The 56,119-nt window shown below is 58.5% G+C and carries 56 protein-coding genes (1 of these 56 cut by a window edge); 16 read left to right on the top strand and 40 right to left on the bottom strand.

Features of this window, described 5'->3' with window-relative positions:
• The 29 genes from ABIT76_00495 to ABIT76_00355 all read right to left on the bottom strand — a co-directional run.
• Position 1, bottom strand: a 1-nt sliver of a protein-coding gene (locus ABIT76_00495; protein ID MEO7931613.1) for a LysM peptidoglycan-binding domain-containing protein. The gene continues 668 nt to the left of window position 1, outside the view; a 1-nt sliver of its 669-nt coding sequence is all that appears in the window; only part of the start codon is in view: it crosses the left edge, with 1 base visible at position 1; the stop codon falls past the left edge of the window.
• 38 nt (positions 2-39) lie between these two features.
• On the bottom strand, positions 40-1,380 hold the full coding sequence (gene murD / locus ABIT76_00490; protein MEO7931612.1) for a UDP-N-acetylmuramoyl-L-alanine--D-glutamate ligase: 1,341 nt from the start codon (positions 1,378-1,380) through the stop codon (positions 40-42).
• A gap of 2 nt (positions 1,381-1,382) precedes the next feature.
• Positions 1,383-2,492 (bottom strand): phospho-N-acetylmuramoyl-pentapeptide-transferase, encoded by a 1,110-nt coding sequence (mraY, locus tag ABIT76_00485; protein MEO7931611.1) that lies wholly within the window; start codon positions 2,490-2,492, stop codon positions 1,383-1,385.
• Positions 2,492-3,871: a UDP-N-acetylmuramoyl-tripeptide--D-alanyl-D-alanine ligase gene (gene murF, locus ABIT76_00480; GenBank protein MEO7931610.1), complete on the bottom strand. Its 1,380-nt coding sequence runs from the start codon at positions 3,869-3,871 to the stop codon at positions 2,492-2,494. Before murF ends, mraY begins: the two co-directional genes overlap by 1 nt.
• Complete coding sequence (locus tag ABIT76_00475; protein MEO7931609.1) at positions 3,868-5,352, bottom strand: UDP-N-acetylmuramoyl-L-alanyl-D-glutamate--2,6-diaminopimelate ligase; 1,485 nt, start codon at positions 5,350-5,352, stop codon at positions 3,868-3,870. Before ABIT76_00475 ends, murF begins: the two co-directional genes overlap by 4 nt.
• Before the next feature lies 1 nt (position 5,353).
• Complete coding sequence (locus ABIT76_00470) at positions 5,354-7,159, bottom strand: penicillin-binding protein 2 (protein ID MEO7931608.1); 1,806 nt, start codon at positions 7,157-7,159, stop codon at positions 5,354-5,356.
• The gene (locus ABIT76_00465; protein ID MEO7931607.1) at positions 7,156-7,527 is read right to left on the bottom strand and encodes a hypothetical protein; all 372 of its coding nucleotides are present in this window, start codon (positions 7,525-7,527) and stop codon (positions 7,156-7,158) included. The genes ABIT76_00470 and ABIT76_00465 overlap by 4 nt, the downstream gene beginning before the upstream one ends.
• A gap of 14 nt (positions 7,528-7,541) precedes the next feature.
• Complete coding sequence (rsmH, locus tag ABIT76_00460) at positions 7,542-8,483, bottom strand: 16S rRNA (cytosine(1402)-N(4))-methyltransferase RsmH (GenBank protein ID MEO7931606.1); 942 nt, start codon at positions 8,481-8,483, stop codon at positions 7,542-7,544.
• A gap of 79 nt (positions 8,484-8,562) precedes the next feature.
• Positions 8,563-9,015, bottom strand: coding sequence for a hypothetical protein (locus ABIT76_00455; GenBank protein MEO7931605.1), 453 nt, complete (start codon positions 9,013-9,015; stop codon positions 8,563-8,565).
• 129 nt (positions 9,016-9,144) lie between these two features.
• Entirely contained in the window at positions 9,145-9,504 is a 360-nt protein-coding gene (locus tag ABIT76_00450) for an acyl-CoA thioesterase (GenBank protein MEO7931604.1), read from the bottom strand.
• A 16-nt stretch (positions 9,505-9,520) separates the two neighbouring features.
• Complete coding sequence (locus ABIT76_00445) at positions 9,521-11,938, bottom strand: DEAD/DEAH box helicase (protein MEO7931603.1); 2,418 nt, start codon at positions 11,936-11,938, stop codon at positions 9,521-9,523.
• 37 nt (positions 11,939-11,975) lie between these two features.
• On the bottom strand, positions 11,976-13,118 hold the full coding sequence (locus ABIT76_00440) for an aminotransferase class V-fold PLP-dependent enzyme (protein MEO7931602.1): 1,143 nt from the start codon (positions 13,116-13,118) through the stop codon (positions 11,976-11,978).
• Complete coding sequence (locus ABIT76_00435) at positions 13,115-13,342, bottom strand: hypothetical protein (GenBank protein MEO7931601.1); 228 nt, start codon at positions 13,340-13,342, stop codon at positions 13,115-13,117. Before ABIT76_00435 ends, ABIT76_00440 begins: the two co-directional genes overlap by 4 nt.
• Before the next feature lie 8 nt (positions 13,343-13,350).
• Positions 13,351-13,713 carry a hypothetical protein gene (locus tag ABIT76_00430; protein MEO7931600.1) on the bottom strand — a complete coding sequence of 121 codons (363 nt, stop codon included), beginning with the start codon at positions 13,711-13,713 and terminating at the stop codon, positions 13,351-13,353.
• A 12-nt stretch (positions 13,714-13,725) separates the two neighbouring features.
• Positions 13,726-14,820 (bottom strand): alanine racemase, encoded by a 1,095-nt coding sequence (gene alr, locus ABIT76_00425; protein MEO7931599.1) that lies wholly within the window; start codon positions 14,818-14,820, stop codon positions 13,726-13,728.
• A gap of 8 nt (positions 14,821-14,828) precedes the next feature.
• Positions 14,829-15,302 (bottom strand): MauE/DoxX family redox-associated membrane protein, encoded by a 474-nt coding sequence (locus ABIT76_00420; protein ID MEO7931598.1) that lies wholly within the window; start codon positions 15,300-15,302, stop codon positions 14,829-14,831.
• Positions 15,284-15,700: a rhodanese-like domain-containing protein gene (locus ABIT76_00415; protein MEO7931597.1), complete on the bottom strand. Its 417-nt coding sequence runs from the start codon at positions 15,698-15,700 to the stop codon at positions 15,284-15,286. The genes ABIT76_00420 and ABIT76_00415 overlap by 19 nt, the downstream gene beginning before the upstream one ends.
• Positions 15,697-16,350 carry a DUF1573 domain-containing protein gene (locus ABIT76_00410; GenBank protein ID MEO7931596.1) on the bottom strand — a complete coding sequence of 218 codons (654 nt, stop codon included), beginning with the start codon at positions 16,348-16,350 and terminating at the stop codon, positions 15,697-15,699. The genes ABIT76_00415 and ABIT76_00410 overlap by 4 nt, the downstream gene beginning before the upstream one ends.
• 52 nt (positions 16,351-16,402) lie before the next feature.
• Positions 16,403-17,182, bottom strand: coding sequence for a sugar phosphate isomerase/epimerase family protein (locus tag ABIT76_00405; protein ID MEO7931595.1), 780 nt, complete (start codon positions 17,180-17,182; stop codon positions 16,403-16,405).
• Between the two features lie 7 nt (positions 17,183-17,189).
• A complete protein-coding gene (locus tag ABIT76_00400) occupies positions 17,190-18,170 on the bottom strand; it encodes a hypothetical protein (GenBank protein ID MEO7931594.1) in 981 nt (326 codons plus the stop codon).
• Between the two features lie 35 nt (positions 18,171-18,205).
• The gene (locus ABIT76_00395) at positions 18,206-18,631 is read right to left on the bottom strand and encodes a hypothetical protein (protein MEO7931593.1); all 426 of its coding nucleotides are present in this window, start codon (positions 18,629-18,631) and stop codon (positions 18,206-18,208) included.
• 95 nt (positions 18,632-18,726) lie between these two features.
• A complete protein-coding gene (locus ABIT76_00390) occupies positions 18,727-19,452 on the bottom strand; it encodes a polysaccharide deacetylase family protein (GenBank protein MEO7931592.1) in 726 nt (241 codons plus the stop codon).
• Entirely contained in the window at positions 19,449-19,964 is a 516-nt protein-coding gene (locus ABIT76_00385) for a Crp/Fnr family transcriptional regulator (protein ID MEO7931591.1), read from the bottom strand. The genes ABIT76_00390 and ABIT76_00385 overlap by 4 nt, the downstream gene beginning before the upstream one ends.
• A 123-nt stretch (positions 19,965-20,087) precedes the next feature.
• Complete coding sequence (locus tag ABIT76_00380; GenBank protein MEO7931590.1) at positions 20,088-21,314, bottom strand: competence/damage-inducible protein A; 1,227 nt, start codon at positions 21,312-21,314, stop codon at positions 20,088-20,090.
• Positions 21,311-22,162: a transglutaminase-like domain-containing protein gene (locus ABIT76_00375; GenBank protein MEO7931589.1), complete on the bottom strand. Its 852-nt coding sequence runs from the start codon at positions 22,160-22,162 to the stop codon at positions 21,311-21,313. Before ABIT76_00375 ends, ABIT76_00380 begins: the two co-directional genes overlap by 4 nt.
• Before the next feature lie 14 nt (positions 22,163-22,176).
• On the bottom strand, positions 22,177-22,362 hold the full coding sequence (locus tag ABIT76_00370; protein ID MEO7931588.1) for a CPXCG motif-containing cysteine-rich protein: 186 nt from the start codon (positions 22,360-22,362) through the stop codon (positions 22,177-22,179).
• Complete coding sequence (gene rsfS / locus ABIT76_00365; GenBank protein ID MEO7931587.1) at positions 22,359-22,700, bottom strand: ribosome silencing factor; 342 nt, start codon at positions 22,698-22,700, stop codon at positions 22,359-22,361. The genes ABIT76_00370 and rsfS overlap by 4 nt, the downstream gene beginning before the upstream one ends.
• A gap of 25 nt (positions 22,701-22,725) precedes the next feature.
• On the bottom strand, positions 22,726-23,292 hold the full coding sequence (gene nadD / locus ABIT76_00360; GenBank protein ID MEO7931586.1) for a nicotinate (nicotinamide) nucleotide adenylyltransferase: 567 nt from the start codon (positions 23,290-23,292) through the stop codon (positions 22,726-22,728).
• Between the two features lie 4 nt (positions 23,293-23,296).
• A complete protein-coding gene (locus ABIT76_00355; protein MEO7931585.1) occupies positions 23,297-24,502 on the bottom strand; it encodes a DUF1343 domain-containing protein in 1,206 nt (401 codons plus the stop codon).
• Between the two features lie 178 nt (positions 24,503-24,680).
• On the opposite strand from ABIT76_00355, the gene ABIT76_00350 reads away from it, so the two are divergent.
• From ABIT76_00350 to ABIT76_00340, 3 genes are read left to right on the top strand one after another with little or no spacing between them, the layout of a single operon-like run.
• Positions 24,681-25,478, top strand: a complete 798-nt coding sequence (locus ABIT76_00350) for a polyphosphate polymerase domain-containing protein (GenBank protein MEO7931584.1) — start codon at positions 24,681-24,683, stop codon at positions 25,476-25,478.
• Positions 25,475-26,188, top strand: coding sequence for a DUF4956 domain-containing protein (locus ABIT76_00345; protein ID MEO7931583.1), 714 nt, complete (start codon positions 25,475-25,477; stop codon positions 26,186-26,188). Before ABIT76_00350 ends, ABIT76_00345 begins: the two co-directional genes overlap by 4 nt.
• Before the next feature lie 35 nt (positions 26,189-26,223).
• Positions 26,224-27,000, top strand: a complete 777-nt coding sequence (locus tag ABIT76_00340) for a prepilin-type N-terminal cleavage/methylation domain-containing protein (protein ID MEO7931582.1) — start codon at positions 26,224-26,226, stop codon at positions 26,998-27,000.
• A 70-nt stretch (positions 27,001-27,070) separates the two neighbouring features.
• On the opposite strand, the gene ABIT76_00335 is transcribed toward ABIT76_00340, so the two are convergent.
• Both ABIT76_00335 and ABIT76_00330 read right to left on the bottom strand, forming a co-directional pair.
• Entirely contained in the window at positions 27,071-27,298 is a 228-nt protein-coding gene (locus ABIT76_00335; protein ID MEO7931581.1) for a hypothetical protein, read from the bottom strand.
• A 16-nt stretch (positions 27,299-27,314) separates the two neighbouring features.
• Complete coding sequence (locus ABIT76_00330; GenBank protein MEO7931580.1) at positions 27,315-29,126, bottom strand: SLC13 family permease; 1,812 nt, start codon at positions 29,124-29,126, stop codon at positions 27,315-27,317.
• A 647-nt stretch (positions 29,127-29,773) separates the two neighbouring features.
• On the opposite strand from ABIT76_00330, the gene ABIT76_00325 reads away from it, so the two are divergent.
• From ABIT76_00325 to ABIT76_00315, 3 genes are read left to right on the top strand one after another with little or no spacing between them, the layout of a single operon-like run.
• The gene (locus ABIT76_00325) at positions 29,774-30,514 is read left to right on the top strand and encodes a hypothetical protein (GenBank protein MEO7931579.1); all 741 of its coding nucleotides are present in this window, start codon (positions 29,774-29,776) and stop codon (positions 30,512-30,514) included.
• Positions 30,515-30,530: 16 nt separating this feature from the next.
• On the top strand, positions 30,531-31,376 hold the full coding sequence (locus tag ABIT76_00320; protein ID MEO7931578.1) for a hypothetical protein: 846 nt from the start codon (positions 30,531-30,533) through the stop codon (positions 31,374-31,376).
• Complete coding sequence (locus ABIT76_00315) at positions 31,354-32,163, top strand: FRG domain-containing protein (GenBank protein MEO7931577.1); 810 nt, start codon at positions 31,354-31,356, stop codon at positions 32,161-32,163. The genes ABIT76_00320 and ABIT76_00315 overlap by 23 nt, the downstream gene beginning before the upstream one ends.
• A gap of 7 nt (positions 32,164-32,170) precedes the next feature.
• Here ABIT76_00315 and ABIT76_00310 read toward each other — a convergent pair whose 3' ends face one another.
• Both ABIT76_00310 and ABIT76_00305 read right to left on the bottom strand, forming a co-directional pair.
• Positions 32,171-32,662, bottom strand: coding sequence for an LURP-one-related family protein (locus ABIT76_00310; GenBank protein MEO7931576.1), 492 nt, complete (start codon positions 32,660-32,662; stop codon positions 32,171-32,173).
• Between the two features lie 38 nt (positions 32,663-32,700).
• Positions 32,701-33,078 (bottom strand): VOC family protein, encoded by a 378-nt coding sequence (locus ABIT76_00305; protein ID MEO7931575.1) that lies wholly within the window; start codon positions 33,076-33,078, stop codon positions 32,701-32,703.
• 197 nt (positions 33,079-33,275) lie between these two features.
• On the opposite strand from ABIT76_00305, the gene ABIT76_00300 reads away from it, so the two are divergent.
• From ABIT76_00300 to proS, 7 genes are all read left to right on the top strand, one after another.
• Positions 33,276-33,758 carry a Panacea domain-containing protein gene (locus ABIT76_00300; protein ID MEO7931574.1) on the top strand — a complete coding sequence of 161 codons (483 nt, stop codon included), beginning with the start codon at positions 33,276-33,278 and terminating at the stop codon, positions 33,756-33,758.
• Position 33,759: 1 nt separating this feature from the next.
• Complete coding sequence (locus ABIT76_00295; protein ID MEO7931573.1) at positions 33,760-34,125, top strand: hypothetical protein; 366 nt, start codon at positions 33,760-33,762, stop codon at positions 34,123-34,125.
• Positions 34,126-34,194: 69 nt separating this feature from the next.
• Positions 34,195-35,316 carry a glycoside hydrolase family 3 N-terminal domain-containing protein gene (locus tag ABIT76_00290; GenBank protein MEO7931572.1) on the top strand — a complete coding sequence of 374 codons (1,122 nt, stop codon included), beginning with the start codon at positions 34,195-34,197 and terminating at the stop codon, positions 35,314-35,316.
• Positions 35,317-35,362: 46 nt separating this feature from the next.
• Positions 35,363-36,070, top strand: a complete 708-nt coding sequence (locus ABIT76_00285; protein ID MEO7931571.1) for a C4-type zinc ribbon domain-containing protein — start codon at positions 35,363-35,365, stop codon at positions 36,068-36,070.
• 65 nt (positions 36,071-36,135) lie between these two features.
• On the top strand, positions 36,136-36,870 hold the full coding sequence (locus ABIT76_00280; protein ID MEO7931570.1) for a sigma-70 family RNA polymerase sigma factor: 735 nt from the start codon (positions 36,136-36,138) through the stop codon (positions 36,868-36,870).
• A gap of 47 nt (positions 36,871-36,917) precedes the next feature.
• Positions 36,918-39,791 (top strand): bifunctional serine/threonine protein kinase/MFS transporter, encoded by a 2,874-nt coding sequence (locus tag ABIT76_00275; protein ID MEO7931569.1) that lies wholly within the window; start codon positions 36,918-36,920, stop codon positions 39,789-39,791.
• A 134-nt stretch (positions 39,792-39,925) separates the two neighbouring features.
• Positions 39,926-41,431 carry a proline--tRNA ligase gene (gene proS, locus ABIT76_00270; protein ID MEO7931568.1) on the top strand — a complete coding sequence of 502 codons (1,506 nt, stop codon included), beginning with the start codon at positions 39,926-39,928 and terminating at the stop codon, positions 41,429-41,431.
• Positions 41,432-41,439: 8 nt separating this feature from the next.
• On the opposite strand, the gene ABIT76_00265 is transcribed toward proS, so the two are convergent.
• The 3 genes from ABIT76_00265 to ABIT76_00255 are packed head-to-tail and all read right to left on the bottom strand — an operon-like array spanning position 41,440 to position 46,813.
• Positions 41,440-43,932 carry an AMP-binding protein gene (locus ABIT76_00265; protein MEO7931567.1) on the bottom strand — a complete coding sequence of 831 codons (2,493 nt, stop codon included), beginning with the start codon at positions 43,930-43,932 and terminating at the stop codon, positions 41,440-41,442.
• Positions 43,929-45,761, bottom strand: a complete 1,833-nt coding sequence (locus ABIT76_00260) for an aldehyde dehydrogenase family protein (protein ID MEO7931566.1) — start codon at positions 45,759-45,761, stop codon at positions 43,929-43,931. Before ABIT76_00260 ends, ABIT76_00265 begins: the two co-directional genes overlap by 4 nt.
• The gene (locus ABIT76_00255; GenBank protein MEO7931565.1) at positions 45,758-46,813 is read right to left on the bottom strand and encodes an isocitrate/isopropylmalate family dehydrogenase; all 1,056 of its coding nucleotides are present in this window, start codon (positions 46,811-46,813) and stop codon (positions 45,758-45,760) included. Before ABIT76_00255 ends, ABIT76_00260 begins: the two co-directional genes overlap by 4 nt.
• A gap of 137 nt (positions 46,814-46,950) precedes the next feature.
• Between ABIT76_00255 and ABIT76_00250 the strand changes: the two genes are divergently transcribed.
• Entirely contained in the window at positions 46,951-47,757 is an 807-nt protein-coding gene (locus ABIT76_00250; protein MEO7931564.1) for a glycoside hydrolase family 27 protein, read from the top strand.
• 146 nt (positions 47,758-47,903) lie between these two features.
• Entirely contained in the window at positions 47,904-49,181 is a 1,278-nt protein-coding gene (locus ABIT76_00245) for a putative DNA modification/repair radical SAM protein (GenBank protein MEO7931563.1), read from the top strand.
• A gap of 30 nt (positions 49,182-49,211) precedes the next feature.
• On the opposite strand, the gene ABIT76_00240 is transcribed toward ABIT76_00245, so the two are convergent.
• The 4 genes from ABIT76_00240 to ABIT76_00225 all read right to left on the bottom strand — a co-directional run bounded on the left by ABIT76_00240 (position 49,212) and on the right by ABIT76_00225 (position 54,350).
• Positions 49,212-49,880: a rhomboid family intramembrane serine protease gene (locus tag ABIT76_00240; GenBank protein MEO7931562.1), complete on the bottom strand. Its 669-nt coding sequence runs from the start codon at positions 49,878-49,880 to the stop codon at positions 49,212-49,214.
• A gap of 140 nt (positions 49,881-50,020) precedes the next feature.
• On the bottom strand, positions 50,021-50,782 hold the full coding sequence (locus tag ABIT76_00235) for a LamG-like jellyroll fold domain-containing protein (protein MEO7931561.1): 762 nt from the start codon (positions 50,780-50,782) through the stop codon (positions 50,021-50,023).
• Between the two features lie 27 nt (positions 50,783-50,809).
• The gene (locus ABIT76_00230) at positions 50,810-53,146 is read right to left on the bottom strand and encodes a hypothetical protein (GenBank protein ID MEO7931560.1); all 2,337 of its coding nucleotides are present in this window, start codon (positions 53,144-53,146) and stop codon (positions 50,810-50,812) included.
• Between the two features lie 163 nt (positions 53,147-53,309).
• Positions 53,310-54,350 carry a LacI family DNA-binding transcriptional regulator gene (locus tag ABIT76_00225; GenBank protein ID MEO7931559.1) on the bottom strand — a complete coding sequence of 347 codons (1,041 nt, stop codon included), beginning with the start codon at positions 54,348-54,350 and terminating at the stop codon, positions 53,310-53,312.
• A gap of 311 nt (positions 54,351-54,661) precedes the next feature.
• Between ABIT76_00225 and ABIT76_00220 the strand changes: the two genes are divergently transcribed.
• On the top strand, positions 54,662-56,119 hold a 1,458-nt coding region (locus ABIT76_00220; protein MEO7931558.1), incomplete at its 3' end, for an autotransporter-associated beta strand repeat-containing protein.

The following is a 56,119-nucleotide window of genomic DNA, read 5'->3' as shown; positions in this document are numbered from 1 at the left end:
TTTTCTTGGGCGGGTTTTTTTGGAACAAGTTCTTGATGTTCATAATGGGATGGATGTGAGGTTAGAAAGAGTTGTGGCTGCCTGACGAAATTGCTCGCCGCGATCGGCGTAGTCGCGAAACATGTCGAACGAGGAAGTGCCCGGCGAGAAAAGCACCGTGTCGCCTGCCCGCGCGAGACTATGCGCCTGCTGGACAGCGTCCTGCAAGCTGGATGTTAGCAGGCAGGGAACGGAGCCGCTCCAGTCACTGGAAATGCGCTCCGCCATTTCGCCGATGAGGATGGCGGTGGAAACTTTTTCGCCTACTAGCTGTCGAATCGAACCAAACTCAAATCCCTTATCCTTGCCGCCGGCGATGAGAATCACTTTTTTCTCATCCAGTGTTAGCGCCTTCGCCAGCGAATTGACGTTGGTGGATTTTGAGTCGTTGATATAGCGCACGCCATCAATGGTGGCGACCAGCTCGCAGCGATGCGGCGAGGGGCGGTAGTTTTGCAACGCGGGCAGTAAGTCGGCGAAGGTTATTCCGAGAACGTGTCCCGTGGCGAGGGCGGCCATCAGGTTTTCGATGTTGTGAAGGCCGATGAGTTGAAAGGAATCGAGCCGCGCAATCGCCTCGCCGCGATAGGCGATGGAGTGATTGACCAAAGTGAAATCCGCCGCGTGTCCATAGGCGCTGAAGGTGATTTTCTTCGCGGCGAGGTTAGGCAAATCGTCGGCCGCGTTGCACACGGCGAAGTCTTCATTTGTCTGATACTCAAACACGCGGAGCTTGGCCTCACGATATTCCTGCATCGACGGATAGCGATCCAAGTGGTCGGGAGTTAGATTCAGCCAGAGCGCGATCTGCGGGCGGAAACTGGAAATAGTCTCCAGTTGGAACGAGCTGACTTCCACTGTAATCACGTCGAGATTCTCCTGTGAATGCGCCACGACTTCTGAAAAGGGCAATCCGATATTTCCACAGGCGACCGTGCGTTTTCCGGCGCTGTTAAGCATCGCGCTGATCAACTCGGTGGTGGTGGTTTTTCCATTGGTGCCGGTGATGGCGATGACGGGCTTTGTGCAAAACTGCCAGGCGACTTCCAGTTCACCGGTCACGGGAATTCCGCGATCTGAATACTGCCGGACAAATGGGCTGGCCAAGTCGATGCCCGGACTAACTACCACCAGCGAAAATGCCTCATCGGAGACTGCGTCAGGGCCTGTTAACACTGTCATTCCTGCGGAACGCAGCTTCTCCGCTCGTGCCAACAACGGCTCGGAATTTCCCGAATCGAGCACGGTGATTTTCGCTCCTTTGGAAAGCAACAGTCGCGCGACGGATTCGCCGCTGCGGGCGAGTCCTAACACGGCAATATGTTTTCCAGCGACTTCCATGGTTATCTCAGTTTTAGCGTGGCGAGTCCTAACAATGCGAAAATGAGCGACATGATCCAAAAGCGGACGATGACGGTGTTTTCCTTCCAGCCCATCAACTCGAAATGATGGTGAATGGGCGACATTTTGAAGACGCGTTTGCCGGTCGTTTTGAAGCTGATGACTTGGATGATGACGGAGAGCGCCTCGATGACGAAGATGCCGCCGACGACCATGAGAAGGAGTTCCTGTTTGCAGCAAATGGCGACGACCGCGAGCATTCCGCCGATAGAAAGCGAACCCGTGTCGCCCATGAAAACGCGGGCCGGATGCGCGTTGAACCAGAGGAAGCCGAGTCCCGCGCCGGCCAGGGCCATGCAGGCGACGGTGAGCTCGGATGCGAAGACGTTGTGCGGAATCTGGAGATAGCGCGCCACGACGAAATTGCCTGTGGCCCACGAGAAAAGCGCGTAGGCGACGGAGGTCGTGATCGTGCAACCGGTGGCCAGGCCATCGAGGCCGTCGGTTAGGTTCACCGCATTGGAAGTGCCGACGATCATCGCAGCGTAGAAGAGAAATGCGCTGACGATTCCGAAGGAGAAGATCGGCTCTTTGTAGAATGGAATGTAGAGTTCGCGCGTCTGCGAGGCGGACGCCGGATCTCGCAGGAGAAACGTCGTGATACCGGCTGCGAGTACGAATTGCGCGACTAACTTCAAGCGTCCGGGAAGTCCGTCGGATTTCTTCTTTTTAACCTTCAGGTAGTCGTCGATGAAACCGATGGTCGCGAGATAGATAATGCTTACCACCACCAGCCAGACGAAATGATTGTCCGGCCTGGCCCAAAGCAATGTGGAGACCACGACCGAACCCATGAGCAGCACTCCGCCCATCGTGGGCGTGCCTTTTTTCGCTCCGTGGAGTTCGTAAAGTTTATGCACTTCTTCCTTCGTGCGAATCGGCTGGCCGACTTTGAGTGAAATCAGTTTTCGGATGACGACATTTCCAAAAATCAAGCAGAGCAAAAAGGAGGTGAGCGCCGCCGATGCCGCGCGAAAACTAATATACTGAAACACATTTAGCGCCGTGTGCAGCGGTGAGCCTTCGCCAAATTGAGAGAGGTAGTAGAGCATTAGCGTTTGGCTGAGGGAATGGGTTGCAAGCTGATGGTTAGTTCCTGAATGACCTGCTCCATGCGGGCGGAGCGGCTGCCTTTGACCAGCACGCAATCGCCGGGTTGCAGAAGACTGATTAAGGCCGCCGCAGCCTGCCGCGTGTCCGCGGTGCGAATGACGTGGGTCGCAGCAGATTTTTCGGCCTCATCGGCAATCCAATCGGCCGTGTCGCCGACGGTGACCATGATATCGACATCCTGGCTCGCGGCCCCGACTTTGCGATGGCCTTCCTCGGCATAACTCCCCAACTCGCCCATGGCTCCTAACACCGCGATACGTTTTCCGCTGCCCGGGATGGATTCCAAAGTCGCCAGCGCCGCGAGCATGGAATCGGGGTTGGCATTGTAAGTGTCGTCGAGAAAATGAATGCCCGCGATCTCCTTGATTTCGAGCCGCCCGCTGGTGAGTTGAATTTTTCCCAATGCATCCACGCAGCGTTGCAGCGGAATGCCATGGGCCAGTCCGGCGGCGACAGCTAACATCGCATTGCCGACCATGTGATTCCCCGGGATGGGTAGAAATGCGGGGAGCTTTTCCGAGCCATGCGTGACGGTGAAAGTGGTGCCGCCGTGGTCGGCGCTGAGTTCGCTGGCAGAAACGTCGCCCGCCTTGATGCCAGCGGTAACCACGCTTGCTTTGGTTAGCTTGGCAATCATCGGCGTGAAGGCGTCGTTGGCGTTCAGGACAACCACGCCTGTCTTGGAAACCGCCTTGGCGAGCTCGGCTTTTTCCAGAGCGATGGCTTCCTGGGTTTTCATGAACTCGATGTGCGCAGTGCCGATGTTAGTAATGATCGCGACATCCGGCGCGGCGATGGCGGCGAGGGGCGCGATCTCGCCGCCATGGTTCATGCCCATCTCGAGAATGGCGACTTCGTGCGCGGCATCAATGGCTAGAACCGACATGGGGAGTCCGATATGATTGTTCAGATTCCCCTGGGTTTTGCTGACGGAGAACTGACTGGAAAAAACGGCGGCTGCCAGATCTTTCGTGCTGGTTTTTCCATTGCTGCCGGTGATGCCGACGACATGGCACTGGAGCGTGGCGCGGTAGTTTTTCGCCAACGACTGGAGACCGATGAGTGTGTCCTTCACCCGAATCACCGTGGCCGTACTAGCAACGCTCTGATCGACCATAACAGCCGACGCTCCACGGGTGGTGACGTCTGCGATGAAAGCGTGCGCGTCGAAGTGCGGACCTTTCAATGCAACGAACAAATCGCCCGGTTGCACGAGGCGGCTGTCGGTGACGACCCGCTGGATGATGACCGCGTCGTCGCCGGAAACGATTTTTCCACCAGCCAGAGCGGCAATGTTAGAAGCAGTGAGCGGGTTCATGACTCAGACATTTTCACGGGCTGCGCTCCCACGGCATTTTGGACGACTTCCACGTCGTTGAAAGGGATGATGTAGTCGGCCAATTCCTGGTTGGTCTCGTGGCCTTTGCCGGCAATGAGAATGATGTCGCGGGGCTGTGCCAGGGCGATGGCGCGGAAGATGGCTTCCTGCCGATCGAGCACGACTTCGTATTTTCCAAGCCGCATTGGCTTGATGATTTCTGCTACTATGGCTTCGGGCGATTCCTTCCGTGGATTGTCGGAAGTGACAATGGAATAATCGGCATTCTCACTGGCAGCCGCTCCCATTTTGGGACGCTTGGCGCGGTCGCGATCACCGCCACAACCGAAGACCACGATGAGTCTGTTAGGAGACAATTCGCGCAGCGTGCGCAGGACATTTATCAAGGCATCGTCGGTGTGCGCATAATCGACATAAACCTGAAACTGCCGTTTCACCGGCACCGCTTCGAGACGCCCGGGGACTTGCGGCGCATGAGCGAGAGCCTTCACGCAATCGCGGATGGAAAGACCGATCACGCGTGCGGCAGCGAGTGCAGCCAGCGAATTGTAAACATTGAAACGTCCGATCAACGGCAGGCGCACGAGGTAGCTTTTGCCCTCCGCATCGAGCTGGTAGGTGGTGACGCTGCCGTCGGTTCTGATGTTAGTCGCCCGGAAATTGGCCGCCACGCCAAGTCCGAAAGTAATCAGGCGCAGCTCTTTTTCAAATCGCGTGACGAGTTGTTCACCCTGCGACTGGTCGATATTAACAATGCCGGTGCTCTTCTTCCGTTTCTGCTCGGCAGCCTGCACAAAAAGAAGCGACTTCGTCTCAAAGTAAGACTGCATCGTCTTGTGATAGTCGAGGTGGTCTTGTGTGAGATTGGTAAAAACGACAGCGTCAAACTCCAGCCCGCGCACGCGATCCTGCGACAGCGCGTGAGAGGAAACTTCCATGACTGCCGCTTTGTCGCCAGCGTTGAGAGTCTGGTAAAGCAGATCGTTGATTTCCAGCGATTCAGGAGTTGTGCGCGATGCTGGAAGAATGCGATTGCCGATCTCGTAGCGCACCGTGCCGATCAATCCAGAACGGAGTCCGGACGATTGCAGGAGATGTTTTAATAGATAGGAAGTCGTCGTTTTTCCATTAGTGCCGGTGATGCCAACAAGCTTCAACTTCGATGCTGGGTGGCGGTAGAATGCACAGGAAAAATCCGCCAGCGCCTTACGGCTGTCGGGCACTCGTATGGTGGTGACCTTTGACTGAATGTTAGCTGACTCTGTGACCACGGCCTCTGCGCCGCGCTCGATGGCCTGACGAATGAAGTCGGCGCCGTCCTGCTTCTGCCCTTTTAATGCGATAAAAAGGGAGCCGGGCACGACACGGCGCGAGTCGTAGGCGATGTTAGTAATTTCACGCTCCGCCGAGCCGATGACTTCCTCGACTGGCGTTTTCGTGAGCAGGGTTTTCAGCAGCATATTATTGATCGCGAAAATCTGCCGTGTAGGACGTCTTTTTCAGATCCTGCTTTTGAGCGGCAAGTAGGGCAGGGTCAGGTTGCAAATCGAGCAGGCGGGCGACTTTTTTCGCCATGCTGGAAAAGATTGGAGCGGCCACGAGTCCGCCGTAATTCCCATTGGGAACAGTCACGGCATCATCTAACAATACGTAGGCGACAAACGCCGGATCATCTGCTGGCATGAAGCCGCAAAAGCTAACCACATATTTTCCGGAAAGGTAGCCGCCACCAGTTGGATTCACTTTTTGCGCGGTGCCGGTTTTTCCTGCGACGCGAAAACCTTCAACAGCGGCGAGTTCGGCGGTGCCTTTTTTGCTAACCACATCCTTCAACGCATCGACGATACGTTTGGAAGTCGCCTGTGAAATGACGCGCCGCACGGGAACTGGGTCGAACTTGGAAACAACGTGTCCATCTTTAGCGGTAATCTTACTAACCACCTGCGGCATCATCAACGTGCCGCCATTGGCAATCGTAGACATCGCCGAGCATAGTTGAATCGGAGTTACGCAGACGGCTTGTCCCATCGGCACACGGGTGATGGCCACCTTGTCGCCGTTGAAGGGAGGATTGACTTTGCCGCTGATTTCACCGGGAAGATCAATGCCGGTGCGATCGCCAAAACCGAAGCGTCTAACATAGTCGTAGAAACGTTGCTCGCCTAGTTGCAAAGCTAGTTTAGCCACGCCGACATTGCTGGATTTCATGAGGATTTCATGAACAGTCATGTCACCATACGGATGGTGGTCGCGAAGGACGCGTCCGGCGTAATTGAAGTGACCAGCCTCGCAATAGATTCTCGTGTCGTCGTTGACAATGCCTTCCTCGAAAGCAGCGGAAGTCGCCACGATCTTGAAAGTCGAACCTGGCTCAACCATGTCCAACACGGCGTGATTTTTCGTCACCTCGGGCGGCGCATTGTTAGCATCGTTGTTGTCGAACATCGGCCACGAGGCCATGGCTAGGACCGCGCCGGTTTGCGGCTTCATGATGATGATTGTCGCACCCTTTGGCTTGTATTTTGCACAAGCGGCTTTGAGCTCCGATTCAGCGATGGCTTGCAAGCCGAGATTGATCGTTGTCTGGACGGTATAACCATCCTGCGCGGGACGTTCCTGGCCGCGATAAAGAAGGATTTCCTTGCCAGTCCGATCGCGCTCGGTGAAGCGGTAGCCATCGTGCTGCTGGAGATAGGTGTCCATGCTTTTTTCTATGCCTGAAATTCCATTGTGATCGTGGTCGAGATAGCCCAAAACGTGACAGAGCATGTCGCCGTTGGGATAGACGCGCTTGAAATCCTCGATGAAATAAATGCCGCGCAGATTCTTCCTGGCCAGCTCAGTTTGGAGATTCGAGGCGGTGATTTGATCGACTTCTTTTTTGAGGATGATGAAGCGCCGGTCTGTTAGGAGTTTGGCATATACCTCCTCCTCGGAAAGGCCCAGGGTTTGGGCGACAATTTGGGCGGTTTCCGCAGCTTGCGCGAGAGCCTTTGGAGTCTTGACCGACTCGGGATTGAGGATGTGCGAGGCGTCGGCATAAACGGTCTGGACGGAGACATTTTCCGCGAGCGTTTCGTAGTTCGCGTCCACGATCTGTCCGCGTTGGGCATAGACAGGTTTTTTGATAATGTGCTTCGCGTCCGCCAGCGCGGCATACTCATCGTGCTGGTTGACTTGGAGGTGAATCAGACGGGCGGAAAAGCCGCTGAATAACACGACCAAGCCGATGCAAACGATGATTGCTCGCGAGCGGCAACTCTTCATTTTTGGGCCAGCGTTTTACTGGAGGTTAGTGCGTCGGCGATCGTGGCGGGCTGCGCTCCCGAGGCGTTCAGACGCACGATTTGCATCGGATCGATTTCGACGAGTTTGATGAAGCCGCTGTTCAACTGCTTTTGCAGAGCAGAGCGCGATGTAAGTGCGGTCACTTGCGAACTGAAGGCGCGGTTTTGCTCGGTGAGGTCGCGAAGCTGGCGCTCCAGGAGGCGGCGTTGCTCACCAAACGCGATGGTCTGGTTTTTGATGGAAACGTAACTCAGACCTAACACACTCAGGCCGATGAAAACCATCAGCCACCAGAAGAAGGTGGCGATGCGAACGGTGTTAACATTTTTCCGACGATTGCGAGACATGGGATTGTGGCTTTCTAAATTTTTTGCACGGCCCGCAGTCTGGCACTGCGCGCGCGCGGGTTGCTGGAGAGTTCGCTAGTACTAGCGGTGATGCTTTTGCGGTTGATAGGCTGATAAACGTGGGCGGGATTGGGACGCGGTGCCGCCCATTCGGGCCGATCCAGCGTGGCTTGGCTGCGGGCACGGAAATCTTGTTTCACCAGCCGGTCCTCCAGAGAATGGAAGGTGATGACGGCAAACCGCGCGCCTTTATTCAGCGGCGCAGGAGCGTTGTTGAGGATGGCTTCCAAGGCACCGAGTTCGTCGTTCACCGCAATGCGCAGCGCCTGGAAAATCTGCGTCGCAGGATGCCGTTTTCCCCGACGCGGGAGAATGGATTCCACGGCTGCGGCAAGTTGCGCTGTGGTGGAAAATGGCTGCGTCTGGCGAATCTCGACGAGGTGTTTCGCGATACGAACCGAACTTGGCTCCTCGCCGTATTTTCGGAAAATCCGGATGAGTTCCTCCACATCGGCGGTGTTCACTAAATCGGCGGCCGTCATTGGAGCCGATTGGTCCATGCGCATGTCGAGAGGCCCGTCGGATTGGAAGCTGAAGCCGCGGCTGGCGGTGTCGAGTTGATGCGATGAAACTCCGATGTCGAGGAGGAGTCCGTCGATTTTTCCGATGCCCAAGTCGTTCAGCACCGTCCGCAGATCGCGGAAATTCGCCCGCACCGGATGGAATGCCTCACCGAAATTTCGCAGCCGCTCGCTCGCGTGCGCCAATGCAGTTGCATCCTGATCGAGGCCGATCACATGCGCCCCCGCGCGCAGGAGAGACTCAGAATGTCCGCCGCCGCCCAAGGTCCCATCGACGAATAATTCACCCGGCTGCGGCGCAAGCGCGGTCAGCACTTCCTCCGCGAGAACGGGGACGTGATGAAATCCTGCGGCGTCTTGGGGTGAGGAATCCACGGTTTTTTCGGATTGAAAGCTGGTAGCCAGAACGTCAGGGGTGGAAAACAAGTCCTCCGAGGCACCCAAACGCACCGGGTCACAGCCCAATGCTATCGGCCACTTCGCAGTAAACATTTTGTTTCTCCTCGATTGTCTTTTGCCAACGCTCTGGATTCCAAATTTCAAAACGCACAAGCCCGCCCGCCAGCACCACGTCCTGAAGGAGACCCACGCGCGCGCAATAGTCCTCGGGCAGCAGCATTCTTCCCTGGCGGTCAACCGTGGTCGGCTGGGCTTGCGAGTAAAAATTCCGCAAAAAGATCCGCTTCCGGCCCTCCTCCATGTCCGCCTTTTCGATCTTCTGGCCAATCGCCTTAAACTCCTCCGGCGGCATGATGATGAGATACTGATTTTGCTGATCTGGGATCACATAGAGATCCTCCGACTCCGCCCGACGCCACTTCGAGGGAACCGTCACCCGACCCTTTGGGTCGATCGCGTGACGAAACTCGCCAGCGTAAACAGGTGTGGGTGTGAAGGTGGTTTCCATGGAAGTGCTGGAGGAATCGAGCTTTTTTGCCCCATTTCGCTCCACATCGCCCCCTTTTTTGCCACCAAAGGGCTATTCGGGTCAAACAAAATCGCTGTTCCGAGAAAACATTCTGAGAATTTTGGCCGTTCAGACCGGATCGAGCGGTACTTTCTGGTTGTTCCGGACGTTCACCATCACGGCGAATGTGCTGAAAACATCGGCTCCAGTGGTGGCGTTTTCCGCCCAGACGAGCACTTTGCAGGAAGTCGTCGCCCTCGATTCGACTTGGCTATAAATCTTGATGATGTGCCCCTGCGAAACGGGCGTGGTGAAATCAAACTGCCCAAAAAGCTTCGTCACAAAGGTCGCGTTTGGGAAAAGCAAAGCAGCGGCGTTGTAAGCCATGTCGTCGGCCCATTTCATCATATTTCCGCCGAAAACCGTGCCGGAATGATTCAAATATTCAGGCCGGATCAGGAGAGTTTTTTCGTGGCGAATGCCCAGCATAAGAATGTAAGTCGGATCACCGCAGGTAGCGCAAAAGGTGTTCGCCCAGCAGCGGCGGGAAGTCGAGACGTTTCTTGCGGGTGTGAGTTTCCAAAAAATGAGCCGCCGCCGACTGCAACTCCGTCCAGCGGCTCCAAGGCAAAGTCGGCGCGGCCACGATCTGTCGGAGCAGGCTGTGCCATTCGAGTTGCGCCCGCTCGATGTCGCCGGGCCGCAGGGCCAGCGTGAGGAGTTTGCTGCGATTGGTGCCCGGCGTGGACAGTTCGCGCATCACGTCGCCTGCGCCGTCGCCAAAGCCGACGGGCACACCAAACTCCAGATAACCCGGGAACTCCATTCGGTCGTAAGTCTGCGAGGAAACAAAACCGAGACGTCCACCATAAGGCGAATCGTCGCCCGCGAAACGATGTCCGGCGCGAATGTTCGCCACATCGAAAATGAGATCCTCGATGGCGTAATCTGGTTTCTCCAGCGCCGCCGCAATTGTCAGTCCTTCGCCATGGGAAAAATAACTGAAAATCTGTCCGCGTTGAGTCGGAGTGCCATCGGGCGCGATCAAGCTGAGCTTGCGCCAGGCCATGGCGGGGGAATTTGTCGGATCAATCGACTCGCAGTCGGATTTATGCGGACAAGTCTGGCAAATCGCTGGCCATTCGCGCCGCGTCGGCGGGTCGATGAGAACTTTGCCGTGACTGTCGAGAAATCCAGTGACAGGCGAATGGGCGAAGGAAAATTGGGCGACGACGAGGTTGCCACGGAGCACAGGCGGCTGCGGCTGGCCAGTGGACAACTTGGAGACGAATGGCCAGACCGTTTCGTGAAACGCCCGCTCATCGAAGCGCCGCGTCTCGCGCAAGCCGCTCTCCCGCAGGAGCTTGCGCACCGGCTGCGTCGGCTGGTAAACGTCGTCAACCACAGTGGCAACAGTGATCTCGCGTCCATAGGTTTTCACGGGACCGGCAGTGAGTTTGCAAAGATTGCCAGTGCCGAGTTGGGCAAAAATCTCCGGCTGCGACAGCGCGGGAAACCAGCGTTCGCCCCGCCGCACCAGCGCCCGGTCGAGTGTGAATCCACTGGAACTCGGCTGGATTTCCCATTCGCCCTGGCTGTTCAACATTTCCACGTCGAAACGCCGGACGAGCCGCGCCCTCTCGGCGTCGGTTCGCAGGCCACAGGGGATCGTTTTCCAGTCGAGTCCGATCTCGAAGCCGGTGCGGACTTCGTTCGTGCTGAAGAGTTTTTTCGTGAGCTCAATCGCGGCGCGACATGGATCGTCGCCGTGCTCCACCGCCGCCTCCATCACGCTGATAAATGACGGCCAATCGATGCTGTTGGGTCGGCGCACGCGTTGCGGACGCGCGTCGAACAGCCGCGGCAAATCGGGCGTGGCGAGGACGTAACCTTTTTCATCAAGTCCACGGCGACCGGCGCGTCCGAACATTTGCAAAAGCTCATCGGACCGCAACTCCATCGTGTGGTGGCCCGACTGGTAACTCGTGCCTGTAACCATGACGCTGCGTACGGAAAAATTGATGCCCGCCGCGAGTCCGGTCGTGGAAACGATCACCCGCAGATGACCGCGTTTTGCGAGCGGTTCGATCAAACCCGCGCGCACCGCGTAGGAAAGTCCGCTGTGATGCCAGGCGACGCGATTGGTCAGGAGTTTGGTGAGTTGCTCGCCGGCGAGTTGCATTTGTTCGTGGGAAAGGGGCAGCGGATCGGGTGCCGGAAGCGCATTGGCAATGGCAATGGCGAGTTCCTCTGCGGTCTTGCGACGCGGCGCGAAAATGAGCAGCGGCGAAAGCTGGTTGCCAATCGCGCGCGCCACCAGCTTTGGCCAGTAGCCGCTGATGTTCGCTGAAATTGGCGAGCGCAGATCGTGCGCCATGATTTCCTCCAGCGGCACGGGGCGTTCGTCGGTGCGAACGAGAGCCGCCTTCCGGTCCAGACGCTCCAGCCAGGCGACGACGCTCTGGGGGTTTTCGACGCTGCCGCTGAGCATGAGCAACTGCGTTTCCGGCGGGGCGAGCGCGATGCAAAGCTCGTAATTCACCCCGCGCTGCGAGTCGCTCAGGAGCTGATATTCGTCGATCACGAGCAGCCGCGGACCGCGTCGCTGGAGAAATGCCGCCTTCTGCGTTTCCAAGGTCGCGACGATCACTTTGGCCTGCAAATTTTCCGAAATATCGCCCGTCGCGATGCCGACATCCCAGCCACGGGCGCGCCATTCGGCCAGCTTGTCATTGGCCAGTGCGCGGGTCGGAACGGTGAAAATGGCCTGTCCGCGCAACGTCGGATAGAGCATTTCGAAGACGAACGTCTTCCCCGCGCCCGTCGGTGCATGGACCACCACATCGCTGCCATCGCGCAACAACCGCACCGCCTCCTGCTGCCAGAGATCGGGCAGCGCCAGACCGATCTCCAATCCATGCATTCCGCAATGAACGGAGTTATGTCACCAATGCAAGCTGCTACGAGAGGAGTTCCAGCGCCCTGTCGATTTCGGCGTCCGTGTTGTAGAAGTGAGGGCTGACACGCAGGTAGTCCCGTCCGTTGCGATCAAAGCGATGGGACGCGATGACGTTGTTTTCCGTCAGCTTGTCGAAGAACGGCTTCGTCGCCTTCTCCGAGTGGCGGAAGGTCACAATCCCACTCCGCTCCGGGCCGCTCATCGGGCTCAGAACTTCAAAACCCAGCTCCGTCACCCCGTCGGCGATCCGCTGGCGCAGATGGAGAATGCGTTCGCTGATCGTCGAAATTTCACAGTCGAGTAGCATTTCAATCGCCGCCAGCATTCCGTAGATGCCGGGCGTATTTAGCACGCCGGGCTCGTAGCGTTGGGCTGAATCGACGAACCGAATTTCCGCCTGCGTGATGAATTGCGGAGACTGGATATTCCACGCTCCGAGTAGGGTCGGGCGCAGCTTCTCGAAGTGCTCGCGCTTCACATAAACGATGCCCGCCGCCATCGGGCCGAGCAGCCATTTGTGGGCGTCGGCGCTCAGAAAATCCACATGCTCCACCGTCGTCGGAAACGCCCCGAGCGTCTGGATGGCATCCAGGGAAAAAAGCATGCCGCGCTCGTGCAGCATTTTTCCAATCGAGTTGTGGTCGATTCGGTAGCCGGTGAGGAAATTGCACGAGGCCAGCGCCACCAGTTTCGTGCGCGGCGTGAGCGCGGCAGAGACGAGTTCCATCGTAATCTCGCCCATTTTTTCCGGCTTCAGATAAACCAATTTCACCCCGAGTCGCTCCAGCGCCAGCCACGGGTAAACATTCGCCGGATAATCGTCCTGATAACACACCACCTCGTCGCCCGGCGCCCAGTCGAGTCCGTTGGCAAAAAGACTCAGCCCCAGCGACGTCGGACCGAGGAGCGCGATCTCATCCGGCTGCGCGCCGATCAGCGTGGCGCAGGCTTTTCGCGTCTGCGCAATCACCCGCAGCACCGACTCAAACTCCTGCTGGTGCGTAGTGCTTTGCCGCGTGTAATCGATCATCGCATCGGCCACGCATTGCGGCAGCGCCGTCACCGCCGCGTGAGCGAGAAAAATGTGTTCGCGGGCAATCGGAAACTGCGCCAGCCGTGTTGGTTCATCCGTCCAGAGATTCATGGTTTTGCGTCGTGTGGAGCTTGAATGGTGAATTCCTTCACCACCATTTTTTCCTTCGTCACCGGGTCCACATAGGTGGCCTGGTCGAATTTGAAAGTCGGTTCCGGCGGCGTGGGCACAATCCATTGCGGCGGAATCACCGGCCCGTCCTTGATTAGCCAAAAGATGCCCGCGTGCACCGCGATCACGCCGAGAAACAGCAAAAACCAGCCCTTGCGAGTCACGGCTCCAGCTACGATTTCCGGGCGCGCTGACCTTCCTTGATCAACTCCCATGGCACGGTCGTTTCGATCCCACTTTCGTCCTCATTCATCGGCAGCTTGGAGCGAAATAGGAAGTCGCGGATGGTGTTTTTGTGCAGCACGCGATGGATCACGATTCCCTCGGGACACTTGCTGAAATAGAGGCGGTAATCGGTCGCGCGATAGCGATAATACGTCTTCCCATCGCGTTTCACCGTGGTGAACCGGGCCTTGTCCAGTTTGTCCAGATCGGCTGGCAGCAGTTGAAATTCCGCGAGCAGATCGAGCTGCGTGAGCTTGGGGATTTCCGCCATCTCTGCGGCGCTGATTTCATTGAAAATAATCTGGAACATCGGGTGAAAAAGCTACGGATTCAGGAAGAGGCGCGGGACGCGTTTGCTAATGCTGGTGAGGATTTCCCACGGGATAGTGTCGGCGAGTTGGGCGATCTCGCCAGCCAAAATATGCGTGCCGAATAGCTCCACCTCGTCGCCGAGTGCGGCGGTCGAATCCGTCACATCCACCATGATTTGATCCATCGTCACACGACCCAAAACCGGGCAACGCTGGCCGCGAATCCAGACGCTTGCGCCCCGATTCGAGAGCCGTCGTTGGTAGCCGTCGGCGTAGCCCGCCGATAAGGTTGCAACTCGCGTCGGGCGGCTGGTCAGAAAGCTGCGGCCATAGCTAATGCCGTGTCCGGCGGGCAGCGTGCGGATGAGCGTGATGCGGCTTTTCAGAGTCATCACAGGCTGGAGTTTGAGCTGAAACTCCGGCATGGGCGACACGCCATAAAGCATGAGCCCGGCGCGCACGAATTGCCCAGCGTGCGTGGGGAAATTGATGATCCCGGCGCTGTTCAGCACATGGGAGTTAGGTTCGTTTCTCACCAGCGCCTCGTAGTCGCCGAGCTGGGAAAGGGTGAAGCCTTCATCCTCGTCCGCCGACGGCAAATGCGTCGCCACGGCCTCGATTTTCAACTGCGGCAGCGTGCGGATTTTCTCCAGCGCGGACGGCCATTCGTCTGGCAAGAACCCGAGCCGTCCCATGCCCGTGTCGAGCGCGAGATGAACGCGCGTCGGGCCGACTGTGGACAATTTAGCAAACGATTCCGCCTCCTCCACGCTGGAAATCGCTGGCATAAAACCGTGGCGCACCACCAGTTCGCGCTCCTCGGGCAGCGTCGCGCCGAGCAGCAAAATCTCCGCGTCCGACAGCACCGCGCGCACATCCAGCGCCTCGGTCACATTCGCCACGCCGAAATGCTCCACCGATTGCCCGAGTGTGGATAAAATGCCGCCCAACCCGTGGCCGTAAGCGTCGGCCTTCACGATCGCCATGATGTTCGCGCCCGGTCCGATCTGAGCGCGGATCGCGGCCAGATTATGTCGCAGCGCCGCCAGATCGATTTCCGCCCAGCAACGATGTGGGACCGGGGTGGTGATGGAAAAATCGGGCATCCGCTGAATTATATCTGACTCGGCTCGTTTTCGGCAATCGCTTCCTCGGCGATCCGGCGTTTCCATTCGGCCCAGAGCAGCCAGAGCAGGCCGGCGAGAATGGCGGCATCGCGGAGAAACAGCAGCGCGTAATTCGAGGTCGCCAGCGCCTGGCCGAAGCAGCCGCAATGGATATTCAACCCGCGCAGCCATGCCGCAAAGAGCGCCTGCAAAAACGCCAGCATCAGCAAAAGTAGGATGCGAATCGCGCCCGACTTCCACACGCCGCTGACCAGCGCGACGCCGGAAAAAATCTCCAGCCACGGCAGATAAAACGCCCCGGCGACCGCACCCGTCCAGGGCAGAAGCTGGTAATTTGCGATGTCGTCGGCGAACGTCGCTGGGTCGAGCGCCTTCAGCACGCCCGCGAAAACGAAGAGCCCGCCAAGCAGCCAGCGCAGTCCGATTTCGATGGAACTCGTCCCTACTTTTTCGTCTTCCATGATTGCCAGCCTCCTTTCAAAACGAACACTTTCTCCGCGCCGAGTTCCTTCCGCAATCTCGCCGCCACTTGGTGACTCGCATTGCACTCGAGCGAATCGCAATACACCACGATCGTCTGCTCCGGCTGAAACTGGACCGCCAGCGGCAGCAGATTCCAGCGTTCCTCGTTCAGCGAAATCGCCCCCGGAATGTGCTCCCGCGCATAGGCCGCGTCCGACCGCGCATCGACCCAGATCACATTGGAAGTCGCCTGTGCCGACGCTAGCGTGACTTCATCTTTCGCCAGCGTTTCCCGCGACCAGGCGGGGCGTTTCGGATGAAAAACCGCCGCCGTCAACGCGGGCAAAGCCGCCAGCAACACGATGGCCAGCGCCTGCAGCCAGGGGGAATTTTTCACTGCACCTGGAGCTGCGAATAGACCACGCGCGGATTGTCCGCCGGGCTGTCGGTCGTCACGATGAGCAGGCCAAACGCCTTCGCGTCCGTCTTCACCGGAGTCACCGCGATATTGTAGGCCGCGCCCTCTTTCGCCGAGTCGAGCTTGGCTGTGAAAAACGCATTCGAGCAACGCACATCCGTCACTTTGATCTTGTAGCCGGGCTTCGCTTTCACACTAAAAATCTGCGCTTCGGGAGTCGCGCCCACCTTCCAAATGAGCAGCGCCGCCGACGTTTCCACCGGATCGGGAATCTCCACATTGAGCTCCAATTCGACTGGCTTTTCCTTGGGGTCGTCGGTCGTCACCGTGATCGTTTTCTGCTGCGCGCCGACCCGGCTACCGATGTCGAAATGGGCCGTGATCTGCCCCGATTCACCGGGCGCATAAGTCTTTTTGTCGAGCTTCGCCGTGGTGCAGCCGCAGGAGGTTTTCGTCTCGGTGATGGCTACGCTTTTCTTCGAGTCGTTCTTAAATGGAAAAACGCCGGTCGCCGTTTTGTCGCCGACCTGCGCGTCGATCTTCACGCTCGTCGTGGTCCAGGTGAGCCCGGCGAACGCCGAAAACGCGGGCAAAAGGAGGAGTGAAAGGAAAATGAGGAGACGTTTCACGCAGGACAATTAGCGCAGGGTGAAAGGCAAGTCCATCGTCGCGCTGTGTTGATCAGGGGCGGGCCAGGACGTGACGACGCGCGATGCGGCGCAGAAAAGTGCGTCCCCTCCTGGCACTCGCGAGCGTGGCTGCCACATCCGCACCAGAGGCGAGTTCCAAGATGATGCCGCCCCGGAAGTTTCCAGTATCCAGTGAGTGCAGAATCATTTCCCAATCCAAGCGGCCATCTCCGGGCGGTAAATGATCGTCGCAATGGCCATGGTTGTCATGGGCGTGAACCATTTTCAGATGCCCCGCCAGCTTGTGCAGAACGGACTGCAAGTCGCCTGAAAGTGCGGCGTGTCCCGTGTCGAGGCAGGCTCCGATGTTAATACCTTCCAGCGCATCGAGAATCCAAAGGACGTCGCTGGTGTTTCCAAAAAGAAGATGCGGCAATTTGTTTTCCAGCAAACAGCCGATTCCCACCGAACGGCACCGCTCGGCGACTTGGTTCAGGGCCTCTACGGTGTGCATCATGCGGTCATAGCGCTCCTGATTATCCGGGATGCCGGCGGACTCGGGTCCGGGGTGAATGACGAAATAGTGAACCTGGAGAATGGCCGCGGCTTCGATGGCGCAAAAGATCTCATCGAGCGCGCGCTGGCGGTCGCCTTTGTCGAAGGTGGAGAGATCGATGTGGTTCGCGAAAGGAGCGTGAAACGAGTAGGCCTCCATGCCTAGCTCGTCGATCCGGGCGGCGGCGCGATGGACGAGTTCGTGATTGTGATAATCCAGATGCTCGGGTGAAAAGCAGACTTCGATCATGCTGAAACCGCTTTCGCGGATTGGCACGAGGCAATCAAAGATGCTGATGTGATGAAATGAGCCTGTTGAAAGGCCGATGGGCCATGTAGCCATAGTTCCTCCTGGTTAGTGCGGATTGTCGAAAGTGCGCGAGATTTGCCGGACAGTCAGTCACGGGGCAGCCCTTTTCCTCCTTGGTCGACTGGCAATTGAAATCGACCATATCATCATGCCGCACCATGAAAAGACCCGCAAAAAGCCGCGTGTAAAAATCGGCCCGCATCGCTGGGTCGTAGTTGGTCCATAAGTCGGCCCAGCCGTGGTCTCGAGCAAACTTGGAAGTGATCAATCCCGCAATGTGCCGCGGGTGCCAGCCGAGGGCGAGCAGGGTGCGCACGACCAGCCGCATTCCCCAAGGGCGCAGGAGCAGATCGTTGGGCTGGGTGAGGACCAGGCGCACACAGGCGGGCACAGCATCGAGTGGAAAAAAATCGTATGTCTGTGCCCACATTTCCGCCGGATGAGGAATGTGGGAATAATACCAGTCGTGGAAACGCCTCACCTCGGAGCCGAGATAACTCTCTACCAGATGCTCCATGCCGACGCTTTGCTCAGGAATGAACGTCGCCGTTTCTTCCGCCAGCTTTTGAGTCGCCTCGATATTTCGCATGGTCTGGAGTTGTTCCCCGAGAGGATTGCCTCGCACTGGAATAAAGAAAAACGGGCGCATGGCTTCCAAGGTTTCCGGTTCAAACAACCAAGGCTGCTGCCACGGCTTCCAGTAAACACTAAAGGGCGTGCGAATCGTGCGACTGACGAGCGGATCGCCATATTCCGAGATATCAATGGAGACCATCTCGCGGCCATGTTCGCCGGGGCCGACTTCGAGAGCGGTGAGTTCCACGGGCAGGGCACATTCCCTCGCAGATTCATCTTTGATCATATGCGCCAAGCCTTCCATGACGAGCCCCAGCCCGGCGAAGGCGCTCTTCAAATGCCGCGGAATCGACTCGCACTCGGCCGAAAATTTTCTCACATGCTGCGGTGGGGAAACGATGCCTCCGACATCGATCAGCTGGGAGAAAACAGGCGAGTTCCGGAGGATTCTCCACGAGTAATGATGGCCGCGTCCACTAAGGATGTGCAAGGCTGAATGTGGCTGGCCGCCAGCAAACGATCCACCGCCGCGATGACCGGAGCTTGGATAAAAAAAGCACGCTCCTGATGCAGATAAACCTGAGCTGGGAAATCGAAATTCACATACTCGATGTCGAGATGCGCAATCAGTGAATCCGTGTCCCACAGCGAACGAGCGATTTCCATTCCCTGTTGCAGGCAGGCCGATAAATCGGAGACCGGGCGCGGTGTCTTTCCAAACTGAGCGGCATCGCCAGCAATGAGGAACGCAGCGGTCGGAGGTTTGCCACCGAGAAATTCGCCGATGCGGTCGCGCACAGCCGGAGTTTCATAATAGTTCGCGAGATCGTGCGCATGCATGGCCGGAGTTAGAGGCACCTCCTGTTTCTAGGATCGTCCCCTTTGAAAAATAGGCTCACCCTCGGTTGTCTAAAACTGGGCGTAGATTGCCCTCTCTAACCCGGATGGAATTTTTGACCGGCCAGTAATACGGAGACCGTCACGGGCACCAGTCCGCGCCGCTGCAGATCGCTCAGGATGGCTGGCACAGCCAGGACAGTGGAAGGTTCTCCCACATGCATCAGCAGGATGGCACCGCTTAGTTTCGCGTCTGTTAGATGCGTGATTCGGGCAATGAGATAGTCCGAAGATTTCGGCGGATCGACCGAATCCAGACTATCGAATGTCCAGTAGATCGAGATGTAACCGAGTTGGTGCGCGATGCTTAAAACCCGCGCATTCCTTGCACCGTAAGGCGCGCGCCAGAGATGGAGCGTCTGCGGTTTTGCAACCGCGTTTAAGGCCATGCCCGTTCGCAAAATCTCGGAGCGAATCTCCTCGTCTTTCAATTGAGTTAGATCGCGATGGTTCCAAGTGTGATTCGCCAGTTCATGGCCAGCCCTCAGCAATGCGGCGACATGGTCCGGATGCGCCTGCATCCATTGGCCGGTCAGGAAAAACGTGCAACGCACCCGGCCCAGAGCCTCCAGCAAATCCGCGAACCCCGCATCTTCACCTCCCGCATCGAAAGTCAGCGCCAACTCATGCAACCCGCGTGGGCCGCGCTCGATTTCTTGCACCACCGCTGGCTCCCGGGGAACACGTTGCGCCAGCGGCAAAACCGTTAGGTAAAATCCGTTGGAAAGGAGAAAGCTGGCCAGCAGTGCCAGCGGGATTTTCATTGGAGCGACACCGGTTCGCCCTCCATCCATGGCCAGGGATCTTGGCTGCAAACTTCCTGGTGACAGTTCCTCACAGGAGCGAAACCGACCTTCAGATGCCGCAGGCGTTTCTGCAAAATCGCGGCACACCAAGTCGTCAGCTCCCAGCCCATCTGCGGATCGTTCTCGCAAAGAGCTCTCAGCGGAGTCGCGTAGCAAAAAATCGCCTCCACGTCCGACGCCGCTTTTGCGTCCGACTGCCATCGATATGGCTCAAACATCCAGGAATATCCCAACACCTCGCCCGGTCCCAGCGTTTCGATGAGCTGATCTTCTCCCGGTCCAAAATACCCCAGATCGATGTAGCCGTTTTCAATGATATAGAACCGGTCCGCGCCCTCGTTTTCACGAAAAATGATTTCCCCTTTTTTGAACCGGGTCCTCATTGCGAAACGGCGCGCCGCCTCTTTGGTGGCGAGCGATAACGTGCTGAGCGCAGGCAGCATTAGGAACACTGAATCGGGGGAGGTCATGGGAGTATTCTATTGGGGGAGAATACTAACTTAACTCCGCCGCACGCATTTAGGCTCCCCTTCTTTTGGCAGAAACCAGCCGCAGGTTGTCCTTGGCTCTGAAACTTTTTCGCGCTCGCCGCGTTAGCCCAGAAGCAAACGCTCGCGCAACAAATTCAGCGCGGTCTGGGTGACGAGAAACTTAAACGTCTCCCGGTCCGTCGGGAAAAAGTGACGCGTGACTTCCACTCCATTCGCGTCGGCGAGGCCGATGAAAACCGTCCCGACCGGCTTCGCTTCCGAGCCGCCGCCGGGTCCGGCGATGCCGGTAGTGGACAAAGCGAAATCACTTCCCGAAACCTGGCGTGCTCCGGCGGCCATCGCGGCGGCGACGGGTTCGCTGACCGCGCCGTGGTCCAGAATCAATTGGAAGTCGATTCCGAGCGTGGCGGCTTTGATTTCGTTCGCGTAAGTCACGTAACCCGCGCCGAAGATTTCCGAGGCGCCTGGCACGTTGGTGAGACGATGCGCCAGGAATCCGCCGGTGCAGGATTCGGCGGTGGCCACGCTTTGTTTTTTCGCGCGGAGGAGTTCCACCACGGTCTGCTCCATCGTGCCGTCGTCGTGAGCGTAAATGTTAGACCCGAGTTCCATTTCAATGATCCGATTGGCGGCCTCGACGACCTCGGCGGCACCGACCAATCTCACATCGACCTCGCCCGAGCGGGCGCAGTAGCCGAGTTCGAGTCCATTCAGGGACAGCAACTGCGGGCCGACCTTTTGCTCAACCATCGATTCGCCCATTCCGACGATGCGATGGATGCGGCAGACGTTTTGATTTTCACTGGGAAAAAGCTCGCGCAATATAGGTGCGACTCGCTCGTTGAACATCGGCTTTAACTCGCGTGGCGGGCCCGGCAGAAAAAACACATGCGGGTTGCGTTCCGATGCGGGCAGATGGAGGCCGGGCGCCGTGCCCCAGTCGTTCAGGATCGGATACACGCCGACCGGCACGAGCGCTTGCAGGGCGATACGCTCCGTCATGGGAATGGCGCGCCGCTCAAAACGCCGCTGGATCATTCCCATAATTTCGTCATTGCGAACTAACTCCGCTCCTAACATTTCTGCTAACAAATCGCGGGTAATATCATCCGTCGTCGGGCCGAGCCCGCCGGTGACAAAAACTGCATCCGGTCGTCGTGCAAATGCTTCCTCCAGACTGTGCCGAATCGCGTCGCCGTCGGGAATGGCTAGTTGACGTTCGATGCGGAAGCCGAGGCCGAAAAGTTTCTCGCCGAGGAAGGCGAGATGCGTGTTCACCACCTGGCCGAGCAGAAGCTCCGAGCCGGTGTTAATGACCTCGGCGATCATTCCGCGCCGGGGTATTTGCGCCCCGACTTGCGGTCGAGCGCGGCCAGCCAGTCGAGGATGCGCGTCTGCATGTCGATGTCGTTCTGCCGCTCGTAGATGAAGAGCAGATTCGCCAATATCCTCACCAAAATGTGCAGGTTCGTCGCGGTGGCGAAATGCGACGGCTCGATCTCCAGATTTTGCCGGTCGAGAATCTCTCGGCAATCGGCCAGCGAAAGGATTTTTCCCTGGTGAAATGGATCGAAAAAAACCTCGCGATGCCGCGCGATAAAGTGCCCCGGAAGATTGACGCCTTCGACTAACATCCCGGCGCGCTGGGCGACTAACATATAGAGCACACTCAGCGTGATCGGGATGCCGGAGCGCGTGTCGATTACCGTCGGCAAAAAGCTGTTTCTCGGATTGTAATAGTCGTCCGCATTGCCGCGAAACGAGAGGTGCTCCGACATGAATTTACTAAGAATTTCCACGCGCTCGCGGTCGGAAATGGCGCTTTCCAGTAGGAGCCGCACCTGACGGCCCCAGCTATCCAGCTTGGCCCGATACGACTTGGAGTCGAATCCAGGAATCATCGCGGCCGAGAGCAGCCAAGCGGCGGGTTCGATGCCATTGGCTTCGTCGAAATGTCGGCAAAAAGAAGCAAACTCGCCGCAGGCCTGTTGCTTCTCGATTTCCGCAATCATCTCGCTCACATGCAGCGAGACTTTTTCATCATCCGACTCCAGCAAATCGCGCAGGTCGCCGAGAATCGCCGGACCGCTCGTCGTGAGTTGCTCCTTAATCAGATCGACCGTGGCTGGATCGTCGTCGCGGAGCAGTCGAATAAGGGCGTCGCGTTGTTCAAACATGGGAGGGAAAAAGTCTAGCCGGGTTCGATTTCCACACTCTCCACTTCGCCCGGCTGACAGGCAATCACGAGTCGCATCGGACGACAGCAAACCGTGCAATCCTCGATCATATCCACGTCGCCCTGGGACGTATCGACCATGGTGAAAAACGACTCGAAACAAAACGGACACGTGATCTCCGTTTCGACGAGCAGGTTCATAGCACCGTTGGTTCGGGCTCGTCGATTTTGAGGCGAGGCGCGTCGTTCCAGAGCGTCTCGAGGTCGTAGAAATCGCGCTTCGACTCGTGGAAAATGTGCACAATCACCTGGATGTAATCGAGGATCATCCACTGGCTCGCCGGATAGCCGTCCACGGCGAGCGGAGTTACATTGTAATCATCGCGCAAGCCCTCGCGGATCGAACCGGCGATAGCCTTCAAATGCGGGTCGGCCGTGCCCGAGCAAACGACAAAGAAATCGGTAAAAGTCGAGATGCCGCGCAAGTCGAGAACGACGAGGTCCTCAGCTTTTTTATCGGCGGCGAGGCGGGCGCAAATGCGGGCGAGTTCTTCGGAGGTGAGTTTAATGGGAATGGGGTTGGTAGAGGTGATGCCGGCGAATGAGGTCGTCCACTGGCGGTGTTACTAAATAGCGAATCGAAAGTCCCTTGGCAACCCGGTTTCGGATGTCCGAGGCCGAGATGTCGTAGCGGCGGAAGATCTGCGGAAAGGGGATCGTGCCCGACGCCGCGCCGCGATCCAGCACGACCAGAGTCACGAGCGATTTCAACTCCTCGATGCGGTGCCAGGTGTCGAGTTTTTCGAGATTGTCGTAGCCGATGAAGTAGAAGAGCTCCGCGTCGGGAAATTTCTTCCGGTAATGCAGCACCGTGTCGTAGGTGAAGGACGGCCCGGCGAGCTCCAACTCGTAGGGGTCGGCCAGGATTCCCGCCTCGCCGTCGATGGAAGCGAGGATCATCTCCCAGCGAATCGCCGACGGAGTGGGGGAGGTTTCCAGCTTGTGCGGCGAGATCGCTGCGGGAATGAAAATGATCGAGTCGAGTTCCATTTCTTCCAGCGCCGTCCGAGCCAGAATCAAATGGCCGTGATGAATGGGATCAAAAGTGCCGCCGTAGAGTCCGATTTTCATGAGGCTAGTAGAGCAAATAAGCGCTGCGTTCACTGCGGAATCGCCGCAGATACGGTTCCCAGCCCGCCGCGATCTTTTGCGGACTCACGCCCGCTTCGATCTGGTGACGGATGGTTTTGCCTCCGCAGGATTTGTAGAAAAGATCGAGCGCCTCGCCTCCAGTGCGGGCAAAAATACTCCGGCTCCCTGCCGTTTTGTTCATATACGACAACATAAACATCGAAGTCGCGCAGAGATCCGTCGTCGTGTGCGGCGCGATGCGGATGCGCACTCCGTTACAACCCTTAAACCCGCTCACCGGCGCAAACTCCACCCCCGGCGTGTCGAGGCTGTTCAAGTAACTGGCAAAACTTCCGCCATTCATCCAGCTCGTCGCCATGATCTCGAACGGCTCACTCGTATTAATCCCCAACTCCGGCGGGCTCAGCTCCCCGATCAAGCCCGTCAGCACATAGTAAAACGGCGACATCGCGCGCGGCACATTCGGCGACGTCTGCACCCAGCGCAGCCCGGTGTCGGGCCAAGTCATCGAACGGCTCCAGCCCCGCATTCTCACAATTTTGAGGCTGCACTTTGGCCCCATCCAGCCCCGCGCATTGCTCATCTGCGCCAGCTCACCGGTCGTCATTCCGTGGACATACGGCACGGGAAATTGCCCAATGAACGAGATCCATTCCTTCTCCATGCCGGGGCCTTCCACGCGGTTGCCACCGAGCGGATTCGGTCGGTCGAGCACGATAAATTCGATCCCATTTTCCGCGGCTGCCTGCATACATTTCCCCATCGTCGAGATATAGGTGTAACTCCGGCAGCCAATGTCCTGCATGTCGAAGACCAGGGTGTCGATCCCCTTCAACATCCCCGGCGACGGCTTGCGATTCGGCCCATAGAGCGAGTAAGCCGGAAGTCCGGTCAGCGAATCGATCCTCGAGGTAATATATTTCCCCGCGCCCTCCGTGCCATCGAGCCCGTGCTCGGGGGTAAACAATGCTACCAGCTTCACGCCGTCGGCGTTTTTGAGAATCTTCCGCGTTTTCACCCCCGACGAGTTGACTCCGGTCTGATTCGTTACGAGCCCCACGCGGCGGCCCTGCAACAGATCGAAATGATTCGCCTCCAGCACATCGATCCCCAGCATCACCTCGGCTTGAGCGGGAAAAACGAGGGCGGCCAGCGCCAGGAAAATCGAGAAAACACAGCGCGTCCACATGGCGCGACGATAAAAGCAACGCCGCCGCCCGGTCAACTCTCCGGGCCCAGTTTTCCATCCGAGTTGCATTCGACTCGCTCGCTGCAGCCCAGGCGCGCGCCGTCAAGTTACAATCTTGTAATATTTTGTATGGACTCTCCCTAAATTATAGGACTAAAAAGGACTAACACGTTCCTCGATGATCCTCCCACGACTCGACCGTTACGAACTCAAGTTCCTCATCAAGCAAGAGGAAAAATCCCGCTTGCTCGATGAAATGAGCGCCTGTTTGCGCCCCGATATGACGGGCGGCAGCAGTTTTTACCCGATCGTCTCGCTCTACTACGACACTCCCCAGCGGGATTTCTATTGGGAGAAACACGAGGGACTTCGCAGCCGCCGCAAAGTGCGCGTGCGCGTCTATGGCAGCGAGGACAGCGGCATACCGCCCACGACTTTCATCGAGGTGAAACACAAGCACGAGGGACGCGGTGTGAAACGACGGGCGCAACTTCCGCTCGAATCCGCAATGGCCATCGGCCGGGGCGAAATGCCCGATTGCAACCTGTCTTACGGCGAGCAAAAGGTGGCGCGAGAGGTCGTTTCCATGGTGCAAAATCGCCAGATCGCCCCCGTCTGTGTGCTGCGTTACGAGCGCCAGGCCTTTGCCGGGCTGGAAGACGAGACGGGCTTGCGTGTGACCTTCGACACCGGCATCACCTACCGGATGAATGAACTGGAACCCGTGCCTGACGACCGCCGCTTCACCCAGCGCATTCTCGACGACGACCACGCCATCATGGAGGTCAAAGTCTGGGGCGTAGTTCCCTACTGGCTGAGCGTTGTGCTCGGTCGCCACGGCTGCATGGCGCGGAGTTTCAGCAAATACTGCAGCGCACTGGAAGCCAGCGACCCCGTTTTGCAACAGCAACGCTCGCCCCTGCGCGCGGCCCGCACACCGCTGGCACCGGGTCTCTCCCTTCCTAATCTATCATGAACGAATTCAACGAATTTTTCCAAGACGCACTGGCTCTTGGACAGGACATCCCCACCTCGATGGAGGTCGTCTTTGCCATGGCGCTCAGCTTTATTCTCGCACTGACGATCTCTGTTACCTACCGCCACACCTTCCGCGGCACCACCTATTCGCAAGACTACGTTCACACCCTCATCCTCCTCACCGTCGTCGTTTCTGTGATCGTCATGGTCGTTCGGGGAAACGCCGCCGTCGCCGTGGGCATGTTCGCCGCCTTCTCCATCATCCGCTTCCGTTGCGCCGTGCCGCAGGCCCGCGACATCGGCTTCATCTTCTTCGCCATGGCCATGGGCATGGGCGTCGGAGCGCGCCAATATGGCGTCGCTGTCCTCACCACAGCCGTCATCTGCGCCGCGGTGTATCTCATGTCGAAATACAACTGGTTTGCCGTCGTCCGCCCGACCCATTCACTGCGCATCCGCGTCACCAACGACATCGACTACGACGCCGCTTTTGCTGCTGTCTTCGAGCGTTCCCTCGACCAGATCGAGCTGCGTTCCATTGAATCCATCCAGGCCGGCATGATGACCGAACTCCGCTACGGCATCCGGCTGCGGCCCGGCATCTCCCCCGGCTCCCTCGTTTCCACCTTGCAGGAAATCAACGGCAACAACCGCGTCCTCCTCACCACCAACAAATCCGAAAGCATGGTCCTGGAATCCGAAACCTAGTCCGAAACCTAGTCAAACCCGCCACCCCCCTCCCTATGCACACACACCCCGCCCAGTTTTCCTCCGCCCGCCGCGCCTTCACCGTCATGGAGCTCGTCGTCTGCATCGCCATCCTCCTCATCCTCGGTGCCATCGCCGTGCCGGTTTACAACACCATGCGCACCCGCGCCAACCACACCATCGCCACCAACAACCTCCGCCAGCTCGGCATCAGCTTCTCCCATTTCGTCAGCGAAAACGACTACGCACTACCCCAGGAAGACGCCATGGGCGGCGACACCTGGACCGCCGCCGCCGACCCTATCAACGCCAAAATCTGGTACAACGCCCTCCCCAAACTCAGCAACACTAAAGGCGTCGGCGACTACCTCGGCAGCGCCTCCAGCTTCTACCACAAAGACAACATCCTCTACCTCCCCGGTGCCAAATACCCCAATGGCGACAGCAAATTGACCGCCCCCCTCTTTGCCATCGCCATGAACTCCCGCCTCCAGCGCAAAGACCCCCTCACCGGAGTCAAAGACCCCGTGCTCGCCAACAAGATCGCCAAACCCTCCCGCACCGTCATCTTCCTCGAACGCGGCCTCAAAGGCGAGAAAGCCGCCACCAAAGCCGCCCCCAAATACGACGGACGCCCCAAGGCCAACGGACGCGCCTTCGTCGAGCGTTACTCTGGCAAAGGCGTCCTGCTCTTCGTCGATGGCCACACCGAATCCGTCCAGGCCGACGACATCATGGACGAGACCGCCCGTCTCCTCTACCCGCAGACCAACATCGTCTGGACCGCCACCGGCGAAGACGACCCGAACTGAGCGCACCTCACCAAATCACCACTCGGGCGTGCGGACGTCGGATGAATTCAATAACTCCGCCGACGAAGGTTCATCCGGCTGAGGGCGGCTTGCGCTGAGTCACCTTATACGCCGCGCCCTGCTGATCGTAGGTAATCCATTCGCCGACGGGTTCACCATCCTCGAAATGGCCCGACCGCTTCTTCGTTCCATCTTTGCGAAACCACTCCCAATATCCCACCAGCAGACCCTCCGTCTTCTGGCCGCGCGCACAGACCGTCCCGTTCTTGTGATACTCAATGTGCTCTTGCGCGGCCATGCTTCCATCGTAAAATTCAAAGGCTCCCCGGCATTTTCAAAGGCCAGAAGACCGGCAGCAACAGGATGATGACCACGGCGAGGAGCAACGTCAGGATGAGGCCGTTTTTGAGGAAGTCGGAAAATTTATATCGTCCGGGCCCGTAAACGAGGATGCACGACGGTTCGAACGGTGTGATCAACGACACGGACGCCGCCAGCATGATGGCAATGGCAAAAGTCCGTGGATTCAGCCCCATCTTTTGCGCCGTTTCGAGCGCAATCGGCAGGACGACGAGGGCCGCGGCGGCGTTCGACATCGGCTGAGTGAGGGCAATCGTTAGCAACAGAAAGCCTCCCAACACCGCCGAGGCACCGAGCGGAGCGAGCGTATGCACCACGTGAATCGCGAGAAACTCGGCGGCGCCGGTGGCTTTCATCGCCGTGCCAAAGGCAGTCATACCCCCGATCAGGATGAGCAGTTTCATGTCGAGATACTGGTAAACACGCCCGATCGGTACGCATTTCGCGAGAACCATGGCGAGGGCGGCAGCGAGGAAGGCAATCGACAGCGGCATCCAATTCATCGTTCCAGCGAGGATGGCCGCTCCAAAAATCCCGAGGGCCAGATAACCCTTCCGAGTCTGCACATGGGCCAGTTCCTTTTCCTCGAGCACAGCGAAACTCGGGTTACCCCGGATGCTGGCGATTCGTTGGGCGTCGCCCTGGACGAGCAGCGTGTCGCCGACTTCGAGACGAATCTCGGTGAGGTTTTCGTGGATCGATTTGCCCATGCGCGACAAGGCGAGCACGGTCAGTTCATACCGTTCGCGGAAACGGGCTTCCAGGATCGTTTTGCCGCGCAGATCGGAGAGCGGACTTAGAATCACTTCCGCCATGTGGAAATTTTCGCTCTCCACATCGCGATCTCCCAGCTTCAGATCGCTCCGAATCTCGATGCCCTCGATGGTTTTCACTTTCAGGAGATTGCTCACCTGACCCTCGACGAGAATGATGTCGCCTTCCTCGAAGCGGAATCCCAGCTTCGGTGCAAACGCCTCCTGGCCGCGCACAATCTTCAACACCGTAAACTTCAACACCCCGAGATCGGAGTCCCCAATCGCTTGGCCGATCAACGGCGAATGCGGCATCACCACGATCTCCGTAAGGTATTCGCGAATGTTGTAATCCTCCGTAAAATGATTCTCCCCAGCCTGCCGCACCGGCAGGAAGTGCCTGCCGATCAACATCATGTAGGCGATGCCCACGGCGATCAGCACCAGGCCGACGGGAGTGATTTCAAAAAGCCCCAGCGGCCGCATTCCCGCCCGCTGCATGTAGCCGCTCACCGCGACATTGGTCGAAGTGCCGATCAAAGTCGCCGTGCCGCCCAGCAACGACGCAAAAGCCAGCGGCAGGAGCAAACGCGACGCCGGCACGCCCGTCCGCCGGGCCACATTGATCGTCGGATTCAGAAACATCGCCGTCACCGTCGTATTATTCATAAACGCCGACATCGCGCTCACCGTCCCCATCAACATCAGGAGCAGGCGATTCTCGCTACCCCCCGCGAAGCGCGCCAGACGTCCGCCAATCTCATCGAGCACACCCGTCTCCTGCAAAGCGCCGCCGATCACAAATATGGACGCCAGAATGATAATGATGTCGTCGCTAAAACCCGCAAACGCCTGACTCGGAGTCAGGATTCCGGCCGTCACCAACACCACCAGCATCGACAGAGTCACCACATCGACGGGAATTTTCTCCAGCGAAAACAAGCCCACCGCCAGCAGCAACAGCCCCAGGACCAGACCCATCTGAAAGGTAAAAGGAAGCAGCGCCAGTAACATGGGCTCATCAAAGAACGGAACCCCGACCCTTGGAAAGACGGAAATCCCCGGTCCCGCATGTCTCCGACCCGGAGGATGGCCGCGACACGAATGCGCATGGCCTCGCGCCTCTCCACAACGTCACGCTGCGCCTTTTGATTTATTTTTTCGGGAAATGACCTTTGTTTCTTGACCATTCCCCTGCAAAACACTCCACTCGCGGGCGAATGGAAGCGCCTGCGTCGTTGTCGTGCCGGACTTCACTCATCCTGCGGCACCGCAGATTGGGCGCGGCTCACCGACCTTGGACGACGCTGGCGGCGGCCAGTTGGAAACGACTCGCCACCATTTCGACGCGACCCGCTTTCAGCCAGATGGGCAACGCTTCCCGCCCAACGCGACCCGCTTTCACCTCCAGCCGAGCCGATGCCGCGCTATTCCCGGTCGCTGGATCGATAACCGGCGTAGCCGGAACCATAGCACGCGTCGCTGCAACGATAACGCACGTCGCTGGAGCGATAGTTGCCGGCGTTGGAGCCATAACTGTCGTCGCTGCCACGCTAATCCGAGTCGATTCGGCCTAATTTTCGTCGATGGAAGACTAATTCACCTCATTTCCGCCTAACTCCTGTCCAAACCACTCCAACAACACCAACCAACACATCATTATGTCCGATACCACTCCAACTCCAACGCCCGCCCCAGCCACCACCCGCGGCCCTCGCGGATTCATCAGCCAAAGCCTCGAAGACGACATCACCCTCGCCGACGATTGCGGGCAAGAGGCCGCCAAGCCCGACATCGCCGCCGCGCTCGACATCCGCGAGTGGAGCGCCGCTGACCAAGCCCTCCTCACCGCCTCGCTCGGCGTCTGCACCGGCTACAAAGCCCGCATCAAAGAACTCCGCACCGGCAAACTCACCCGCACCGCCGAGGAGGAAACCGCCCGCACCGCCATCGTTCACGCCCTCGACCCCATCCTGAAAGGCGCCCGCCGCACCCACGCCAGCGGCAGCGCCGAGCGCAAAGCCTACGGCATCGGCGAAGCCATCTCCAGCCACAGCACCCAGGAACTCCTCGACCTCGCCGCCTACGCCTTTGGCCAACTCAGCGCAGGTCCCGGCGGCGCCGCGCCCAAGGATAAACTGAAAGGCGTGCTCCCCGCCGAAATCACCGCCCTCGACACCCTGCGCATCACCTATCAAGGAGCGAATTGGGCCCAAGGCGACGCCGAGACCCAAGCCGTCGCCCTCCTCGCCTTGTTAAAGAAAGAAATCCTCGAAGTGCTCAACCCGCTGCGACGCGACCTCCAAGGCACCGCCGACCAAGCTTACACCCACCGCGACCCCCTAAACGCCGCCCAGCGGACAGCGTTTGGTTTGCAGGCCGACCGGCCTTTGGTGGATTAGGATTCACACAATAAAAATGACTACCGAATTTCACCTCTATCGAGCTAAATTTATACGTCCGGCTCAAACCTCTTTTTTGTATGACGAGCTAACAACTAGTGATCTTTTTATTAGTTCATTACAGACGAAGCCGTATGCCGCATATAGGAAGTCTTATACCTGGCATATTGCGAATCTACTAGAGTTCAGCGCGTTGACTGGCGTTTTCAGGATAGGTCGCAATAGTCCTACATCTATTCCCAGATTAGATATCGCCTCGGGTGATTTTGTAGATACTGAGTCGGAGACTAGTCCTAACACAGAAGTAATCTATGATGCCCAACTAGGAATTGTAGCAATCCGGAAGGAGAGTGACTTAACGGGAACGACAGCAGAAGTAGCCAGCAAGATCGCAAAATTGCTAGGCCAAACAGATGTTATTATGCGAAATGAGGTCGATGTAAAAGTTGATCCGATCCCTGATCCAAGTGACTTTATCTCACGACTGAACGATGCGAATGCTATTAAGAAGTTTACAGCATGGTTTACAGGTCCGAACCCATTCGATGCAGACGAGTTATTTCAGAAGCCATTGTCTGTGTATCTTAATGCGGCAAATGGGACATACGGTGAGGCGACTATACAAGGTTCTCACCTCAATCCTGAGGTCGTTAAAGAGGTGGCGAGAAGCACAGCTGCAACAGGCAATAAGGCATCAGCCCGAATACAAGAAGAAGCCGGCAAGCGCACGATTAGGATCAACTTATCAGGTGATCCAGTAAAATTAGTCTATGAAAAGACGGCTGTAGACTTGAAAACAGTATTAAGCGATGCCCAAGGAGAATATGAAAGGGTAAGGCATGACTCAGATAGATTTACTTAGCCCCGAAGATGTGATCAGCCAGCTGAATGAGCTGCCTAATTCCTATATATTTAGAGGCCAGGCATCAGCGCATTGGAATCTTGAATCTTCATTAGAGAGGCTTTTAGGAGATAACTGGTCTTCCGTTAGAGCCAGACAGTTTGAGGATTTCGCGCTTCAACGTTTTCGTTCAAAATTCCATCTCTATGACGGAGAGAATATAGAACCAACATCTCGCCTGGCTTGGCTATCACTCATGCAGCATTACGGTGCACCGACCCGTTTGATTGATTTTACTGAAAGCCCTTTCGTCGCTCTTTACTTTGCTATGGAGTCAATAAGTCCTACTGAACTACAGACTAATAAAGGTTCAAGTATGGCTATCTTTGCGTTGGATTACTCAAAAATGATGGATGCCTCTATAGACTTCATTAAGAATAACGATGCTAAGTTTCTTGAATCGAGAGAATCATTGCAATTGAAACAAGATACGGTATTCGACGACATTGTTGATCCGCATTCATACAAGATCGCTTGGGCTACAGAGCCGCAAAGAATAAATAAGCGGTTAGACCGGCAATCGGGATGCTTTTTAGTTTCAGGAGATCGAGCAAGCAAGATAGAAGAAATACTTACCTCGAGAATCTACAACGAGATCAATCTAACTAAGTTTATTATTCCATTCACGCTATACGACAACTTGTTTGCTCTGCTGAGAAAAATGAATCTTAACAGCAAAAGTCTCTACGGAGATTTGCAGGGTTTATGTAAGTCTATTCGAATGGAGTTACAGGTATACGCCTCTTAAATGTAATTTAACGCCCCTTCTGATCCCCGTGGCAGACCATGTCGATGACTACGGTGCTAGCTAGAATGAGGACGGCGTCTGCTTCGTCGGCGATCTCGACGCCGTAGCTGTCGCGCAGGGTGAACCATTTCTTGGAGACTTCGGCGACCTGTCTCGATCCGCAACTGAAGGTGTAGGCGTGATCCATGAAGTCGCCTTGCGCCTCCAAATCGTCGGGGCCTTCCACATCGACGGTGAAACGGCAGCGGAAAAGGGTGAAGATTTCTTTCTTCACCACGGCAACGAGCGTGCCATCGCGGTGAATCTCGTAGGTGGGTCCCCAGGCGAAGAGTTTTTGCCGGATGAAGGCGAGTTCGCGACCGGCCATGTCGAGGAAAGAGAGTTTGTCGCCGAAGCTAAAGGCTTTGCCATCGACGAGATAGACGTCCTCGCCCGCCTCATTGCGGATGGTGAAGTCGTCGCCGAGGCAGAAGAGTTTTTGAGTCATCAAGTAGCGCATGGGAGCAAACTAAATGACGAGTCGCAGAGGCTGCGAACCTATTCCATCGAGTGCAGCCCGAACATATTGCCATCGGGGTCGGTGACGAGAGCGATGTGACCGTAGTCGCCGATGGAGAATTTTTCGCGGACGACTTGTCCTCCGGCGGGAGTGACGCGGGCCGACTCGACGGCGCAGTCATCGCATTTGAAGTAGATGATGGTGCCGCCGATGCCGGAGTCTTTGTCGGCCATCTGGACGAGGGCGCCGGTCGCTCCGGGCTCGGTGTGGTCCATGGGGAAGGCGGCCATTTCCAGCCCCGGCATCGGGGTGGGGAGGGGACTGAGGGTGGTGCCGAGCACGCGCTCGTAGAAGGCGCGGGCGCGGGGGAGGTCTTGCACGTAGATTTCGAACCAGCCAACGGGATTGTTTTTCATGGGAGTAGGGGTGTTATTGGAGACGCAAATCGGATACGTGTGGGAGGCGGAGTCTGTTTGCAAGAAAAGCAGCGACGTGGCGAGAGCTTTGCACCTTGCCTTGACGGACTACTTGGGAGCCCTATGAATTCACCTTCACGGTTCGTCCTTGCGCTGGAATTGACGGACCGGGCAGCGGGAGTTAAAGGAAGAGTGTCATGAACGCACGAAAGTTAGAGGAATTGATTGTGCATCTCGCCTCTCATCCCGGGGTGAAGGATCTCGGGCCGACAAAGCTTTGGAAGCTCATCTATTTCATTGATGCCCAAGCGCTCCGAGACCTCGGTGAGCCTGTGACGGATTCGGAGTTTATCAAATACCAACATGGTCCGGTGCCAAGCCGTGGAGAAAAGCATTTGAAGAAACTCTTGGAAAGCGGTGACGTGACGACGACGCGAGCCAAGGTGGGGAGTATGACGCTAAACAAGGTTCACGCGCAGAGAGAGCCTGAAATGGATGTTTTCGAAAGTGCAGAGGCGACTTTGATCGAAAGCATCTGCAAAAAGCTGGGAGGGAAGAGCGCGACAGTATTATCGAATTTGAGCCACTTGGAGCCTTCCTGGCATTACGCGGAAATGCGCGAAAAGCTTTCTCCGGAACTGATTGCCTATGGGCATAAAGAAGATCCGGAAGGCTTGTAACATGGATGTCCGGTTCCACTGCACGAAACGCGTGCGGCATTCGGGAAGGAAGTCGAAGCACCGGGTTTTGGAGGGCTGCCCGGTTGTATTGCAAGCTCTCCGGCTGAACCCCTACTATGGTCTCGCCATTCCCGGCTTTCATCAGCTTCGTAAGATGCGCCTGCGGGCTCCTGGCCTGAATGTGGGCAAGAGTGGCGGCTATCGGCTGATCTATAGAGTCGAAGAAATGGATGAGGCGCTCTATCTTATATTTCTCGAGACCTATTTCAAAGGAGATCGGGACGATCTAACTCGGCAGGATTACAAGGCTCTGGAGGCGGATGCGGAAAATATCCTCTCACAACCGATGCAGTTCGATTGGGAGTAAGGAATCATCGGGTTGGCGGAAGTGATGCGGGGTTGCATGGACCTCCAGCCCTGAAGTAATGCTCTGCGGATGAGTATTTCTGCTGCTGCAAATTCGCTGGGTCAATTGCTTCTTACTGGAGTGCCGGGGACGGTGCTCGATGCCGAGACGGCGGCGGTGTTTCGGCGGATTCAGCCGGGCGGATATATTTTGTTTGGTCGCAATATCGAGTCGGCGGTGCAGTTGCGGAAATTGATCGACGACCTGCGCGACCTCGCGGCGGAGGCGGGTCACGTGCCAATCATCACCATCGACCAGGAGGGCGGGCGGGTGTCGCGGCTGAAATTGCTCGGGGCCGAGCCGCCCAATGCGGTGCAACTCCGCGACAAAGACGACCTCGGGCTGATTGCGCGTCATGGTCGGATCACCGGCGACCTGCTGCGGCTCTTCGGGTTCAATCTCGATCTCTGTCCGGTGCTGGATATTTCGTTCGATGACGAGGCAGACAACTCCCTGCGCGGACGTTGCTACGGGCGTACGGTGGCGGAGGTGATCGCGAAGGCGGGCGAGTTTAATTCCGCTCTGCGCGGCACGGGGATTCTGAGTTGCGGGAAACATTTCCCCGGCTACGCGGCGGCGGCGGTGGATGCGCATCACGAGCTGCCCGTGATCGGGCGTTCGCGGGCCGAGTTGGATGCGACTGAACTGGCGATCTTCCGTCATTTCGCACCGACGGTGGACTCGATGATGATCTGCCACGCGTGGTATCCGGCGATCGACGCGGAACGCGTGCCGGCGTCATTGAGTGCTAATGCGATCACGCAAATCCTCCGGCGCGAGCACGGTTTCACGGGCTTGATCATGACCGACGACCTCGACATGGGAGCGATTCTGAACGAATACGGCCTCGCCGAAACGATCCGGCGCGCCCTCACCGCTGGCAACGATCTGGCCATGATTTGTCACCGGCTGGAGACGGTGGCTGAGGCGCACACCATTCTGCAAACCCTCGACCGCGCCGTGCTCGACCGCGCACTGGAAAACGTCGCCGCCTTCCAGACGACACTGGCACCGCCCACGGAGTTCAGCCTCTGCGCGCACGCCGAACTGGACGACGAGGTGCGGCAGTTGCGCGTCGATGTGCTGGGGAAGGGCGAGGCCGACACGCGGAGTCCCGAGGATGGCAAACGCTCGCCGGTGGAAGTGTATTAAGTTTTTTGGTTTTCTGATTCGAGTTCCATCCGTATCTTAGCCGCCCATGTTACCTGAGATCGAACAACTCCTCGTCCTGCAAGATCGCGACCAGAAAATCAAGGCCTTTCGCGATGAACTCACCCGCGGTCCGCTGGAAAAACAACGCATCGCCGACGACCTCGCCCGCGCCACCGCCGACCACGAAAAGGCACGCGCCACGTTGCAGGAACTCGAGATTCGCAAGAAGAAGCTGGAGCTCGACGCGCAGGCCAAGCGCGACTCGATTGCGAAGTTTAAGAACCAGCAATTTCAGACGCGCAAGAACGAGGAATTTCAGGCGTTGAGCCATGAGATCGCGCGTTACGAGAAAGACATCGTCGCGCTGGAAGACACCGAGATCGAGATTATGGAAGGCATCGAGCAGCAAAAGGCGGCGCTCGTTTCCAGCGACGCGAAATTTGCCGAGGCGAAGCGGATCGCTACCGAACGCACGAAGACCGTGGAGGAGCGCACGGCTAGCATCGGAGGCCGCATCGGCGCAATCGAGGCGGAGCGCGCAGCTCTGGCGGCGGCGTTTCCGGACGAGGATTTGCTGGATCTTTACAACCGCATCTTTGTCAAAAAACTCGGCACGGCGGTGGTCACGCTCGACCACGAGACCTGCGGCGGCTGCCACATGAAAGTGACGCCACAAATCGTTCACGCCGTGCGCGGTCAGAAAGTGCTCACCTCCTGCGAGCAATGCGGACGCATTCTTTATCCGGGCGAGTAGGGCGCCTCTTCCGCGAAATTTCTGTAATGTTCCCCGGCGTTTCCCTCTAAAAGGAGTGGAAACCCATGCCTTCTCCTGACCGAGCCGATATTTTTGTAACGACCCGCTGGACGGCTGTGGTGACGGCTGGGCGCTCGGACACGGAGCGCGCGCAGGTCGCGATGGCCGAGTTGTGCCAGACGTATTGGTATCCGCTCTATGCCTACGTGCGGCGGCGAGGCCACGGTGCGGAGGATGCCGAGGACCTCACCCAGGGTTTCTTTGAGCGGCTCCTGCGGCTGGAGTCGGTGAAGTCTGTGGCGCGGGAGAATGGGAAATTTCGCGCCTTCCTGCTGGCGTCGATGAACCATTATCTGGCCGACGAATGGGACAAGGCCACGGCTGGGAAACGTTCCATTCAGCGCACGATCTCGCTGGATGCGGAGCGCGCGGAAAATCGTTATCAATGCGAGCCGGTGGACCACATGACCCCGCAGCGGTTGTTCGAGCGGCAATGGGCGATGACGCTGCTCGATACGGTGGTGCGGCGGCTGTGCGCGGAGTATGCCGACTCGGGTCGCGGCGATTTGTTCATGACCCTGCGATTGACCATCACCAGCGGGGAAAATGCCCAGCCGTATGCCGTTCTCGCCGAGAAACTGAAAATCTCCGAGGAAGCAGTCCGCGTGGCGGTGCATCGGCTGCGGAAACGCTACCGGGTGCTCCTGCGCGAGGAAATTTCCCAAACCGTGACTGGCGAAGCGGGCGAGTCAGCTATCACAGAGGAACTGGAATATCTCCGAAATATTCTTTCCTCGTAGAAAGCCTGTAACATTCTTCCCGGAATGTCTCTGAACGCAGCAAGACCATGAATACAGAAACTTGCCCACAATGCGGAAAACCTCTCGCCACCGACGCCCTGATGGGGCTTTGCCCGGAGTGCCTGGTGCGTTCCGGCTTCGCCACGCTTACCGGTGATACGAATGAAACTCGCCCCTTCGAGCCGCCGACGCCGGAGGAACTGGGCGCGCGTTTTCCAGAGCTGGAGATTCTGGCATTGCTCGGACGTGGCGGAATGGGCGCGGTTTATCAGGCTCGCCAGAAGCGGCTGGACCGGGTGGTGGCGTTAAAAATCCTGCCACCGCGAGTGGATCAGGATCCGTCGTTCGCAGCGCGCTTCGAGCGGGAGGCGCGGGCGCTCGCGAAGCTGCACCATCCGCACATCGTCTCGCTCCATGAATTCGGCGAGGCCGACGGCCTGTTTTATTTCATCATGGAATACGTCGATGGCGTGAACCTGCGGCAGTTGCTCAACGCGGGCCGCATCGCACCCAGCGAGGCGCTGGCCATCGTTCCGCAGATCTGCGAGGCGCTGCAATTTGCCCACGACCGGGGCATCGTTCATCGCGACATCAAACCCGAGAACATTCTGCTCAACCAGGCGGGCCAGGTGAAGATCGCCGACTTCGGCGTCGCCAAGATGGTCGCAGGCGAGTGGCATTCGACTGACACTCCGCTCGCTGCCGAAGGCCAGACCGAGGCGGGAAAAATCATCGGCACCCCGAGCTACATGGCCCCGGAGCAGATGTCGCATCCGCAGGACGTGGACAACCGGGCCGACATCTACGCGCTCGGCGTGGTCTTTTACCAGATGCTCACTGGAGAGCTGCCCAATGGAAAAATCGAGCCGCCCTCGCGCAAAGTGCAGATCGACGTGCGGCTCGACGAAATCGTGCTTCGTGCCTTGGAGCAAAATCCCGAACTCCGCTACCAGGAGATCAGCGTTTTCAAGACGCAGGTGGAGACAATCGCGGCGACGCCGGAAACTGCGCCTCCATCAGCAGCGGATGAGTCCGGTCGTTCGCCATCGCCGCTGCATCAGCAAATCTGGGCGAACATGGACGCGGGCGAAAAACGCGAGATGACGATGCGGAATGTGATGTTCGCGATTTGGAATTCGGCCACATGGTTCGCGCCGATACTGATCATTTTCACCACGCATGGCGGGGCTCGCTGGCTCTACGCCGCGCTGACTCTCGCCCTCGGCCTGGCCGGGAATCCGGTCTGGCGGAAGATATTGAGGGAAGGGCTTTCCTCCACGAAATGGGCACAGGAAAACAGAGTCACTGCTGCGCGGCTCAAAGAGTCGTTCAAGGCCAGCCAGCCGCCGCGCTGGACGTATGTCGTTGGAGGCATGGTGTTCGTCGGAGCGATGTTTTTCTTCGATTTCGGTATCGAGCCGCACACGCACTGGTCCAAGCCTGTTTCCGTGACGATGGGGTTTCTCACCGTGTTCAGCCTGACGACGTTGTGTAGTTTTCTGGTTGACCGTTTCCGCAAAGGCGCACGCACCGGAAACACCGCGTCGCGTTTCTCGCGCACAGCAATCTTCGGCGCGTGCTGGCCATTTCTCGTCTTCGTCATTCTCGTCTTGCTGGCATCCCCGCTCACCGGGCTGGAAACCGATCCGGCGATCAAGTTATCCATTATTTTGTCGGTCATCGGCACCACGAACTTCGGCTGGATCGCCGTTTCACAAATCCGCAACTCCGCCGGCCGATTGCATGGAATGTGGCTTGCCGTTGTCGATGGATTATTGCCGCCGCTGCTCACGCTCGACACGTATGTCGGCATTGCGCTTCATCGGCGCGACTCCATTGAGACGCTTGCCAACGCTCTGGTGGGACAGGTGGACGTCACGCTCTATGTCGCAACTTATAATGCGCTGGTCCTGCTGACGCTCGCCATTGTGATCGGCGCGAATGTGCTCATCGCACGAAAAGTCTGGTGCGCGTTGAATCCGCGGACGATCTCCACGCAGCCGGATGTGAAGCCGCTGGCTTACATGGCGCTGTTCTTCGGAGTGCTCAGCAACTTGATTCCGATGATTTTCTATTGGAATGCGCGCGCCATCCCATGGATCACGCCGCAGTTTCAAGAAGCCATGCTCGGGCTCACGCTGGTCCTTGCGGCTCTTGCGATCATCCTCGGCAGCCTGTCGCGAGCCTCACGCGCTGGCTGGACCGCGCTCGTGCTCGGCGGCATCAGCATGGTCATTTGGATGTTGTGTTTTATCGGGGGACTCGTTTCTGAAAATGGAACCGCGTCGAACCAGCGCGAGCCAGCCAGCCGAAGCTGGATCGTGGACGACATCGCCCGAAAGCTCGCGACGCGCGACGAACTCATCGCGAAGATCACCGAGGGCGAGCCACGCGCCAGTGCCTCGCTCAGCGCCCATCTGCACGAGCTGGCGCAGTTCACACCCGCCACGCTCAGCGAACTTTCGCAGCGGGAATCTGCGCGAAATCAAGCGTTGGGAGTCTGGGCCGATGTCGGGACTTTGCAGGAACTGCACTTGCAGCAAAGCGGGGAGTTGTTCATTCAAAACGACATGATTCGTCACGACCTGCGGACCTTTGGCGAACGCTTTCTGCCCGCCAAAAAGCAAGCTGAGCAGGACGTGCAGCTCACCGTGCTGGCCGGCAAAACCACTGCCGCCCTCACGCAAGTCGAGAGAAACGACAACGTGAGCCGCGAGCATCTCAACAGCACGACCAATGACTTTATCGAGCTGCTGGCATCTTGGCAGGACGTCCCGCAGCGCGACGCGAAAGTGCAAAAGCTCGTGGCCATTTTTGCCGATGAAGAAAGAAAGCGTGCCGAGATCTCGGAACAACACAGGCAAGCCGCCACAACTCAAAGCGCGCTTGGTCAGTTGGAAAAAGAATATCTTCATCCCTAATCCGCTCGGCACTCAGCTCCTCTGGAAGGGTGGACCCGCAAAGTTCCTCGTTCAGCCACCGAGCATGTGCTCGCAGGCTTCGCCGTCGGTTTTTTATTTCTGCTTCCGGCGAAGTGTGTTTCCTTTAACTCCCCATGTCCCAAACTGCCATTACACCCACACGCGCCGCTGATTTTCCAGAGTGGTATCAACAAGTCGTTCGTGCCGCCCAGATGGCGGAAAACTCCGACGTGCGCGGCGCCATGGTCATCAAGCCCTGGGGCTACGGACTTTGGGAGCAAATGCAGCGCGCGCTCGATGGAATGTTCAAGGCCACGGGACATCAAAATGCCTATTTCCCGCTCTTCATCCCGCTCAGTTACCTCGAAAAAGAGGCCGCGCACGTCGAGGGTTTTGCCAAGGAATGCGCCGTCGTCACGCATCATAGATTGGAATTGAACTCCGATGGAAAACTGGTGCCCGCCGGCCCGCTGACGGAGCCGCTCGTCGTTCGTCCGACTTCCGAAACCATCATCGGTGCGACCTACGCGAAATGGGTCCAGTCGTGGCGCGATCTGCCGATCCTTATCAATCAATGGGCCAACGTCGTTCGTTGGGAAATGCGCCCGCGCTTGTTCCTGCGCACCACCGAATTCTTGTGGCAGGAAGGCCACACCGCACACGAAACGGCGGATGAAGCCATCGAAGAAACAGACAAGATGTTAGGTGTCTATGAGACGTTTGCTCGCGATTGGTTAGCATTGCCCGTTTGTCCCGGCGAGAAATCGGCCAACGAGCGTTTCCCCGGCGCGGTGCGCACTTACACCATCGAATGCATGGTGCAGGATCGGAAGGCGATCCAAGCCGGCACGTCGCATTTTCTCGGGCAGAATTTTGCCAAGGCGAGCGGCATCAAATTTCAGTCCCGCGAGGGAAAAGAGGAGCACGCCTGGACCACGAGCTGGGGTGTTAGTACCCGCATGATCGGCACGCTGCTCATGGCGCACGGCGACGACGATGGAGCCGTCCTGCCGCCGCGCATCGCGCCGAGTCAGATCGTTATCCTGCCCGTCACGCCGAAGGAAGAAACGAAGGCCGCCGTGCTGGAAGCCTGCGAAAAGCTCGCCGCCGAACTCCGCGCCCAATCCTACGCTGGCGAGCCCATTCGAGTGGAACTCGACAAGCGCGATCTCCCCGGCGGCACGAAGAATTGGGAGTGGATCAAAAAGGGAATCCCGATTCGAATCGAAGTCGGCCCGCGCGATCTGGAGAAGGGAACCGCGGCTGTCAGCCGGCGCGACATGGGAGTGAAAGAGAAATCATTTCCAACGCTCGCGGATCTGGTTGCTAACATTGGCGCAACGCTGACTAACATTCAGTCGAATCTCTTCACCAAGGCCGAGACTTTCCGCAATGCTAACATGCAAGTGTTAGACACGAAGGAAGCCTTCTACGACTACTTTAAGGCCGACGACGGCGGCGGTTTCGCGCTCGCCCATTGGAATGGAAGTCCGGTCGTCGAGGAGCAGATCAAGAACGACTTGAAAGTCACCATCCGCTGCATTCCGTTTGCCCGCGACTACTTCACGCCGGAACCGGGGACGTGCATTTTCACCGGCGAACCCAGCGCCCAGCGCGTGATCTTCGCCAGGTCCTACTAACTGCGAAATCAGCCTAAAATTTCTCGCAGTTTTTCTGCGACCACGGCCACGTGTGGCTCGCGCATGTGCGTTACGTGATCGCCCGGAACTTCGGCAACTTCGAGTCCATTCTCCGCTAGTCCCTGCCAGCCGAGATACGGATCGGACTCGTAAAAATTGTCCGACGGCTGCTGGGCGGCGCGCAGGAGATGAATCTTTCCCGGCCACGGTCGGGCCACATATTTTCGCCGGGCGACGCGGCAGGATTCGCGCAGATAGATGAAGCGCAGCTCGTTGGGACGCGGCAGTTTTTTGAAATGAAAAATGATGTCGAGCCAGACGATTTTCCGTTTCCACCAGTTTGCAATTCCCTCGCCCAGCAGCCCGAGAGAAAGCGGCTGATCTTCCTGAAACTCCGGCAAAAACGGACGCAACAACCACCGCGGCCAGAGCCGGATCGGCAGAAATTTCCTCAACCTCGGATACGTCCCGCCCCGAGCGTCGATTAGAATCAAACTCGCCGGGACGCGTCCCAGTGCGCGGAGTTGCTGGGCCATTTCCAGCGCCACGACCCCGCCAAAAGACGTGCCGCAGAGAACGAACGGACCCGCCGGACAGCGCTCACAAAGGTCCGCGACATAGCGGCGGGCCATGTCCTCGACCGTGCGCAGGTAAGGCTCGCGCCCGTCGAGACCCTGCGGCTGGAAGGCAAAAAACGGCTGCCCATTTCCCAAATGCGCGGCGAGAAAACGCAGCGCCAGCGCTTCGGTGCCCGCGCCCGGCACGCAGAAAATCGGCGGCCCGTTGCCCTCGAGTTGCAGTGGAATCAGGCGCAACTCCGACTTCGTCCAGCCTCCGCTGCGGAGATGGTTGGCGAGCCTTTGAATGGTGGGTGCCTTGAGCAAAATCGAGACCGGCAGGTGACGCCGCAGGCTGCGTTCGACTTCGGTAAAAATGGCCGCCGCCGCGAGAGAATCGCCGCCGAGATCAAAAAAATCGTCGTCCAGCCCGATGCGTTCGAGCCGGAGCGCCGCCTGCCAGATGCGCGTGAGCTGGACGATCAGCGGGTCGGTCGAATCCGGCGGCGCGAGAGTTTCCTGGCGGAGTCGTTCCGCGCCGATGCGGGCGAGTTGCACGCGGTCGAGCTTGCCATTGGCGAGGACGGGAAACGCGGGGAGCGTCCAGAATCGCCGGGGCATCAGATGCGGCGGAATGCGGCTGGCGAGATGCGACCGCAACTCGGCATCGGACGCCGCCGTTTCGCGCCAGACGAGAAATGCCGCCAGCAGCGGCTCGCCGGATTCGACTAACAATGGAATGCAACCCGCCTCACGCACAGCGGCGTGCGCCTGGAGCGCACCCTCGACGAGTGAGGGCGTGATCCACAAACCGTGCGATTTGAACTGCCCGTCGCGGCGTCCGAGATGATGAAACAGACCGTCGCTGTCTCGCTGGCCGAGGTCGCCGGTGCTGCGCCAGAGAGGCGTTTCCGCTGCGGAGCCCCAGCGTCGGGGCGGCGGAAAATCGCTGCGCACGAGAATTTCCCCGACCTCGCCGGGAGCCGCATCCTCGCCCGATTCGACTGCAACTCGCATGTGAAATCCCGTCAGAGCGCGTCCGATCGGGACGTTGCCCGTTGCGCTGGAAAACGTCTGCGGATCGAACGGGAAATGGCAGATGTTTCCATTTGCCTCGGTCGCCCCGAGTCCATTGATGACGAGACGGCAGCGCGGAAAATGACGTGTGACAAACGGCACATCGGAGGAAAAAAGCGGTTCGCCGCCAAATTTGATCGCGCGCACGGAGTCGAAAGATTTCTCCGCCGGCAGAGTGGCGGCGAACCGGCGGAAAAGACTCGGAACCAAATGGAGCACGCTGGGTTTTTGCGCATCCAGCCATTCCGCCAAACCCGCCGACGGACTGTGCGGCAGCACGCACGCGCCGTGGAGCAACGCGCCAAAAAGCCCGGAGACGGACGCCGCCGCCGAGGTGGGCGAGAGGAGCGAAAGCCGGTCGTCCGGCGTGAGCGCAAGCGACGCGGCGTGATTTCCCACCGTCTGCCAGGTGCCGCCGTGGGTGTAAACGTAGGGCGTCGGCTGACCCGTGGAGCCGGAGGTGTAAAAAATGGCGAGCGCGGTCGATTCGTCGGTCTCGGCAAAGGCAAAATCGGGCGGCAATTTTTGCGATTTCTCGAAGGATAGGAATGGAACTCCGAGCTTTTTCGCCAGTGGCAAATGGGCGGCGTCCGCGATCCATGCGCCGGGCTGGAGGTCGCTGAGTTGCAGCCGGCCCGGCGACGGCACGAGATAGCAGCGGCCCGTTCGCACCACGGCCACGATGGCGGCGATCAACTCGGGGCCGTGATCCATCAGCAGCGCGACCGGCTGGTCTTTCGGACAGTCGAGCAACGCCCCGGCTATGCGGGCGGAAACGTCGTTGAGTCGGGTGTAAGTCCAGTCTGCGATGGCGGCGCGGTCGGACTGTTCCAAGTGTTCGCGCAGGCGGCTGGACAAACGGCTCATCGATAAATCGCCTGCATCCGTGTGTAAAATTCCACGTTGGCCGGACCGTGTTCCGCCGGGCCGAGACCGGAGGTTTTCCAGCCGCCGAAAGGCAGATCGACATCCGCGTCGGCGGTGGAGCGGTTGAGTTTCAAAATGCCGCAACGGACGGTGCGCAGGAAGTCGTCGATGCGTCCCGTATCGCTCGTAAAACAGGCCGCCGCGAGTCCCTGGCGGACGCCGTTGCAGAGATCGAGGGCGTGCTCCCAAGTGGCCGCTTTTTGCACGACGAGAATGGGGCCGAAACTTTCTTCCTGCACAATTTCCAGAGACGGATCGGGCGCACAGACGATGACTGGATTCATCCATGCGCTGTCCTGCGGCTGCGTTTTCGGGAGGGAAAAAATATCACAACCAGCAGCGACGGCGCGTTGCAGCGAAGCCTCCAGCCGCTCACGCGAGCGGACCGAAATAAGCGGCCCGAGGCGTGAGCCGGGTTCCATTGGATTCAGCGGCGCGAAGGCGGGCAGGAGCGCTTTCAGGTGTTCGAGAAATTCCGGATAAATCGCTGCATCCACGATCACGCGCCGGTTCGCGGTGCAACGCTGCCCGGCGAAGGCAAACGCGCCATCGGCCACGGCGGCTGCGACGGGAGTTAGATCGCTATCGTGCCAGACGATGGCGGCGTTGTTTCCCCCGAGTTCGGCCTGGAGCGGGAGGCAGCGCCGGGCGCAGATAAGTTGCGCGGCGCGACCGGCTTCCGGCGAACCGGAGAGAGTGACCGCGTCCGCCCGAGACATGCATTCGCGGGCTGCGCGTTTGCCGCCGAGGACGACTTGCAGTGCCCCGGGAATCAGTTCAGCCAACAATTCCGCCGTGCGCGTGGCGATGCGGGAGCCGGGAATCGCAGGTTTCCAGACGACCACATTTCCATGGAGGAGTGCCGGGGCGAGCTTGCCGATGGGGATGGCGAGCGGGTTGTTAAAGGGGCTGATGAGGGCGACGACGCCGAGCGGCACGCGCCGCCAGCCGGTCGTGAGCGAGGTGTGAAAATGGTCGGTAGCACCCCGGCAAACGGTGAGCAGCAAATCGATGGAACGCTGCACTTCGCCGCGCGCCAGCGTGATGGGTTTTCCGATGTCTTCGACCAAAATGGTGGCGAGTTCCTCAGCGTGTTGGGCCAGTTTTTCTGCGAGCGAGAGGAGCACGGATTGACGCTGGGCGAGGGTGACGTTTTGCCATTGGGTAAACGCGGTTCTGGCGAGGGAAAATGTTTCCTGAATCCCGGGGATGTTTTCGTCGATTGGGCCGGACTCGATCTCGTCCGAGTCGAGGAAAAGTCCGGCGCGCCCGTCGAGGTAGTCTTCGCTGATCGTGCTGTGAATCGCGTCGTAGCCTCCGATTGCGTCGGCGGCGATCTCGACTTCGAAGCCTTTTTCGTAGGCGGCGAGGGCGGTCGAACGGATGCAGCCATGCGTGTGCACGCCGGCGAGGATGACTTTTTCGATGCCGTTTTCCCGGAGATACGACTCCAACTCGCCTGTGGAAAATCCGCTGAAAAACGTCTTGTGAATGACCATCTCGCCGTCCCTCGGCGTGAGCGAAATCGGAGTCGCATGGCCGTCTGTTCCAGCGACGCACGACCAAGTTTCATTCTTGCGCCAGTGCGGCATTCGGCGGTCGTCATCGCGCCACACCGTGGTCCAAATGTGAATGACCGTCCGCCCGCTTGCGCGCCAGTCGCATAGCAATCGAGCTGCGTTCGCCACGATGGCACCGGCGGGTGGAGTCAGGCCGTCGGCGCGCAGAAAATCATTCTGCAAATCGATCAAAAGCAGCGCCGTTTTCATGGAGCGGCCAGTCGTTCCACCACGCGCGCCGCAAACTCCGCCGTGCCCACGCAGCGCGTGCCCGCCTCCGGCAAATCCGCCGTGCGCCAGCCGTCGCGCCAAGCTGTTTGCACCGCCTGTTCGATCGCGTTCGACTCGCGTTGCAATCCAAAAGACATCCGCAGCAACATCGCCAGCGAGAGGATTTGCCCCACTGGATTCGCCACGTCGGTGCCGGTGAGATCGTAGGCCGCGCCGTGATTCGTCTGATAAACAGCGGCTCCAGTTTTCGAAAAACTCCCGCCGTAAGTCAGCCCGCGCGCGCCTGCGATCACGCCTCCGAGATCCGCCAGAATGTCTCCGAAGCAGTTCGGCGCGGCCACCACGTCGAATTTCCACGGCTCCTGCACCAGCTTGTAAACGGCGTAATCGATGTCGAGAAATTCGAGCGTCAGATTGCGTCCGGCAGCCACTTCCTCCGCGCAATCGCGCCAGAGCGAATGCAGCACGGGCAGCCCGGCGTCCTTGCAGACGACCGTGAGTTTTTTGCGCCGCCCCGAGGCTGCAGATGCCGCGACTTCGAGCACATTTCTCACCTGCTTTTCCGCCTGGCGAAACGTGTGCCGAATCTCGCGTCCATCGTCCGTGAGCGATTCCTCGGCCTCGCCCTGGTAGAGCCCGTGGAGGTTTTCGCGAACGACCAGAATATCGACCGGTTCAGGCGGACTTTTCAGGCGGCAGGCTCCGGCCAATTCGGGGTAGGAGTGAATCGGATTGAGCTTATGAAAGAGAGCGAATTCATGGCGCATTTCATAGACGAAACGCCCCCCGCCCGCACCGGCCAGGAGCGCCCCACCGTCGGCGAAAATGGAGCGCGCAAATTCCACCACATCGCCCGGCAAATAACCGAGCCCGCGCCGGGCGGATTCGCAGCCGATCTCGCCTCCGAAACGCACCTCAAACTTGCAGCCAGATAACGCCCCGACTCGATCCAGGATCAGCAGACTCGCGTCCAGCAGCGACGGGCCGACTCCCTCGCCGCGCAAAATTCCGATCAGGTGTTTCGAAAGCATCGGGCGCACCTTTCCACGACTCGTTTTTTAGCGCGAGCGGAATCAGCCCACCGGCACCGTGGTGCGGTTCATTGACGGCGGCGGCCCCGTGGCCGGACGGTTGACGTCATTGCGATCCAACCCGGGAAAAGCACGTCATGCCCTTCGATGTCGGCCCATATCATTTCGCCAAACAGGACGCGCAGCAGTGGGCCGCGTGGGGGTTTGATTACATGAAATACGATTGGGGCCCCGTCGATGTGGCGAACACCCGTGAAATGACCGATGCCCTTCGCGCCAGCGGACGCGACGTGGTTTACAGCCTGTCGAATAACGGCGCCGGAAAAATCTTCGGCATCATCGGCGAACTCGCGCCCCTCGCCAACGCCTGGCGCACGACGGGCGACATCAGCGATAGCTGGGGCAGCATGAGCGGTATCGGATTCAGCCAAGACAAGTGGGCACCCTGCCAGAAACCCGGTCACTACAACGACCCCGACATGCTCATCGTCGGCCACGTCGGCTGGGGTCATCCGCATCCGACCAAGCTCACCCCCGACGAGCAATACACCCACATCAGCCTGTGGTGCCTGCTCGGTGCGCCGCTCCTCATCGGCAGCGATCTGGCGCAACTCGACGAGTTTACGCTCAACCTCCTCACCAACGACGAGGTGCTTGAGATTGACCAGGACGAGCTCTGCAAACAAGGCACCGCCGTGTCGAGTGCCAATGACTTGGACGTTTACATGAAACCCCTCGTGGACGGCTCGGTCGCGGTCGGGATTTTCAATCGTTCGAACGTGGCTGAAACCGTCACCGCAAAGTGGTCCGACTTGAGGTTGAATGGCAAATGCCTCGTCCGCGATCTCTGGCAGCAGAAGGACCTCGGGACATTCGACCAGAAATTCGAGGCACCAGTTCCCGCGCACGGCGTCGTCCTGGTGCGGATCTTTCCGGCAAAATGAAAGCCGCTGCTCTCTTGCCCCGCCCGGGAAGGCAAACGCTGTAGCACGGGGAGCCTTTGACCGGCTGTACGGCGAACGGTTCTGCTCTCCAATTGTCACTCAGATCATGTCCTGATTCGAGTTCCATGCGTATCTACTGCAACCGCATGGAACTCGACCGCAAACTTGCCATTCTCGCCGACGCGGCGAAATACGACGCCTCCTGCGCCAGCTCCGGCACCGACAAACGCAACTCTCGCGCCGGCGGCCTCGGCTCCAGCACCGGCTCGGGGATTTGCCACAGTTACACGCCCGACGGACGCTGCGTTTCGCTGCTGAAAATCCTCCTCACCAACTACTGCATCTACGATTGCCTGTATTGCATCAACCGCACCTCCAGCAGCGTGCAGCGGGCGCGGTTCACCGTTGAGGAAGTCGTCCAGCTCACCATCGACTTCTATCGGCGCAACTACATCGAGGGCCTCTTCCTCAGCTCGGGCATCATCCGCAACGCCGACTACACCATGGAGCAAACCATTGCCGTCGCCCGCAAACTCCGCGTTGAGCACGGCTTCAAAGGTTACATCCACCTCAAAACCATCCCCGAAGCCTCACCCGAACTCATCGCCGAAGCCGGTAAATGGGCCGACCGCATCAGCATAAATATCGAACTCCCCACCGCCATCGACCTCGCGCAACTGGCCCCGGAAAAAAGCCTCGCCCGCACCGAGACTGCCATGGACGGCATCCGCGACAGCATTCTCGAAGCCAAAGCCGAGCGCAAAGACCACGCCGCGCGCGACGCCTCCCGCGTCCGCGCCGGTGCTCCCGCCAAACCCGCACCCTTCGCCCCTGCTGGCCAGAGCACCCAGATGATCGTCGGTGCCACGCCCACACCCGACAGGGATATCCTCGAACGCGCCAGCAGCCTTTACCTGAAGCAAAAACTCAAGCGCGTCTATTACTCCGCCTTCAGCCCCATCCCCGATTCCTCCTCGAAGCTCCCGCTCATCGCGCCACCGCTCATTCGCGAACACCGTCTCTACCAGGCCGACTGGCTCCTGCGCTTCTACGGCTACGAAGTTGGCGAACTCACCACCACCGCCGCGCCCGATCTCTCGCTCACCGAAGACCCCAAACTCAGTTGGGCCCTGCGCAATCGGGCCGCCTTTCCCATCGACATCAACCGCGCCGCGCGCGAACGCCTCCTCCGCATCCCCGGTCTCGGCGTGAAAAACGTGGACCGCATCCTGCAAATTCGCCGCTGGCACCGAGTCACCCTGGCCGACCTCACCCGCCTCCGCGTCCCGCTGAAAAAAGCACTCCCCTTCCTCATCGCCGCCGACCACCTCCCCAAACTCATCGGCGAAACCCTTGCCCCCGCAGAGTTGCCTGCAACTCAACTGGAACTTTTTGCCGGCTCCCCGTTTGGCTCGATCATCTAGCTAACAGAGACAGCTAATACTTCCTGTGTCCTAACTCGATCTTCGCAACAGGATGTCGAGCAGCGAGGGATTATCGTATTCCCCCACGTCCACCAGTTCCAGTTTGGAGAGGAGCAAGCCTAACCCAAGCCCGGAGACAAATCCCCCGATGTGCGCCCAGTAAGCGATATCCTCGGGTCCGCTCCAAAGAGAGAGAAATTGGAGAATGAACCAGCAAGTTAGCAAGAGCCAGCCCGGCACGTCCCACAAGCCAAACTTGAAGACAATGAAGTAGAAGGAATGCACCCGGTTGAGCGGATAAAGCGCCATGAAGACACCGAGTAATCCGCTGATCGCACCACTGGCTCCCAGCACAGGATGCCCATCGATCAGCAGATGAATTAAATCAGCCGCTCCGCCCAGTAGAAAAAAGAGAGCCAGATAGAGCGCCCAATTCATCACACCACAAAGGGCGTTACCAAAAACCCAGAGGAAGATCATGTTCCCGATGAGGTGGCCCCAACTTGCGTGCATTAGGGAACTAGTGATCAGTCCCAGCCAATTTTCGGAAGAGAAAATAAGCCAGGGCACAAGGTTCTCGGGTAGATAGTTTGTGTAGAAGCCCAGAAAAACGAGGATGCAAAGGCCGATCACCGCCAAATTGGCCCATGGGCTGCGTTGCGTGAGGGTGCGGACCTCATAGGGAATCACCAGAAACATAGGAGCCGAGCCAAACAGTTCCCGACCGATTCGTAAATGGTGGATAGGCGAAACCCCTCACGCCGCCAACCTCTCGGCTGGCTTCGGAATTACACCTTGGATGTCACGGTTGGCAATGACTCTGGGGGGAAGCCGCAGAATCAAGGCGTCTTGTTCTCGACTCCGGCGGCGCGCACGGCCTCGATTTCGCTCTCACTCAGCTCGGCGCGGAAGACGTTCACGTTGTCGATGCTGCCGCTAAATGGGCGGTCGCTCGGCATGGGGGGATTCACCTTGGGTTGCTGCGTATTGCCGATCATGCCCACGGTCCCGCCGCCGATATTGCCTTCGATGGGCATGTTCGCAAAGGCGCGCTGCAACGTGGCCGCGCCGTCCTTGGCTCCCTGATAGACCGTGGCGGTTTTCGTCTCCGAGTTCCAACTGATCGCGCCGAAGATCCATTCGCCTGTCGCCGACCACGGGCCGACCGGGCCTTTTTCCCCGATGCGCACCCAGCTGCCAAAGGGCTTGTCGGTCTTGCCGCCCAAGCGGGCCGTCCAGCCGGATTTGCCGTCCCAGATCATGTAAGCACCGCCAAAATTCAGCAGGGACGCGTTCTGCGCCAGGGCATCGTCGGCCTTGTACCAGAAGGTGAGAGTCATTTTATCCAGATCATCGAACATCATATCCTGCACGATGGCTCCCGGCTGCGGATCGGTGGATCCAATCGTTCCCTTGGCGACATAGGCGCGGTCGCCGGATTTGCCGGAAACGCCGGAACCTTCCGGTCCGAGCGCGGCGCCGTTTTCGAAGGCCACGCTGGATTCCTTGTTGAAGTCGAGGGTGACTTCCGGTTTCGTGCCAGCCAGTGCGGCGGCGGTCAAAACCAGGGTGGTGGAGAGTGCGAGGAGTTGTTTTTTCATGGGAGTTAGGTGGTTATGTGGGGTTGTTTACTTGGCGCCCAGCCAGAGAACGACGGTCGTTTTAGGCGGGAGTTTGAGTGGAATGGTGAGATCCACGTCCTTGGCGGTGACGAGATCGCGGGCTTTCTGGAGCCCGGCAGGCGACTTCAATTCAAATGTCTGATCTGCGGAACAATTCATCCCGATCAGATAATCGCCATAGCGGCAGGTGTAGAAATCGCCGCGCCCGGCATACGGACTTTCCTGTCCAGGCTGGAAGGGAATGCCGTCGGGAATTTTCGCGATGGGAACCTTCATTCCGGCGTACGCCGACTGCAGGTTGCCGGGATATTTCAGGCCGCCGTTGCCAAAGGCCATGTTCGTCCAGTTGGGCCAGGTAAATTCCAGTCCGCTCGGGGTGAATTGCGTCTCCTGCCGCACCACCGCGATGCGGTCGATCTGCGGCGTGAGAAAGTGAACGCGGGCCAGATGGTTGATGCCGTAGCGGGCGCGCCAGTAGAGCGAGGCGTAGAGAATTTCCTGTCCGCGTTTCAGCGCCAGCACGCCGTCGTCCTCATCGGAGAAAACGAAATCGGGCTGGTCCCAGCTCATGGGCAGCCGTTGCGCGCTCGGCGGCTGGGCCTTGATCAACTCGTATTCGTCTGGTGTTTCCAGACGGCCAATCGTCGTCCGCAAAGGCTGTGCTCCGTCTTCCATCGCCTCGACCTCGGAGGCGAAAAACTGGTTGTCGGCGATCATTTGCTGCGCGTAACCGACCAGTTTTGGATCGAGCGTAATCGCCGCCGCCTGCAAAGCCGAGGCGTCGCGCGTGGCCCGCTGTCCGTAGGCCATGACGCCGGGATAATGCGAATCGCGCCAGCCGACGACCTGCTCCAGACGCATCGCGCGATGGCCCTCGGCGTCGAGCGACGGATGTCGGAAATAGGAGCGTGCCAGGGCGATCCGCACGAGCTGGGCCTTGATTTTTTCATCGCCAGGCTGGCCGGGTGCGGGCCTCGTCGCATTGTAAATATCCGAGACGAGATCGATCACCTCGCCGTAGGTGCCGACGTAGCCGAGTTCCTTGGTCAGGCCCTTGGCGGTGAGTTGCCTATAATTCGGGCCGACATTCCACATGTGACCGCCCGGATCGCTGTCGCGCCACGGTTCGAGGGCAACGGATTCGTATAAATAACGCCGCACTTCGGGCTCCGGAAGCGCCTTCGCCGGATCGAGAACGGCCAGACCGCGATTCGGAAAATAGATGCCATTCAAGTCGTTCAGCATCGTCTGGTTGGTGTACTGGCGGCGGTTCAGCCGGTGCCAGTCGCGGCAGGCGAGGAGCATCTCGGTGAAGGCTGCGCGCCGGGAGATTTGAGTTCCATTGCCATCATCGAGCATTTCATCGAGACGCGGCTGCAACTGCTCCGAGCGCAGCGCGATCACCTGACCCGATGGCCCGAGGCCAAACCAATCCGGGTTCCATGTCGATGGCTCGGCCTGGGCGAGCTTGGGGTTTTTGCGATACGCGGCGAAGAGGTTATCGAGGGATTTGACGATCTGCTCGATGACCGCTGGATTCTGAAAAGCGTGCGTCCACGGCACGTCGTAGGCTTTGGCGAGGAGCCCCATTTGCATCTGACTCAGCGGATTTTTGGCGGTGAGCCGGGCATCGACCTCGTGATTCACGCGATCTTTCATGGCAGTCAGCGTTTCCTCTCCAGGCGTCTGGCGAACCGGTGCTGCGGCTGGCGCGCTGCCTTGTTTTTCGTTCGCCGGCGGCACGAGACAGGCGTCGTTGTGCGTGTAAACCCGGTAAATGCCGCGCGTCGGCTGAGTCATCGGCTTCTGATATTGCTCCCAGGTCGAGCCGTAACCCCAGATGCGCCCGTTGCTGCGGATTTCAAAGGTGAGTTCCGTTTTTCCCTGGGTCAATTCGAGCGGAAGCGGGCAGGTGTTGTAATAGAACCGGCCGAGGTAGCCGGGCTCCACTGAGCCGTAGTCGAGCTGCTCGACCTCGCCGAGATGCCGCCAGCCGATTTGTTTGCCGTCGGCATAGAGCACGAGCCGGTTTTCGGTGACTTCATCGCCGGAGAAACGAATGGAGAAATAATTCTGCCGCGCCGGATCGACCTTCATCTTGAAGGACAATTTTCCGCCCTCCCAAGTCGGCGGCGCGAGCGGCAGCAACCTGCGAACCGGGTCGCCGAGCAGGCCCTTCGCGATATCACTGGAGCTCGAATCGAGCCCATGCGCCTTCTCGGAAGCCGCATCGCCCAGCGTCATGGAGTCGGTCAGATTAGTGGTCGTCTTTTTTGGCGAGCAGGACCCGGTGAAGAGCAGGCCGGCGAGCGCCAGCCAGTGGAGGAAACGGGGGAGGGGCATGAGTTAATTTTCCAAAAGGACAAGTGGACGCGGGGGCGACTTCTACATTTCCCGCCAAGCTAACGCCCTTCCCGATGGCGAGGTCACGGGCTTTCTTGGTGCCAACGGGGGAATTATTAAGTCACACGGTTAAGTTTCGTGCAGTCGGCGCACTACGCCCAATTCATACCCGTGGCGGCAGAGTCGAGCCGTCCACCCACATGCCTTCCACTAGGATCTGCCGAAAAATCGGCGGCACACCCCGTGCGTGATCGTTAAGTTGGGACATTATCAGGAGAAAGCTGACCCGGCCGATTTCCAGAGGATTTTGATCGATCCCGGCATCCGCATTGCCATCGAGGATGCTTTCCGCAGCCAGGCCGATGTCATCCGGCACACGGTAACCGGCCTTTTCCAGCATGGCTCGCATCTCGGACACATCCGTCAATATGGCGTCGGGCCGGGTTTCCTTGAGCCACGCGGACAGGGCGGTTTGCCAGGCTTCCGGCGGCAGGTTCTCCATGCAGAGCGGGCGCAGTCGCGATTCCTCCGGCCATTCTGCCTGGGCGCGTAAATAACCGGCTTGGAAGAGCATCCCTCGTTTGAGACTTTCCACTGCGACAAACCCCACCCGGTTATAGCCGAGCGAGCGCATTTTTTCTGCCGCAATCATCGTATTCGCCACCTGGTCGCTCGTCACCACAAGGGCGCGCGGGGTATTCGTCGAGCGCCCCAGCCGCACCAGGGTAAAATAACTCCACGGAAATTCATTCCACTCCGGCACCACCTGTTGTGGGGGGATGAGCAGTCCGCGCACCCCGCGTGTCAACAAGGCTTTTTGAGTCCGCTCCAACTCCGCTGGGTTGCTGCAAAAGTATTCCTCCAGATGGTAGCCAAACTTGGCGGCTGCCTCCGACGCGCCTCGCCAATAAAGATCAAACTCCCGGTAACTGCGCAACTTGTTTGGGTCCGGCCAGCCATTCATCCAACCCACCTCTTCATGGGTAATCTTCGCCGTCTTGCCCGTCCGATAATGAGCGAGCGCCGTCAGCAGCGGATCCGGCCGATACCCCATCGCCACAGCCTCCTCTTGGATCTTAGTCCGCAACGCAGTCGAGATGCGCGGATGATCCCGCAAGGCCATGGACACGGTGGCATGACTCACCCCGAGCTTTTTGGCAATATCCCTCAGACTGATACGTGGGGCATCGGATGGAACAGGCATGAAAGGGGGGAAAGATTTCCTAAACGTAATCAGGGAACGATCACCAGACAAATCGGCATTCCTGCCGCAGTTCGAGTTTCAGCATTCCCTCTGGTTTGTTGGATAGAGGAATGCGTGGAAGGCGAGATTGCGCGGGTCGATTTTTATTGAACTTGGATGATCCGACTATTACTTGCGCAAGGGAGTTACCAGTGTAAATGCTTTTTCCTAGTGAGTGTTCTTGTAAACCCATCTGAGATGCGGCAATCTCCACAGGTTCTCCGTTTCGTAAGACGCGAAACATTCCTTATCCTTCTATGAAAACTCCTCCTATGAAAAAATCTTCCTATACCAAGCTCGCTATCGCCGTTACCGCCGCTCTGTCCTTCGGACCCTCCGCCCAGGCGGCTCCTGCGACTTGGAATGCCTCGCCGACCATTGGTAACTGGGAAGCCGCTGGGGCCGAAGATAACTGGAGCACAGGTCCCGGGACTTTTCCGGGGGCGCTCAGCTCGATTACAGACTCGGACACCGCCACTTTTCTAACCAGCAGCGGCACGACCATCGCAATCAACGCCACGGCGAGCAACGCTACCAGCTTGGGGATTGGCAGCATCACCTTCGGTGTCGTTGCGTCCGCTTCTGCTTTCACGATTGGAACTACAGGCGGCAACTCGCTTTTGCTTGGGAACGGTGGGCAGATTGGCATCAGCAGCGGCAGAACGGTGACTGGTGCTACGGAAACCGTGAATGCGCCGCTGGTGCTGGAGCCGGCTTCGGCCACGACGGCGGGCGCTTATACTTTCAGCAATGCCTCCGGTTTGGCGGGTGATATCCTGAAGATCGGCGGCACGGTCACCGGCGGAACTACCACCCAGGGCATTACTCTCACCTTGACGGGGTCCAGCACGACCGCGAACGAAATCAGCGGCATCATCAGCAACGGCGGCGCGGCCTTGGGTGTCGCCGTCACCAAGGCGAGCAGCGGCACATGGAGCCTCTCCGGCACAAACTCCTACACCGGCGTCACGACCATCGCCGGCGGAGTCCTGCTGGCCAACAGCGCAAACGCGTTGAACACCACAGCCTTGGGGGGCAACGTGACCTTCACCGGTGGCACGCTCCGATATGGCAGCACCTTCGCAGGCGGCGCAAATGCCGACATCTCCAGCCGCATCAAGAACAGCACCAGCGCGATCTCGATTGACACGAATGGGTTCAACGCCACCTTTGCGTCTGCTTTGGATAGCAGCAACACCGGCGGCTTAACCAAGTCCGGCACCGGCACGCTCACCCTCTCGGTAGCCAACAGCTACACCGGCAACACGACGATCAGCAATAATGGCACGCTTGCCGCCGGGAATGACGCGGCCTTCGGGACCGGGACAGTGGTGTTCTTAGGCGGCTCGCCGAACGCGTCCACGGTGGCGAGCTCCGCCAACGTCACCCTGGCGAACAACTTCACCGCCTCAGGCGCCTTCGCCACCTTCAACGCGTCGGGTGGCACCATGACCATCAATGGAAACTTTACAGGTACTCAGCAAGTGAACCTGACTCCGACCAACAAGATCACCTTTGCCGGGACGAACAGTCTTGTGTCGGGATTCGGCGGCCAAGGCCTGAATATCGGCGCCGGAGCTGGCGGCGTGGACTTCACCGGATCGACGACGGTCAGCGGCGCATCGACGGCCGCAGGTGCTGGCTACCTTCTCATCTCCGGCACGGCTGTGTCGGTGAAAACCGGCGGCACGCTGACCATCAACGGCACCACCAACGCGAGCAAAGCCAGC

The sequence above is a fragment of the Chthoniobacterales bacterium genome, from assembly GCA_039930045.1.
In the GTDB taxonomy this organism is placed as follows: Bacteria; Verrucomicrobiota; Verrucomicrobiia; order Chthoniobacterales; family DASVRZ01; genus DASVRZ01.
This window is presented reverse-complemented; position numbering and strand designations above follow the sequence as displayed.

What these genes read in the sequence shown, in the direction of transcription:
- ABIT76_00255 (MEO7931565.1), bottom strand. Translation starts at nt 46,813, where the DNA reads ATGCTTTCGAAACACCTGATCGGAATTTTGCGCGGCGAGGGAGTCGGC.
- ABIT76_00430 (MEO7931600.1), bottom strand. Translation starts at nt 13,713, where the DNA reads ATGTTCCAGATTATTTTCAATGAAATCAGCGCCGCAGAGATGGCGGAA.
- ABIT76_00315 (MEO7931577.1), top strand. Translation starts at nt 31,354, where the DNA reads ATGACTCAGATAGATTTACTTAGCCCCGAAGATGTGATCAGCCAGCTG.
- ABIT76_00230 (MEO7931560.1), bottom strand. Translation starts at nt 53,146, where the DNA reads ATGCCCCTCCCCCGTTTCCTCCACTGGCTGGCGCTCGCCGGCCTGCTC.
- mraY (MEO7931611.1), bottom strand. Translation starts at nt 2,492, where the DNA reads ATGCTCTACTACCTCTCTCAATTTGGCGAAGGCTCACCGCTGCACACG.
- ABIT76_00260 (MEO7931566.1), bottom strand. Translation starts at nt 45,761, where the DNA reads ATGAAAACGGCGCTGCTTTTGATCGATTTGCAGAATGATTTTCTGCGC.
- murF (MEO7931610.1), bottom strand. Translation starts at nt 3,871, where the DNA reads ATGAACCCGCTCACTGCTTCTAACATTGCCGCTCTGGCTGGTGGAAAA.
- ABIT76_00305 (MEO7931575.1), bottom strand. Translation starts at nt 33,078, where the DNA reads ATGAAAAACAATCCCGTTGGCTGGTTCGAAATCTACGTGCAAGACCTC.
- ABIT76_00390 (MEO7931592.1), bottom strand. Translation starts at nt 19,452, where the DNA reads ATGAAAATCCCGCTGGCACTGCTGGCCAGCTTTCTCCTTTCCAACGGA.
- ABIT76_00475 (MEO7931609.1), bottom strand. Translation starts at nt 5,352, where the DNA reads ATGCTGCTGAAAACCCTGCTCACGAAAACGCCAGTCGAGGAAGTCATC.
- ABIT76_00375 (MEO7931589.1), bottom strand. Translation starts at nt 22,162, where the DNA reads ATGTTTGAACAACGCGACGCCCTTATTCGACTGCTCCGCGACGACGAT.
- ABIT76_00470 (MEO7931608.1), bottom strand. Translation starts at nt 7,159, where the DNA reads ATGAAGAGTTGCCGCTCGCGAGCAATCATCGTTTGCATCGGCTTGGTC.
- ABIT76_00320 (MEO7931578.1), top strand. Translation starts at nt 30,531, where the DNA reads ATGACTACCGAATTTCACCTCTATCGAGCTAAATTTATACGTCCGGCT.
- ABIT76_00345 (MEO7931583.1), top strand. Translation starts at nt 25,475, where the DNA reads ATGAACGAATTCAACGAATTTTTCCAAGACGCACTGGCTCTTGGACAG.
- ABIT76_00325 (MEO7931579.1), top strand. Translation starts at nt 29,774, where the DNA reads ATGTCCGATACCACTCCAACTCCAACGCCCGCCCCAGCCACCACCCGC.
- proS (MEO7931568.1), top strand. Translation starts at nt 39,926, where the DNA reads ATGTCCCAAACTGCCATTACACCCACACGCGCCGCTGATTTTCCAGAG.
- ABIT76_00355 (MEO7931585.1), bottom strand. Translation starts at nt 24,502, where the DNA reads ATGTGGACGCGCTGTGTTTTCTCGATTTTCCTGGCGCTGGCCGCCCTC.
- ABIT76_00250 (MEO7931564.1), top strand. Translation starts at nt 46,951, where the DNA reads ATGCCCTTCGATGTCGGCCCATATCATTTCGCCAAACAGGACGCGCAG.
- ABIT76_00225 (MEO7931559.1), bottom strand. Translation starts at nt 54,350, where the DNA reads ATGCCTGTTCCATCCGATGCCCCACGTATCAGTCTGAGGGATATTGCC.
- ABIT76_00240 (MEO7931562.1), bottom strand. Translation starts at nt 49,880, where the DNA reads ATGTTTCTGGTGATTCCCTATGAGGTCCGCACCCTCACGCAACGCAGC.
- ABIT76_00290 (MEO7931572.1), top strand. Translation starts at nt 34,195, where the DNA reads ATGAGTATTTCTGCTGCTGCAAATTCGCTGGGTCAATTGCTTCTTACT.
- ABIT76_00420 (MEO7931598.1), bottom strand. Translation starts at nt 15,302, where the DNA reads ATGGAAGACGAAAAAGTAGGGACGAGTTCCATCGAAATCGGACTGCGC.
- ABIT76_00280 (MEO7931570.1), top strand. Translation starts at nt 36,136, where the DNA reads ATGCCTTCTCCTGACCGAGCCGATATTTTTGTAACGACCCGCTGGACG.
- ABIT76_00440 (MEO7931602.1), bottom strand. Translation starts at nt 13,118, where the DNA reads ATGAATCTCTGGACGGATGAACCAACACGGCTGGCGCAGTTTCCGATT.
- alr (MEO7931599.1), bottom strand. Translation starts at nt 14,820, where the DNA reads ATGCCCGATTTTTCCATCACCACCCCGGTCCCACATCGTTGCTGGGCG.
- ABIT76_00330 (MEO7931580.1), bottom strand. Translation starts at nt 29,126, where the DNA reads ATGTTACTGGCGCTGCTTCCTTTTACCTTTCAGATGGGTCTGGTCCTG.
- ABIT76_00455 (MEO7931605.1), bottom strand. Translation starts at nt 9,015, where the DNA reads ATGGAAACCACCTTCACACCCACACCTGTTTACGCTGGCGAGTTTCGT.
- ABIT76_00350 (MEO7931584.1), top strand. Translation starts at nt 24,681, where the DNA reads ATGATCCTCCCACGACTCGACCGTTACGAACTCAAGTTCCTCATCAAG.
- ABIT76_00395 (MEO7931593.1), bottom strand. Translation starts at nt 18,631, where the DNA reads ATGCATGCGCACGATCTCGCGAACTATTATGAAACTCCGGCTGTGCGC.
- ABIT76_00465 (MEO7931607.1), bottom strand. Translation starts at nt 7,527, where the DNA reads ATGTCTCGCAATCGTCGGAAAAATGTTAACACCGTTCGCATCGCCACC.
- nadD (MEO7931586.1), bottom strand. Translation starts at nt 23,292, where the DNA reads ATGAAAATCGGACTCTACGGCGGCACTTTTGATCCCATTCATCACGGC.
- ABIT76_00275 (MEO7931569.1), top strand. Translation starts at nt 36,918, where the DNA reads ATGAATACAGAAACTTGCCCACAATGCGGAAAACCTCTCGCCACCGAC.
- ABIT76_00340 (MEO7931582.1), top strand. Translation starts at nt 26,224, where the DNA reads ATGCACACACACCCCGCCCAGTTTTCCTCCGCCCGCCGCGCCTTCACC.
- ABIT76_00235 (MEO7931561.1), bottom strand. Translation starts at nt 50,782, where the DNA reads ATGAAAAAACAACTCCTCGCACTCTCCACCACCCTGGTTTTGACCGCC.
- ABIT76_00380 (MEO7931590.1), bottom strand. Translation starts at nt 21,314, where the DNA reads ATGATCGCCGAGGTCATTAACACCGGCTCGGAGCTTCTGCTCGGCCAG.
- murD (MEO7931612.1), bottom strand. Translation starts at nt 1,380, where the DNA reads ATGGAAGTCGCTGGAAAACATATTGCCGTGTTAGGACTCGCCCGCAGC.
- ABIT76_00265 (MEO7931567.1), bottom strand. Translation starts at nt 43,932, where the DNA reads ATGAGCCGTTTGTCCAGCCGCCTGCGCGAACACTTGGAACAGTCCGAC.
- ABIT76_00450 (MEO7931604.1), bottom strand. Translation starts at nt 9,504, where the DNA reads ATGCTGGGCATTCGCCACGAAAAAACTCTCCTGATCCGGCCTGAATAT.
- ABIT76_00295 (MEO7931573.1), top strand. Translation starts at nt 33,760, where the DNA reads ATGGATGTCCGGTTCCACTGCACGAAACGCGTGCGGCATTCGGGAAGG.
- ABIT76_00385 (MEO7931591.1), bottom strand. Translation starts at nt 19,964, where the DNA reads ATGACCTCCCCCGATTCAGTGTTCCTAATGCTGCCTGCGCTCAGCACG.
- ABIT76_00335 (MEO7931581.1), bottom strand. Translation starts at nt 27,298, where the DNA reads ATGGCCGCGCAAGAGCACATTGAGTATCACAAGAACGGGACGGTCTGT.
- ABIT76_00370 (MEO7931588.1), bottom strand. Translation starts at nt 22,362, where the DNA reads ATGAACCTGCTCGTCGAAACGGAGATCACGTGTCCGTTTTGTTTCGAG.
- ABIT76_00300 (MEO7931574.1), top strand. Translation starts at nt 33,276, where the DNA reads ATGAACGCACGAAAGTTAGAGGAATTGATTGTGCATCTCGCCTCTCAT.
- ABIT76_00285 (MEO7931571.1), top strand. Translation starts at nt 35,363, where the DNA reads ATGTTACCTGAGATCGAACAACTCCTCGTCCTGCAAGATCGCGACCAG.
- ABIT76_00445 (MEO7931603.1), bottom strand. Translation starts at nt 11,938, where the DNA reads ATGCATGGATTGGAGATCGGTCTGGCGCTGCCCGATCTCTGGCAGCAG.
- ABIT76_00245 (MEO7931563.1), top strand. Translation starts at nt 47,904, where the DNA reads ATGGAACTCGACCGCAAACTTGCCATTCTCGCCGACGCGGCGAAATAC.
- ABIT76_00310 (MEO7931576.1), bottom strand. Translation starts at nt 32,662, where the DNA reads ATGCGCTACTTGATGACTCAAAAACTCTTCTGCCTCGGCGACGACTTC.